Annotated in this window: 36 protein-coding genes (1 of these 36 only partly in view); 18 read left to right on the top strand and 18 right to left on the bottom strand. The window is 35.4% G+C overall.

The window, feature by feature from the left end; genetic code table 11:
* Positions 1 to 252 precede the first annotated feature (252 nt).
* On the top strand, positions 253 to 1,503 hold the full coding sequence (locus AWV75_RS05020) for a site-specific integrase (RefSeq protein ID WP_060873339.1): 1,251 nt from the start codon (positions 253 to 255) through the stop codon (positions 1,501 to 1,503).
* A 48-nt stretch (positions 1,504 to 1,551) separates the two neighbouring features.
* Here AWV75_RS05020 and AWV75_RS05015 read toward each other — a convergent pair whose 3' ends face one another.
* The 5 genes from AWV75_RS05015 to AWV75_RS04995 all read right to left on the bottom strand — a co-directional run bounded on the left by AWV75_RS05015 (position 1,552) and on the right by AWV75_RS04995 (position 21,903).
* Positions 1,552 to 2,388 (bottom strand): hypothetical protein, encoded by an 837-nt coding sequence (locus AWV75_RS05015; RefSeq protein ID WP_060873338.1) that lies wholly within the window; start codon positions 2,386 to 2,388, stop codon positions 1,552 to 1,554.
* A 1,551-nt stretch (positions 2,389 to 3,939) separates the two neighbouring features.
* Positions 3,940 to 4,497: a hypothetical protein gene (locus tag AWV75_RS05010; protein WP_156424171.1), complete on the bottom strand. Its 558-nt coding sequence runs from the start codon at positions 4,495 to 4,497 to the stop codon at positions 3,940 to 3,942.
* Positions 4,469 to 15,217 carry a SpvB/TcaC N-terminal domain-containing protein gene (locus AWV75_RS05005; protein ID WP_197429551.1) on the bottom strand — a complete coding sequence of 3,583 codons (10,749 nt, stop codon included), beginning with the start codon at positions 15,215 to 15,217 and terminating at the stop codon, positions 4,469 to 4,471. The genes AWV75_RS05010 and AWV75_RS05005 overlap by 29 nt, the downstream gene beginning before the upstream one ends.
* Before the next feature lie 40 nt (positions 15,218 to 15,257).
* Complete coding sequence (locus tag AWV75_RS05000) at positions 15,258 to 17,102, bottom strand: T9SS type A sorting domain-containing protein (protein WP_060873335.1); 1,845 nt, start codon at positions 17,100 to 17,102, stop codon at positions 15,258 to 15,260.
* Positions 17,103 to 17,490: 388 nt separating this feature from the next.
* Positions 17,491 to 21,903: a translocation/assembly module TamB domain-containing protein gene (locus tag AWV75_RS04995; RefSeq protein WP_231738011.1), complete on the bottom strand. Its 4,413-nt coding sequence runs from the start codon at positions 21,901 to 21,903 to the stop codon at positions 17,491 to 17,493.
* Positions 21,904 to 22,113: 210 nt separating this feature from the next.
* Here AWV75_RS04995 and tsaD point away from each other — a divergent pair, with 210 nt between their 5' ends.
* Genes tsaD through AWV75_RS04975 form a run of 4 tightly spaced genes read left to right on the top strand, consistent with a single transcriptional unit; the run spans position 22,114 to position 26,134 of the window.
* On the top strand, positions 22,114 to 23,136 hold the full coding sequence (gene tsaD, locus AWV75_RS04990; RefSeq protein ID WP_060873333.1) for a tRNA (adenosine(37)-N6)-threonylcarbamoyltransferase complex transferase subunit TsaD: 1,023 nt from the start codon (positions 22,114 to 22,116) through the stop codon (positions 23,134 to 23,136).
* Positions 23,137 to 23,147: 11 nt separating this feature from the next.
* On the top strand, positions 23,148 to 23,855 hold the full coding sequence (locus AWV75_RS04985) for a 16S rRNA (uracil(1498)-N(3))-methyltransferase (protein WP_060873332.1): 708 nt from the start codon (positions 23,148 to 23,150) through the stop codon (positions 23,853 to 23,855).
* An 8-nt stretch (positions 23,856 to 23,863) separates the two neighbouring features.
* The gene (locus tag AWV75_RS04980; RefSeq protein ID WP_060873331.1) at positions 23,864 to 24,955 is read left to right on the top strand and encodes an AI-2E family transporter; all 1,092 of its coding nucleotides are present in this window, start codon (positions 23,864 to 23,866) and stop codon (positions 24,953 to 24,955) included.
* Entirely contained in the window at positions 24,956 to 26,134 is a 1,179-nt protein-coding gene (locus AWV75_RS04975; RefSeq protein WP_060873330.1) for a class I SAM-dependent methyltransferase, read from the top strand.
* An 11-nt stretch (positions 26,135 to 26,145) separates the two neighbouring features.
* On the opposite strand, the gene AWV75_RS04970 is transcribed toward AWV75_RS04975, so the two are convergent.
* On the bottom strand, positions 26,146 to 26,706 hold the full coding sequence (locus AWV75_RS04970) for a hypothetical protein (protein ID WP_060873329.1): 561 nt from the start codon (positions 26,704 to 26,706) through the stop codon (positions 26,146 to 26,148).
* A gap of 488 nt (positions 26,707 to 27,194) precedes the next feature.
* On the opposite strand from AWV75_RS04970, the gene AWV75_RS04965 reads away from it, so the two are divergent.
* Complete coding sequence (locus tag AWV75_RS04965; RefSeq protein WP_060873328.1) at positions 27,195 to 27,782, top strand: thioredoxin family protein; 588 nt, start codon at positions 27,195 to 27,197, stop codon at positions 27,780 to 27,782.
* A 352-nt stretch (positions 27,783 to 28,134) separates the two neighbouring features.
* Positions 28,135 to 28,371, top strand: coding sequence for a Sec-independent protein translocase subunit TatA/TatB (locus AWV75_RS04960; protein WP_060873327.1), 237 nt, complete (start codon positions 28,135 to 28,137; stop codon positions 28,369 to 28,371).
* A 55-nt stretch (positions 28,372 to 28,426) separates the two neighbouring features.
* Here the strand turns inward: AWV75_RS04960 and AWV75_RS04955 are convergent, their stop codons facing one another.
* Positions 28,427 to 28,807 carry a hypothetical protein gene (locus AWV75_RS04955; RefSeq protein ID WP_060873326.1) on the bottom strand — a complete coding sequence of 127 codons (381 nt, stop codon included), beginning with the start codon at positions 28,805 to 28,807 and terminating at the stop codon, positions 28,427 to 28,429.
* A 178-nt stretch (positions 28,808 to 28,985) separates the two neighbouring features.
* On the opposite strand from AWV75_RS04955, the gene AWV75_RS04950 reads away from it, so the two are divergent.
* Positions 28,986 to 30,389, top strand: a complete 1,404-nt coding sequence (locus tag AWV75_RS04950; protein WP_231738009.1) for an aminotransferase-like domain-containing protein — start codon at positions 28,986 to 28,988, stop codon at positions 30,387 to 30,389.
* Positions 30,390 to 30,473: 84 nt separating this feature from the next.
* Positions 30,474 to 30,983: a GNAT family N-acetyltransferase gene (locus AWV75_RS04945; protein WP_060873324.1), complete on the top strand. Its 510-nt coding sequence runs from the start codon at positions 30,474 to 30,476 to the stop codon at positions 30,981 to 30,983.
* An 82-nt stretch (positions 30,984 to 31,065) separates the two neighbouring features.
* Here AWV75_RS04945 and AWV75_RS04940 read toward each other — a convergent pair whose 3' ends face one another.
* Both AWV75_RS04940 and AWV75_RS04935 read right to left on the bottom strand, forming a co-directional pair.
* The gene (locus tag AWV75_RS04940; protein ID WP_060873323.1) at positions 31,066 to 32,058 is read right to left on the bottom strand and encodes an aldo/keto reductase; all 993 of its coding nucleotides are present in this window, start codon (positions 32,056 to 32,058) and stop codon (positions 31,066 to 31,068) included.
* 205 nt (positions 32,059 to 32,263) lie between these two features.
* Positions 32,264 to 32,815: a DNA-3-methyladenine glycosylase I gene (locus tag AWV75_RS04935; protein ID WP_060873322.1), complete on the bottom strand. Its 552-nt coding sequence runs from the start codon at positions 32,813 to 32,815 to the stop codon at positions 32,264 to 32,266.
* Between the two features lie 326 nt (positions 32,816 to 33,141).
* Between AWV75_RS04935 and AWV75_RS04930 the strand changes: the two genes are divergently transcribed.
* From AWV75_RS04930 to AWV75_RS04920, 3 genes are all read left to right on the top strand, one after another.
* Positions 33,142 to 34,701: an NAD(P)/FAD-dependent oxidoreductase gene (locus AWV75_RS04930; RefSeq protein ID WP_060873321.1), complete on the top strand. Its 1,560-nt coding sequence runs from the start codon at positions 33,142 to 33,144 to the stop codon at positions 34,699 to 34,701.
* 404 nt (positions 34,702 to 35,105) lie between these two features.
* Complete coding sequence (locus AWV75_RS04925) at positions 35,106 to 36,653, top strand: hypothetical protein (protein ID WP_060873320.1); 1,548 nt, start codon at positions 35,106 to 35,108, stop codon at positions 36,651 to 36,653.
* Between the two features lie 139 nt (positions 36,654 to 36,792).
* Positions 36,793 to 37,881: an NAD(P)H-dependent flavin oxidoreductase gene (locus AWV75_RS04920; RefSeq protein WP_369038032.1), complete on the top strand. Its 1,089-nt coding sequence runs from the start codon at positions 36,793 to 36,795 to the stop codon at positions 37,879 to 37,881.
* Positions 37,882 to 37,940: 59 nt separating this feature from the next.
* Here AWV75_RS04920 and msrB read toward each other — a convergent pair whose 3' ends face one another.
* Positions 37,941 to 39,032: a peptide-methionine (R)-S-oxide reductase MsrB gene (gene msrB, locus AWV75_RS04915; protein WP_060873319.1), complete on the bottom strand. Its 1,092-nt coding sequence runs from the start codon at positions 39,030 to 39,032 to the stop codon at positions 37,941 to 37,943.
* Between the two features lie 18 nt (positions 39,033 to 39,050).
* Complete coding sequence (locus tag AWV75_RS04910) at positions 39,051 to 39,950, bottom strand: LysR family transcriptional regulator (RefSeq protein WP_060873489.1); 900 nt, start codon at positions 39,948 to 39,950, stop codon at positions 39,051 to 39,053.
* A gap of 134 nt (positions 39,951 to 40,084) precedes the next feature.
* On the opposite strand from AWV75_RS04910, the gene AWV75_RS04905 reads away from it, so the two are divergent.
* Both AWV75_RS04905 and AWV75_RS04900 read left to right on the top strand, forming a co-directional pair.
* Positions 40,085 to 40,570, top strand: a complete 486-nt coding sequence (locus AWV75_RS04905; protein WP_060873318.1) for a PaaI family thioesterase — start codon at positions 40,085 to 40,087, stop codon at positions 40,568 to 40,570.
* Between the two features lie 77 nt (positions 40,571 to 40,647).
* Positions 40,648 to 41,283, top strand: a complete 636-nt coding sequence (locus AWV75_RS04900) for a LysE family translocator (protein WP_060873317.1) — start codon at positions 40,648 to 40,650, stop codon at positions 41,281 to 41,283.
* Between the two features lie 71 nt (positions 41,284 to 41,354).
* Here the strand turns inward: AWV75_RS04900 and AWV75_RS04895 are convergent, their stop codons facing one another.
* From AWV75_RS04895 to AWV75_RS04865, 7 genes are all read right to left on the bottom strand, one after another.
* Complete coding sequence (locus AWV75_RS04895; RefSeq protein WP_060873316.1) at positions 41,355 to 41,747, bottom strand: RidA family protein; 393 nt, start codon at positions 41,745 to 41,747, stop codon at positions 41,355 to 41,357.
* Between the two features lie 80 nt (positions 41,748 to 41,827).
* Positions 41,828 to 42,634 (bottom strand): AraC family transcriptional regulator, encoded by an 807-nt coding sequence (locus AWV75_RS04890; RefSeq protein ID WP_060873315.1) that lies wholly within the window; start codon positions 42,632 to 42,634, stop codon positions 41,828 to 41,830.
* 98 nt (positions 42,635 to 42,732) lie between these two features.
* Positions 42,733 to 43,968 (bottom strand): MFS transporter, encoded by a 1,236-nt coding sequence (locus AWV75_RS04885; protein WP_060873314.1) that lies wholly within the window; start codon positions 43,966 to 43,968, stop codon positions 42,733 to 42,735.
* A gap of 198 nt (positions 43,969 to 44,166) precedes the next feature.
* Complete coding sequence (locus AWV75_RS04880) at positions 44,167 to 44,838, bottom strand: ArsR/SmtB family transcription factor (RefSeq protein ID WP_060873313.1); 672 nt, start codon at positions 44,836 to 44,838, stop codon at positions 44,167 to 44,169.
* A 212-nt stretch (positions 44,839 to 45,050) separates the two neighbouring features.
* Positions 45,051 to 47,519, bottom strand: coding sequence for a phosphocholine-specific phospholipase C (locus AWV75_RS04875; RefSeq protein WP_060873312.1), 2,469 nt, complete (start codon positions 47,517 to 47,519; stop codon positions 45,051 to 45,053).
* A 6-nt stretch (positions 47,520 to 47,525) separates the two neighbouring features.
* On the bottom strand, positions 47,526 to 48,998 hold the full coding sequence (locus AWV75_RS04870; RefSeq protein WP_060873311.1) for a SusD/RagB family nutrient-binding outer membrane lipoprotein: 1,473 nt from the start codon (positions 48,996 to 48,998) through the stop codon (positions 47,526 to 47,528).
* Positions 48,999 to 49,009: 11 nt separating this feature from the next.
* A complete protein-coding gene (locus tag AWV75_RS04865; RefSeq protein WP_060873310.1) occupies positions 49,010 to 52,177 on the bottom strand; it encodes a SusC/RagA family TonB-linked outer membrane protein in 3,168 nt (1,055 codons plus the stop codon).
* A gap of 335 nt (positions 52,178 to 52,512) precedes the next feature.
* Between AWV75_RS04865 and AWV75_RS04860 the strand changes: the two genes are divergently transcribed.
* The 4 genes from AWV75_RS04860 to AWV75_RS04845 all read left to right on the top strand — a co-directional run.
* Complete coding sequence (locus tag AWV75_RS04860; protein WP_060873309.1) at positions 52,513 to 52,860, top strand: CidA/LrgA family protein; 348 nt, start codon at positions 52,513 to 52,515, stop codon at positions 52,858 to 52,860.
* Positions 52,857 to 53,558: an LrgB family protein gene (locus AWV75_RS04855; RefSeq protein ID WP_060873308.1), complete on the top strand. Its 702-nt coding sequence runs from the start codon at positions 52,857 to 52,859 to the stop codon at positions 53,556 to 53,558. Before AWV75_RS04860 ends, AWV75_RS04855 begins: the two co-directional genes overlap by 4 nt.
* A gap of 208 nt (positions 53,559 to 53,766) precedes the next feature.
* The gene (locus AWV75_RS04850; RefSeq protein WP_060873307.1) at positions 53,767 to 56,046 is read left to right on the top strand and encodes an FUSC family protein; all 2,280 of its coding nucleotides are present in this window, start codon (positions 53,767 to 53,769) and stop codon (positions 56,044 to 56,046) included.
* Positions 56,047 to 56,263: 217 nt separating this feature from the next.
* On the top strand, positions 56,264 to 57,671 hold the 5' portion of the coding sequence (locus AWV75_RS04845) for an AMP-dependent synthetase/ligase (RefSeq protein WP_060873306.1). 368 nt of this gene lie beyond the right edge of the window; the window shows 1,408 of its 1,776 coding nt (coding positions 1-1,408); its start codon is at positions 56,264 to 56,266; its stop codon lies off the right edge, out of view.

Below are 57,671 nucleotides of genomic sequence, written 5' to 3'. Positions count from 1 at the left end.
ATGTGCGTCTGTATATGCGCTAACTTTTTGGTGTTTTGCTGTTTATTCAACAACTGCTTCACTTCGTTTTTTGTTTTTTATGTTAAGCTAATCACAAAGTAAATATCGCAATTCTCTTTGGTTTTTCATCTTCCAACTGCTATTTTTTAGTCTTTGCTTATTACCTTTTTTAACTGCGTTTGTTTATGCGCTGATTGCTGTTGTCTCTTTGGGGTGTTTAGTCGTAAGGTTAACTAATAAAAATGTATAACTATGGCTACACTAAAGCTTATTCTTTCTAAATCACAACAACAGCGCAAAGTTGGCAGTAATCAATCGATGATTATGCTTCGCTATACTCACAATAAACAAAGTGTTTTGTTCTCTACTTTTAAAAATATTGATATGCATTATTGGGATACAACTAAACAATGCGCTAAAAAGTCATATGATACTGCCACTACGCTTAATTCGTATTTGCGCCTTTTTAAACAAAAAGTAGAAGACATCGTCAATCAACTACTAAGCGATAATCAATCGCCTATGCCTTTCATTGTTAAACAAAAGTACAATCAACTCAAACTACAAAATGGAAGTCAATCCAATGCGCTTTCTTTTTTTGACTACGCCAAACAATTTATAGCGCAAAGTAAACTACACAAATCTAATGCTACAGTTAAAACCTATGTAACGGTAATCCATAAGCTTCTACAGTATCAAAGCTATGCGAAAGTATCTTTGTGTTGGCATTCGTTCGATATGGCGTTCTACTACGATTTTCTTCACTTTTATACCCATATCCAATCACTGCATACTAATGGTTTTGGTAGGGCTATTAAAATTATCAAAATCATTCTCAACAATGCTTTGGAGCACAATATCCACAACTGTACTGCTTATAAAAGCAAAAAGTTTAAGGTATTAAAGGAAGAAGTCAACAACATTTATTTAAGTGAAGACGAACTACAGCAAATGATACAATTGGATTTATCCGATAATACTACAATGCAATTAGTTCGCGATTGTTTTATTATCGCATGCTATACAGGTTTGCGCTTTAGCGATATTGCAAAAGTCAAAAGGGAAAACATTAGCGATAACACCCTTACTATTAAAACGCAAAAAACACTACAATGGGTTAATATTCCTCTACTGCCTATTGTTTTGCAAATCCTCAATCGCTATCAGTCTACGCCTAATGGTTTTCCTACGGTTTGTTGTAGTCTAACGATGAATAAATACCTTAAAATAATTGGGCAATTGGCTAACTTAAACGACAATGTTATCCTTATTCGCTCTAAGGGTAAGCAAAGAGTCGAACAATGTTTACCTAAATATCAATTGATCTCTACTCACACAGCACGTCGCTCTTTTGCTACTAATCTGTTTAAAAAAGGCGTCCCTTCACGCGTTATTATGTCGATAACAGGACATCAAACCGAACAGTCGTTCAATAGTTACATCAAAATTAATGGCAATGAAAACGCTCAACTGTTGTTGTCCTATCTCAATAAACTAAAATAAGGGTAGTGTTTGCTACCCTTATCTTTTTTGCTTATTTGGTCTATGATGTTATTTACTTTTGTTGTTTTGCTTATTCTGCTTTGCTATTATTTTAGCTCTGCGCTGTTCCAACTCCATTGTTTCTCTTTGCTCTATTAATCGCACTTCCATTGGGGAGAGTACTTTGTCCTTTATAATCTGCTTTTGTTTTAGTCTATCAACTTCTCTTTGTATTTGCTGTGGTGTTGGTAGTAAATTCCCACGTTTATTAAGCTTTTTTTCTGCTTTAATTCTAAGTTGGACTTCTGCATACGACGTTATTCCCTTATACTGCTTATTTACTTCATCATACGTTTGCTCTACAAATGTCTGTGTTATAATTGGCGGTAAGTCGTCAATCTGTTTTTGTATTGGTGTTAAGTCGTCTATCGTTTTTTGTAGTAGTGGTAATTCTTCTTCTATGATATTATCACTGTCTCTTTCAAAGCGTTTCGTTCTTATTGTTCTCTGACTTCCATTATGACTCCTATTGTAGTAGTAGGAATCCAAAAATCCTTCTTCATTCAATATGGTTGTCCAATTACTTATACTACTTTCACAACTGCCTAATCGCTTTGAAGCGTATTCACGCATTGATTGATAACCGTCCTTTGTTTCCCTAAAAGTATTAAACTCTCCCCAAAGTAGCTTTGCTCCTCCTACTAAGTCACTGTTGTATATTTCAAAAGGCAGTAGTATTGCTCTGCGATCTCTTTCTGCTTTGGTGGGTTTACTTTGTTGCTCTTCTTCTAATTGTGTTAATTTCTCTTCTACTATAGTCAACTGTCCTTTTTTAAGTCGAACTAAATACCCTAACTCACACATTTTCTTTCTGCTATTTTGAACGGTGTTCTCTTTTATATTCAAAATAGCTCCAATCTCTTTATTAGTTAAATGCGTAATTTGCCCTTTTTAACTATAGCTATAATGCAGTCCATAAATCAGTTTATTGTTAAAATTCAACTCCTTAGTACTAATTATTAATATAGCCGATGGAATCTTTATATTAGTTTGTCTATTTATTTTTATCTCCATTTTTTAGTCTACTTTTCGCAGTTGTCTACTATTAGTTTTACAAATCTACAAAAAAGAAAAACATGTTTTATGCATTTGCAAAACACAATTCTTATACTCACAAAACATGTTTTATGCACTCATATATAATAAACAATTTAATAAAAGCAATTAAGTAAAAAAAAGATAATAATTGGTTTTGGTTTATCACTTTTTAAAAAAAAGTAATCAAAAAGCTACATTGAGACTTCACTGCGTTGCGTCTCTGTTTCATTTTCGCAAATAATAGGCTACAATAGAAGATAGCTTCTCTTTTGTAGTAAATAGCAATTGATTTGCTTTTATAATGTAGCCATCATTTAAAATCATTGTGTATTGCTTTTTTAAAGCGATTCTACCTCCTTTGTAATAAAAATCAATACTATATGCATTGCAGTGTTTTTTAATTGTTGTAGTAAAGGTAAAAACAATGGTATTTCTTCTTTGTCCTTTTAATAAGTCGACGACTTTCTTCTTTTGTACTCCAATAAAGTAAATGCAGTATCATTCTTTGCTTCAACCATTGGTTTTAAGGCAGTAAATACTTCGTACAATCGATTTTTATTGTTTTAACGATCCAATTGTTATGGAGTCAAAATAAATACATACAATCTTTTGATTTTCATTTGACTGTTTTTATTCTTTCAATGGTAGTCTTTAGTTCAAAGCAAAAAAGTAGTCTTTGTAAAAACACTATGTATTTATCCTCAATGTCGTAGCCTTCGACTCACTGCGTTCCTCTTTACTACTCCACCGACGATAAACTACTTTTTAAAAACATACGCTACAACTGTTTAATTTTATTGCAATTGATTACTTACTACAAAGTCCTTTTAAAACCAATTGTACACCTTTAGATTGCATTGTACGTTGGAATTCATCTCCTTTATAGCACTAAAAAAGCATTTCCCCTTTTGTCATACTGAACATAGTGAAGTAACTGACTAAAACCCAACTACTCTTTTTACTACACCACTGTTGCTTTTTTGTAGTCTTCGGCTGTACTTTACCTTTTGAAACACTTTACCCTACGTCGTTTAAAATGTCGATATTTTTTTGTGTAATGATAGGGTGGTGTTTCTTTTATAGTGTAGGATTGACTATTCTGACAAATTCCACCCATTTATCTCACTTATTTTATATTTTTTTTGGTGTTCGATGAATCTTCACTACGTTTCGATTTCTCTTCTCCCATCTCCAATACCAACGGTGGTAGGGTGTTTTATTTGGTTTACGGTGGACTTACTGTGTACAGTTTTAATTCTCTTTGTATCGAATAATCTTCCGTAAACCGTTAACTAAAAAACCCCAACGATCCGTTTTGGAAGGTTGGGGATGTATCTTTATTTGTTTTCAAAATATAATTTACTCCGTAATAAAAGGGGTGCTATAATAGTTTTTTTGAACTAATTTAAGTCTATTCTCAAAAATAACAAATTCAAATCCAAAGTATTCTTTATTATCAATAATTACAATTCCCTCCTCATCTTTGCTTTTATTGAGAATTTGTTGCATAGACATAAAATGATCTATATCTATTTTTCTTTTAGATGATTTAAAAAACAATTTATCATCTCCCCAATAAAAAATAGCAATATCATTATAAATTAAATAAGCAGTATAATTGTTTGGAATAGAAGTTAAAAAGTGTTTTTTTTTTAACATTGGTACTATTCGTACAGAAATACTATCATTTTTTCTTATAGCACTCACAATAAACAACTTATCCTCTTTACTTTTCCATCTTTGAGCATCTATATCTTCAAGTACAAAATCAAATGATTTTATCAAATAATCGTTTTTTAATTCATAAGCTTTTAACTCTTCTTTAGATACAATATTATTAAATTTACAACTACTTAAAGTAAAAAATAATAACACACAAAGACAGTATCTACTCTTTAACTGCACTATTTTCATCATATTTTATATAACTATTTTTAACTGTATTAAATACTCTAAAATTTATTTTTCTTGCTTTATCCCCATACCCTTTGTAGTCTTTATCACCTATTTTAAAACCATTAATCAAATTTTTCATACTCTTATAATCTCCCATAGGCTCACTATATGGATTTGGTTTACTATATGAATTATCAATAGTTCCATTATAACCATAACCACTCGGTGTTTCTGCTCCTATATAATGAATTGGATGCGAATGATTTATATCAGTTACATTTTCACCTTTATTAAGAAGACTGTAGGCAAATCCTGAACCATTAACACTAAAACTATCATGATCTGTTAAAACATAGGATGACTGATCTGTTTTAACTTGTCCCCACTCTACTTCTGAATTTTTTGCAAAGAACTCAAAAATCTCATTAGATTTTGAACCATCTGAAACCTTCAAAACTGATGAATCGCCATACTTTTTCATATCATCAATTTGTCCATTATATTCTAAATCTACAAATCCACCTTGGCTATTAAAAACTCTATCAGGTGTATTTGTATCTTTCACTTTAGTAAATGTTCCATCGTCATTAATTTTATAATCATGGTCCAACATTCCTGTAGGGTCAATTCTATTAATTGGATTATTACTAACATAATGGTAAGGCATCTTATTGGGTTGAGACTCCGCCAACGGGTCCACACTTAAAAATATACTCATCGTCGGATCGTAATAACGCGCACCATAGTAATAGTAACCCGTTTGTGGATCCAATTCTTTACCATTGAATTTATACACATTGTCATAATTACTATTGTTGTGTTCTACCATCAGTTCACCAAACGGTAGGTAACCATAATAATGTGTAGGTATTCCATTGATGTCTGTAAGGTAAGAAGAACTGCCTAAATGGTCGCTATGGTACCACCATATTTTTCCTTGACGATAAGGTCGTTCTGGAATAACAGGTAATTCTGGAACTACAGGATCAACTTCTGTAACTTCACCTGGTGTTGGTATTTCTGGTAGAACTACAGGTGGGTTCGGTTTTTTAGGCGGAACTTTCATGTATTTCAATAACTCACAATAATCAATTTCTGTAGAATCAACAGGAAACTTGATAATATACCAAATACAATCATATTCTGGCTCTCTATAAACTGATGTATCTCCACCTGAATATATGATTTCTAATTCTTCCGAATATAAAAGTAAACAGTTTTCATAAGCGGATAAAAATTCTTTATAACAATTTTCAACCACCTCAATATCAAAACAATCACTATTTTTCTCCATATACGCTACGGCTTCACACATGTCCATCCCGCTTTTCTTAACATAAGCAAGTAATTTTTCTAAACAATCGAAGCGTTTGTGTTCCTCTAAAAATGAAATCCAGCTGTTATACTCATCTAAACACTTCTCATCTAAACATCCTTCTTTATACAGTATGTCTATAATTTGACAAGAAGTATATCCTTTTCCATCTTGATTTTTGATGATTGCTAAACATTTTTCATTCTTTTCTTTATAAAATCCCTCTATAATAGATTCTAACTCCTTATCACAGTTTTCAATACATCCCGCGAATTCCATCTTCTCAACAATTACACATGGATCTGGCTCACCATGAAGTAATTCATTAAATCGTCTTGCACACTCTGAACTACCATCTTGTTCATACATCTGTTTGAGATAGTATAAAGTTTCCTCACAATTACTTGCTCTATTAGTAGGAGTAAAGAATTGAGGTTCATCGTAATTCGAATCCGCAAATAACCCTCTTAAACCGCTTTCAAACTGAGTACGATACGTACTATTTCCAGAACCAAAAGAAATACCTGCTCCAATTGAACTGGCAATTTTCTCGGTACCAGAATAGTAATGTTTGGTATAATTACCCGATTTCTCTACCGTAATATACTGATTCGGGTACAAAATATAATTATCTACTACAGACAACCTTGAATTAAATAAACCATTTATGGCAAAACTTTGACTTTGTCCTAAACTCTTGACAACTCGATTTCCTGTGTAATCATAGTTGTAATAAGAGACTTGATTCCCAACTACAACGGCTTGTAATTGATCTTTGGCATCCCAATATAAACTTCTATCATCAACAGTGCGATTAGAAGCTCTTTCTACTTTAGTCGTTTTTGAAATATTTCCATTGGCGTCATATTTTAAATGTTGCAAATAACTCAATCCCTGTTGTCCTACTCCATTGTAAGTAATAGACGCTACTTGGTGCTTACTTGCATCATATTTATAATCTGCCGTGTATTGATTTTCTGTATTTTCAGATACGCTTGTATAAATATTAAATACATTGTGATTCTGATATTTAGAAGAAATACCATGCGTTTTATTATACTTCATTCCTAAACTAGAGCTATGCTTCTCTCGTTTACCTTCCCATTTCGTAGCCGCCGCTTGTAAACGATTAAATCCATCATAACTATAATTCTGTTCTGACAAACCTCCTATATCCAAAGTAGCATGTAATGAACTTGCATTTTTAATTGAAGTAACATTACTATTGTGATCATAGGTCATCAATAGATTCATAAACAATTCATTGGTCGGACGACGTAAAGTTAATCCTCTCAAACGATTCTGATGACTGTAGAAATATTCTGTTTCTACATCATTTCCATATTTTATTTTCTTGCGATTGCCATAATGATCGTATGTAATAGATTTTACATAATCAAAATTAGTATTGTTAACGATGCGTTTTAGCATTCCTCCTTGATCATAATGATAGATGACCTTTTCGGCATCAGGATATGTAATACTTCCTATTCTTCCCCAAAAATCATAAACAAATGACACTTCTGAGGAATAAGAATATCCATCTGGTGTTTGCACCGTTCTTTTCTGTTTACTAATATCTCCATAATAACTGTAAGTAAAGTGATCCTGAATCACATTATCCTTTACCTCTGTTAGTAAATCGTTATTATAGGAATAATCAACCGTATTATTCGGATATTTTTCTTTAACTAATTGTTCTTTAACATAACTATACGCTATCGTTTCACTAGCTTGTCTTAAATTATTTGTTTCTAATGTAAGTACCTGTCCAATATCATCATAGGTATATTTTACTTGTCCTTTATCTACTTGATTTTTTTCCTTCAACTGTCCTATTGTATTATAAATATAGGAAGTTAATTTTCCTTCTGCATCCGTAACATTTACTACATCTCCTAATGCATTGTAATTAAAAATCGTACATAGGGTTTGGTTATCACCGATTTGTTGTACAGCGGTTTTTCTACCTTTTGCATCAAAGTAAGAAATTGATTTATTGCCCTCAGGTAAGGTTACTTCTTTTTTAAATCGCTTTACTCCTGAACAATCTTGTCCAAAACCATAAGTATACTTAGTAAGAGCATTAATTCCATTTACGAACTCAGAAATAGGTCGATCAACATTATCATACATCATCTCCATCGAATTATCTGCATCCATAATTGGAGTAGAGAAACGTGTCAATCCACTAACCAGACTTTGTGAGCAATTAACTTCTTCGGATGGCAGGGATGTTTTTATACTTCTACCAAACTCATCATATAGCGTTGCCCCACTTACTGCAAGACGATACCCAGTAGTAACACCTGGACAGCTTTCATCTTTATCTAGCTGCTGCTTGACCTGAATAACTCGTCCTAGACCGTCCGTAAATAAACTAGACTGATAATATACATCCGAATAACTTGAACTTTGAGCATCTACCATTACCGCGGATTTTTCTGTCAGCACGTATGGATACAAATTTTGTTGTGGGTTATACTGAAGGTTGTATATATTTTGCAAAAGATACTTCGCATTAATCTGATTTGCTGAAATCAAATTCATTCGACCAAAAGAATCATAGCTATAACTAACCGCCTCTAATCCATTAACTTTCACATAGGATAATACATCCCATCCATACACGTATGCTAACAAAGCACCACCACCACGATTATTTAGTATTTTATTAGGATACAAATTAAATATAGTTTCATAACTAATAGTTTCCTCATACTGTGTTCCATTAATTACAGGATGTTTCTTTTGCGTAAGATTACCAAAACCATCATAACTAAATTGATATTTAACCGATTGAGTAGGACTTAAAAACTTTTTAAATCCGATCATATTTCCTTTCGCATCAATTTCGCTTTCTACTTTTCTATTTTGCCCTTGGAAAATTACTTCGTGGGTTTTAGGAATAGCAACTAAATGGTTTGCTGTATTGTAATGATAGGTCATATTTACCGTAATTAAATCCGCTGCATTTAAGGTATGACTATCCCCTACATCTCTATACTTTAAAACATTACCATAGCGATCATAACGATCAAAATACACACGAGTTTGATATTCTTGTCCTGTAGTTTCGGTTTCATTAAATTCGTATTTCGAAGTTATTACACTGCTTAATAAAGGTAGATACCTTTCTTTTTCACTAAAGCTAATTTGACTTGAGCCAATGGTGTAATCTGATTGGTTATTTGCACTTACTCTATAAAACTGATAGGCATTTTGCACTTTAGAATAAATACGACCATGTTTGTCATACATCGTTTGTTTTTCTAATAAGCCTTTTTTAAAGTAATATTGACGTACCATTGGATTTAATCCAGGTCCATACGCTTCTGATTCAGTTACTCCATTAACTAAATACTCATCTTTTACACTGCGGAATACTTCTCCAGCTCGATCTAATTCGTTGGTAACAATTTCTCCAAATCCCAAGAATTTTCGTTCTCTACGATCTTTAAATCCTTTGTAATAGCTATAACTACGACGCATCGTATTTTCTCCATCGCCAGCATATCCATCGTAAATAGAGGCTTTAGTCATCACCCATTTGGTAAAAGGCATCGCATAATTTAACCCTATTTTTTTAGATTCTTTTGGATTCTTATTACTATAATCAATCTCAATCACCCCACCTAAAGGTCGTTTTATCGTTTTTAATAAGTTAGTTTTTCCAATTCTCGAATAAGCGACCTGAAGATCTCCTTCTGAATCAGAAACCAAAATATCGGGGTAACCGTCCCCATCAAAATCCATAATTTGAACCGTTTCTTTACTTAACGATTTTCCAATATCGCCTCCTAAAGAAAAACAAACTTTAGGTCCTGTAAAAACTAAAGGAACCAAGAAGTAAATACAATAGGTAACATTTGCATTTATACCTCCTGAAATATTTTGATTTTCTTTACTTGAAGATACAGGCAGATAAATTGCTTGACTAGAAAATCCTGTTCCAGTATTGAGATAAACGGTATTTTTTCCTACAATCTTATCAGGTAAACCATCGCCATTGATGTCTAATAAAGAAATTACATCTTCTGAGATATTCTTTGAAATAGAGAAGCCACCGGCAATAGATCCATTAAATAAATTAACACCTCCACCACCTGAATAGGTTTTTGTTTCTGATACTTTTACGTCTGCAATACCCCATGAATTATCTGCTCTAAATTCACTTCCGTAATTTAAAGCTACTCTTCCTCCTTTTTCAAGGTAATCTGGTAGACCATCTCCGTTTAAATCCACTAAATCACTAGACACAAAATCGTCGGTAGTAAAATAAGAACTATTGATTCCTAAACCTGCGGCAGAACCACTACTCTTCACTGCAGTAGTTGGGCTAACGGTTTTTCCTTTTACGGATTGAATGAAACCAAGTAATGTACCACTAGCAATTGAAACACCTCCACCGGTTCCTTTTGCATCAAAATTCTGTAATACTTTTTTGTCTATTATACGCTGTGTTAATCCTCCTTTTTCGTTGGTTAACTGAATGCGATCACCTAAGATATCCGGATATCCATCTCCATTGATATCTCTAAAATCATTTATTGCTTTTCCTGTAACTTTATTTTCACTGTATGAAACTACAATTGCCCCAGCAGTAAAACCTTTCGATACACTAGTCATGTATTTTATCACCCCTTTAGCAGAGTGACTAGATTCAGATCCTTCACCTAAACCATCTACCCCACGATCTCTTGAATGTCTATCATCATCGTCATTATCATGCTCTTCTTCATCTTCAAGTCGCTCTAAATAGGGACTACTCAATAAAGATGTAATGAACATTCTACTATTTAACTGCCATTTTTCTAACTCTTTATTTGGGTATAATACATAGAGTCTTGGTGGTGTTTCTGGGGTAGGCGTACCATTGCGATTTCGCTTCTCTTCCACACACGCCATGTATTCTTCATACGTTTCTTTTTCTTCACATTCACGGAATTCAGATTCACTTAAATCCGATGAATCTTGATTTACACCTTGCTGAACTCCTTCATTACTAATCACTTTCTGATTAATCGGCTCTGTTCTATTGTTTACCTCTTGCTTACTTTTATAACCAAAGAATCCCCAATTTTGATACATTGGACCAAATTGATTATTTCCAAGTTTAGCAAAAACATTCGCAGGAACGGGATTTGTCGTTACTGTTGGTGCACCAGATCCTCCTAGAACGGTAGTTACTTTTAAAACCGCTTGATTGACATTTCCTACCAGTTTTTCTGCCACCAAAGGATTTTCACTATGCCATTCAAAATACACCTTGTTAGCCAATGAATTAGATGTAGAAGACAATTCAAACGTAGTCTCTGTACTAGTTCCTCCTACTACATCATAATTTCCTGTATTGTTATTAAATTTCGAGAAGTTCTTTAACGCTCCTCCATCATATTTAAAACGATATTTGACATATTGACTGCTAGTTGACGATTCTTTAAAAACCTCGCCTTTCCCATTTTTCGCAGTGAAATACACATAGCCTTGTGCACAATCTCCATTACATCCAGATACAGAAATACTATGTGATATTTTGAAAGTCGATGGTCCACTTAACGTCAAAGCTAAGTTTTGTTTTCTATATTCTTTATTATATATCGTTATTTCTGGAGTCAATACTTTATTTAAATATCCCTCTGAATCTGTTATTCTTGGATTCCAAAGTGAACTAATTTTCTGCCAATTCACATTGGAAGTAGACTGAATTTCTGCTTTAATATATTGAAAACTATTCTCATCACCACTTATAATATTTGAAACTGTAAAGGGATAGTTCAACGCAGGGATTGTATTTAATTCACTTAACTTAATTCGCTGTTTGTATACATCTACCAAAGCTCCAGCATGGATAGGCAAATATAAATTAGTTGAAGCTGTATTGGTTGTATTTAATTTAAATCGCTTAATTACTAATAGAACCTCATCGGATAGCAGAGGAGCATTGGCTACATTCACTCTATTATCTAGTACAAAGGCATCTGCTTGTATACTATATGTACCATTTTCTTTAATTTCGATAGGTGTAAAACCACTAATAACATACCCTTGTGAAAAAGGATTATCATAGGGTTTAAACCCATTACTATCAACGTAACTGGCATCAGCAGCCGTGGTATAGGTCACTTTAGGATCCCACTCAACAGCTATATTTGCTCCACTAGAACCCGAAATTACACGAAAGAAAATACGGTCTCCTTTTTGAACAGCAATAGCATTTACTGTAGTAGCCGTATTCGTTCTAGGCACAGACACAATATTTTTTAAAAAACTTGTATCTGAAGTTTGAGTTGCCTTTCCTTTCTCAATACTGTAATAAGCCGTTGAGCCTGTTGATATGATAGTACCTGTAATATTCACTGTTCCATTAAACGGTGCTTCCCACATTTTTACAATATCCGCAGTTGGAATTTTAGGACTTGGCAACTGAGGAGGAGGAGAAACTGAAATTGCTCCACTTGTAAAAATTGGATTAGAAGATCGTGAACTGTTTTTGTGAAAAAAAGGAATTCGATCTCTATTACTTAAACTATTAAAATACACATCTCCATTATCTACGATATCTACAAGCCCATCGTTATTCACATCCTCTAAATAAGTTGGAATTTTAGTTTCACTCCAGCTTTTGGTTCCTGAAGCATGTGCAATTAAATTGACTTCTAGTCCAGCACCTAATGTCTTTGTTTTTGATTTACTAAAATTTGACCTTCCTAAAATAGGACTTTTAAGACCACTAAAATGTCCTCCTAAATTTTTTCTATAGTATAAAAAATCTCCCGATTTAAATACTTTATCAGGTAAACCATCTCCATCAATATCCATTAAAGCAATGATAGATTCTGATTTAGAAGAACTACTAAAACCAGTAACCCCCAATGTTCCTGCCCTAGAAATAAACAAAAGCGTAGTAGGTTTAAAAATCGAAGCAAAACCGCCATAGATTCCAGCATTGATTCCTTTATACTCTCCTTTTCCTCCTCCAATAGCAGAAGCAGAAACCTTCAATTTATTAAATACACCTGAAAAATCAGTATATGATTGCACCCTTGCTCTTGGAGCAAATATTCCTCCACTCGCAATTTCATTATGATATTCAAATTCATGCGTATGGAAGGTTATATTATTATACATTTGGGTTACTTTATTTAATAAAGTTTTCCCAAAAGCACCCTTTTTATATCCTAATACATACTTTCGAATTTGGGTTTCATTTCCACTTTGTACCTTATTTATAACAATCTCTGACAGCAAGTCATCCTCTACTTCTTTCACTCCTCTTCGCACAGAAAACGTTTTATCTTCACGTGCTGAGCCTGCTACTGAGTTAGTTCGATTAAAAACAACTTTATACCCATTATTTGCTGAATTATTGGCATGCTTCGTGTACAAAATCGTTTTTAAATACACTTGTTTTCCGCCAGCTAAGCTTCCTGCTGAAAAATTCTTTAATTCGTATTCGTATTCTACATAGTTTCCATTTAAATCCTCCATTTTATTCAACATCCACTTGGCAATATTTCCTTGTGTACCTGAACCTGTTGTTAATCGAGCTTGGGCAACACTACCGTAATAGTATTTAACACCTGCTTTGGTTGTAACAACCCATGAATAAGTAGAAGGAGATGAACCCAATCGTTCAATTTTGCTAAAACTTCCCTCAATACGAGGAGCAAAAGTAGCATTAGCGACTCTTCCAATTCTATTATCTAAATTTGGAGCATATTCCACCCCATTATTTAGTAAAACGATATCTTCTCCTCCCATACTATAGAGCTCCGATTCCTGTGAAGGATCATAAATTGCCGCTCCCCAAGTGGTATTCACTTCAATGGAAGGAACATTTAGGTCCCAACCTAATCCAACCCAACCACTACTACTTGAACCACTGGAATAACTCAAAGACAAATTCGGTTGCATTCCCTTTCTTCCTGCAGGTATTTCTATAGGATAACTCACATTTGCATCTCCAGTATTGCTCACTTCAGGCATTTCAACAAAGTTGATTTTATCTGTAGGCTTAGCCGCTGGCAAATTCCTTGCTCCTGTAGGAGTAAATCCTGAATAATCTGGACTCTCTGGCATTTGAATAACCCCTGCGATATAATCTGTAAAATGGTCCGTAAATCCACTAACTTTATTTTGTTCCGCTATCACTTGATCTTTGGAAATGGCTACCCATTTCTTACTAGACTCATCAAAATAAAAAATATGAATATCTTCGTGTTTAGTCTCATTAGGCACTAAATTTTCATCAAATTCAATAGAGATTAGCCCTTCTTTTTCAAAAGTAGATCCATCGGGTAAAAAGCGATAACCTTGTTGATCTTTAGTAATATTAACAATACCTGCTCCTTGTGGGGCAAGATCGATTTTTCTCAATTTCTCCACTTGAATTTCAGTAATAGCACTTCCTATTGCTTCTTCTGGAAACTGAATCGCCGCTCCTGAAACTTCAATGTGATTTTCTTGATGATGTATAATTGGAAATCGTTCACTCTTATTAGGCAAAGTAACCTCATGCTGTACCTGACTAAGCAGAGTTGTCTTTTTCAACCAAGGAGTAAGATCGATTTGTTGCAAACCAGTCTCAGCATCTTGATAAACCAAATAAGACATTTCTTTTGGGTTAAAATCTAAAATGGTTTCAAATTCTTTTTTGCCATCTAAGGGAATAGCATTCATTTTATAACGCAAAGTGGCTGGTTGATTAGATGCCACAAAACCTCTTAGGTACAAACCTCCTTCTGTTGTTTGCTGGACATCTGTCAAGACTAAAGTCTCCAGTTTGCTGTTCCCCTCTTCTTGTAGTATTTTTACTTGACTTACAAAGGTCTCAACTCCGCTACTATTGTTGACATTAAAGAATATTCGATTATTTCCCTTTTTCAGTAAAATGGGATTTATACGCTCTTTTATTACCTCTTCCTCTTGGGAATAGCGAACCAAGTTATTTCCTAAAGCTGGATTTCCATTAATACTTCTCGCTAAAGAGGATAAACTGTTTACTCCTTTTACCACATACTCTAAGTAATAGGATTTACGAAAATCTATTGGTTCCTGAATCAAAATATCAAAAAAGTTATCCAAAGGATCATCACTTTCTCCATATTGACTTCCAATAATACCATATTCTAAATCTGCCTCATAAATTTGAGCAAAAACAGAAGTTTCTTCTTCATTTGCTAGACTAGTTTGCTCTGTATTCGAAACAGTATAAACAGGAGATTCCTCCTCTTGTTTTATACTCTCTTCTAAAAAGGGTTCCAAATAATCCTCCTCTGATTCAATAGCATCTAGCTCCCCGAAAAAAGAAGCGGATTGCGCTATTTTAAAATCGATCAAAGCAAGTGTTCCTGCATATGTTTGTATAGGATAAACTACTGTTGAATAGAAAAAAGACAGCAATAGTATTCTAAACAATGCCATATTGTATATATTAAATTTTCTCTTAGTTGTCATGTTACTTTTACTTTACCATTAAACGATAAAACTGTTTTTGCTCGCCTGTTTTTACAACAATCATATACATTCCTGTCGTTGCTATGGCATGTTTATACAAAATTTGAGGAGTATTTCGATACATTTTATAATCGAGTAACTGTCCTTTATTGGTATACACTAAAACTTCCGCATCTTGGATTTTATCTAAAGGAATATAGACCACAAATTCTTCTAATTTTTCAACTGGATTAGGATAAAGACCTATTTGGTGTGTTATCTTTTCATCTGCCGCTTTCAATACGTTAAAGCTTGAACAATAAGTGTTCTCTTGATCCTTAACTTCTAAGGTGTAATTTCCAGTTTCTTTTAAAGTAAGCGTTTGTTGGGATGTGATTAACTGATGTTGTGCATCATACCAACGATAGGTTAATGTTTTTTTCGATAAATTATCCAAATCAGGGCTAATCGTCAACGTTCCCTCTTTGGATAAAAGATAAGTAGACGCTAAGGTCACTGGGGAAATAAAAGCATCAAAAGTCTCTAATTCTTTTCCTTTTTTATTTCCTGCTGCATCTTCTAAGAACAAACTTACTTTTCCTACCCAATCTTTTGGCAAAGTAAATTGAGCAGTAGTTGAAGAAGATGTAAGTGTTTTGATTCCGCCTTCCAAATCTACTTTTAAAGTAAAAGGCAATTTGCCGTAAAGCAAATTAACTGTAAACAGAACTTCATCACAGTTAATTTGATAAGTAAAGTCAAAATCGACCTTCTGCTTTCTAATAATAGACAAATATTTTTGAGCTGTAGTTAAAGGAATACTAGCATGTAGAAGCGAATCATTTTTCACTTCTAGGGGAACTAAAGTCGCCAAAGCGTTGTTCTCCTTCGCTGACAGGCTAGCGTAGTAGTCATAAGACACCTCAGTTTTGTTTTTTGGGTTTCCTTCTATCTCTTTTCGCTGAAAAAATAAATGCAAGTCAGTATTCACCTTATGGTTGACTATTTTCCATTTTCGCTGCAGTTGTTCTTGTCCATTCTTTTTTTCAAAGGTCAAGTTCCCCTTGTTATCTCCTAGTAAAACATAGCTATTATTCTCTATTTCTTTGGCTGTATGTTCACTCGCATAAGCTTGTAAAGTTTCACTAAAACCAATTGTCAATAGATTATCTAAATAGGCTTTGGATTGATATTGTTTTAAAGCAAATTGATCGGCTCTTCCCAAACCAATAATACGTGCATTATAAGCGCTATTTTCTTTTGCATTCCAAACCACTTGACCATAAAAATCAACATAATCAAAAGATTCTGGTAGAGGAATACTGTACTTGATTGCTAAATAACTGTGTACTTTTGCATAATCTAAGGCTGACAATACTGAAGGAAAGAATACTACTTCATATAGTTCAATCGATGGTTGATGAAAAAGAAATAAAAGATTGGCATGAGTCTTTGATCCTACTTTTAACGGTACAAAACTACCAAAATGATTAACCATCGTCCCATTAAAACGATGATTAGCCTGAATAAAGAATTTTTTATCTCCAGAAAAAAATGACGAAGTAGCCTTGTAAATTCTACCATTAAAATGCATTTCTATAAAAGGAAGTTCTCGTTTAACTACAGCGACGCTATCGGTTATATTCTTTTCTTTATAGACATAAAATAAAGTATAGTTCTTGCTCAAAACATTGTGATAAACTCTAGAGGTTCTATCTTTATCAAAGTTCAGCGTTGGGTTAAAATTCATTGTTGCTTTACTTTTAGCCTCTTGTAAACTAGGTCGTATAAATAGACCCGACAACTCCGTTTCCTGAGCAATAGCTAAATAATTTAAACAAACAACAAACAAAATTAGTAAGGTTTTTTTCATATTGTTATGTTAATCATAAATACATCGGCAAATGTAGTTTTATTATTAACATTTTTTTATACAAAAATTAACCAAAAACAAACAATTACACAAACAACAACATATTTAACAAAAAAACAAACACACAAAACAAAATACCAGTTAAAAATATTTTCTTCACTAAATAATTAACTTAAAAACAAGAATAAAAACAAAATTAAAAAATCGACATACTGTAACCTTTTGTAATAGAAATTTCCCTCTCAGTTCCCTGTATTTTATATAAAAAAAACCACTAAATAAAACTTAGTGGTTTCGTATTATTTGCTTGTCAAATTTCTTCCTGAAAAGTCGAACACTGTCTTGAAAGGAATAAACAGTTAACTCCTTCGCATTTCTATTGGCTTTATTACTGCCCCGAAGGCGTATTTCCGCTTTTGCGTCTTGTTTCATAAAAGCGAATAAACTCTTGACTGTAATCGGAATCTGGCAGGTCTTCGGCTCTATTGTTAGAAGATTCTTTTTCTTCTTTTTTCTTCTTCTTTTTCTCAGACTGATTTAAGAACTTTGCGATTAACTCTTTTAACGTATCAAAATCCACCTCATACGATAATCCAACCCCTTGTGTATACCCGATTCCTTCTCCAATATAATTGATGTCATTCTCTCGGTTAAAGAAGCGCGCATTTAGTGTACCCTCTTCATTGATACGCAACAACACTTCAACATCACCTACAATAACAGATTGCTCTACTCCACCTACAGGCACTCCTAATTTTCCATTTACAGAGATGCGATCATTCACTTTCGTGGTAAAAGTTACCCCTAATCGCCCTTCAGTTTGCGTATACGGATTTCGCTCTCCTTGCGCATAGTTCAATCCTACCTTAAACTTATCATCTACATCCGAGAACAAGTCGTCAAAAATACTACTTGCTCGTTCAAATAAACTTCCCGCTAAAGCAGATGAAGAGTTATCAGAAGAGAAGAAAGATCCTGTTGCTAATAGGGCCATAGCTTGTCTTTCACGTGTATCGCGATCACTCAATTTATAGTCTAATTCCGATTTTACAACCGAACTCACTGTTGGAAAGTTAATATCAAAATCTACTTCTGGATTACTTAAGCTTCCATTCAATACGATAGCCACATCCGTAGGTACTTTTCTATTGATAATCGAATTATCAATAATTACACTTGGATTAGCTTCCGTATGGTAAATGGCTTGAAGATCTAAAATCGCATTCATTGGGTTACCATCCCAGCGAATCGTTCCATATTTCTTCACGACAAATTTCTTGTCAATCAATCCACCATATTTAAAATTATATTCCCCTTCATACGCCTGGAAATCCCCCCACATATTGAACTTACCAAGTGTATTGATTTCCATGGTAATAAATCCAGCTCCTTTTCCACGCATGGCATGTCCAGACTCTCGATCGAGAATAATTTCAATTTCTGCATCTGGGGTTACATAAAACTCAAAATCCAATTCAATTCCACTGTTGCGGTATTTATAGGGATCATAATCATTTCCTGTTAAACGCAATTTCTTTTCTTGAGGAGACAAGAAATGGATAAAGTTATTTTCGCCCGTACTTTGTGCCTCCTTCAACGGAATCTTAATTGATGTTCCTTTATTCGAAGTCGCATTAATATTAATGCTCAACATTTCAATAGGCCCTACAATGTCCGCTTTTCCATTAATATAAGCAGTTCCATAGTACAAACTTCCTTCTGCATATTGGGTATCTAAAGCCAATAAATTCGTAGAAGAAAGCGATAGATTCATCACCCAATCCTTGAACATCTTATGGGATACATTTCCATCGACCAATCCCCTTGTCTTGTATTTGGTATCTGTTAAACCTGCCTTGCGGAGGATAAATTGTTTTGTCGTAATATCCAATGGGGTTTCTTGATCAAACGCGTAACTCACCCCTGTAAATTTCGATTTGAATTTGGTGTCATTCAAGTACAAACGTCCATTTACATCTGGATTTTTCGCTGTTCCCAAGAAGGAGATCTTACCAAAAGCAGTTCCCGTCATATCACTAGCCACACTACTTAAAAATGGTGCAATCGTACTCAATGGGAAATCCGTTAACCCAGACTCTAAATTGAAATGGGTTTGTTTATTGATCACATCGACGTCTCCATTCAAATAAAACCGCTCCTTTTCCTCATCATCCATTAAACTAGAATGAACGGTAAACTTCTCTAATCTCTTATCTCCATCCACTTTGAAGAACATATCTCCCAAGTATATTTTATTAATCAGCAATGAATCAATGACAATATTCGCCTGGGGATGATACACATCCTTCATTTGAGAGAAATTCACATCTCCATCAATTTTACCACCAAACGACAGATTTTCAATATCAGGGGTAATCTTATTCAAATCTACATTTCCGAAAGACAAATTCAATTTTTTGTACGTTGAATCTCGCATTACTCCGCTTAAATTCACCATTTGCTTGTTGTGTGAAATAGCAAGAGAATCAATGGTAAAGTCCATCAATTTTTTATTGAACACCAACTTATTGGCTTTGTCGTTATTCTCGTTGATGCTCCATTGGAAATCCTTGAAGAACACGTCTGACTTCTTGAATCCCACTACAGAGAGTTTCTCCTCGTTAATGGTGTGATACAAGTTCAACTCGTATTTATCTTTTAGATTTTTACCTCCTTTGAATTCTGAACGCACAAATAACGTATCATTATGCGTTAAATTCAGTAAGTTAAAATCAGAAATATCGTAGAAATTAGTATGTACACTATCAATGGAAACATATGTATTATAAATGGGGTTGGAATTATTGACATTCAATAAGATATTGAAAAATTCCACACCACTCACGGCAATACTTGGTGAATCAAAATTTAGCTTGAATAAATTCTCATCACTGTCAATTTCTCCATCCACGTGCGTGCGCTCATTTAAGGTTAATTGAGGCAAGAAAACTTCAATCAAACGATTGTGTACGGTAATATCAAAATCAACGTATTGTCCTTTTTTTGTTTTATACGGAGAGTAATTGGTATACAAACTACCCAATGCATTCGTAAACAACATCTTAGACTCTCCAAATAAGAATTTTCCTTTGATGTATCCTTGGATTGCTTCTTTGGAATTTAACTTCAACAAACGCTCCCCACCTTCCGTAAAACTAGATTCAATAGAAAATTCTTCAAAAACATAATGATCTTTACTATTGTCATAAATTGCATTATTTACTTTAAAGACACCTTCTAAATCCTCAATATTATTCCCTTTGGCTTTAAATTCAAAATCACCTGTAAACTTAGATAACGTATCGTTGACGAAACCTAAAGCATATAAATCCGCATAATCAATCTGCGCAACAAAATCGTAATTCTTCTCTTTGGTACTTAAATCAATCGTTCCGTTAAAATCAAGTTTTACATTTGGATCTGCACTGTGTAATAATCCACGATAGTATGGCATTTTCATTAAACCATCCACTGCCAATTGGGTGTATTTATACTTACCAAAAACAAAAGAGAATACATCCCCTTTTACAGAAGTATTCAGCGACTTTTGATTAAACCCATGTCCATCTACATATAAATCAAAAGACGTTAATCCAAATTGTTCATTGTGGATAAAATGCCCTAAATCAAAGTGATCCAATTTAATATTTCCTTTGTATGTAGCGTGATCCGGATCATTCAATTGTTGAATGGCAATTTTGGCATTCCCTTTTCCGATAGAGGTTACTAATTCAATATCGGTATCTAAGGTTCTCTTCGTTAATTCAATACCTCCTACGATATTGACTAATCCCAAGCCATCCAGTTCCTCAGGCAAAGATTTGCCTAATAAATCTGGCATTAAGGCAACTAAATTATAGCGTGTGGTTTGCAAACGCGATAAATCGGCACGCATCCAAAAGGGTTTATGATCATCAAATACATTGCGGAAGGCAAATTTTCCAATAATCTGTGAATTGTTTTCATCCACCAAATTAGCTCCTTCTAAGACAAAATCATTCATCACCCCCTTCATGTATCCTTTGAAGAATACTTCTTTATTGGAAGCAAACTCATGGGCGAATACATTGATATCTGAAGAATTTAATTTGGCCTTTTTAATCTCAAAATCCCACTTCACCTTATCGACAAAATACTTCATATCGCCAGGTTCAAACGTCAATTTCAAGTTTCCTTCAATATCCGATTGATCCGTGACTAATTTCATATCTTTTAGTCCAATACTTGTTTTGGTATGGGAAAAATCTGCGGTTAAGTTTTGTATGTTCATTCCCCAATGATCGAGGAAGCTTACGTTTTTCACAGTTCCATATATTTCAGGTCCTTTGATTAAAAAGTTATCCACTTGACCTTGCAGCTTTCTGAAATCAACCGCCACTTTTACTTTCGTATTGTCGTCTGAAATAATTAACTGTGAATTTTTAATAAATATGCGAGAAGCTTTCAATCGGAACTTCCCTTCCCCGGGTTGTCCATCATCAAAAACAGCAATAAGTTCATCTAAATTCGTTAGCTCTGCTCCTTCATACTTGTGAATATTCATGTACAAGCCATTGATTCGGGTTGTTCCCAAATACACCTTTCCTTGTTGCAAAGCATTTAGGTCAGCCAAACGCGTTTGAAGATGATCAATTCCGATTAATATATTTTCGTGGTTGTCTCTTGCTTCCACCCCCTTAAGGTGAATCACTCCAAAAACATCAATAGATAAACGGTCAATGTAAAAATCCGTACCGAATTTTTCATTCACTTTTTCCGTTACATAGCGTGCTAAATAGCTTTGCACAATTGGCAACATCATGGATCCCACTGCTAAAATCAGCAAGCAGAACAGAGCCAAAAGCAGGCGAAAAACTATTTTTTTAAATTTTTTGATAACTATTAATGTTTTAAATTTGCCCCTAAAATCTCCTTTTTTTAAATACCTACGTACAATCAACAAATTTAATTAATTTTTAGGAGTGATTGACTAAAAAAAGAAGATATAAATTAGCATTAAATTAAATTATACATGTCCACAAAACCCACCTATATATTAGCGATTGAAAGTTCTTGTGATGATACGGCTGCTGCAGTTTTAGCTGATAACAAAGTATTGTCTAACGTAGTGGCTCGTCAAGAGATACACGAAGAATACGGTGGTGTTGTTCCAGAATTAGCTTCAAGAGCACACCAACAAAACATCGTACCGGTTGTTGATATCGCCTTAAAGAAAGCGGGAATTACGAAAGAAGAATTACAGGGAATTGCCTTTACACAAGGTCCTGGATTAATGGGTTCGCTTTTAGTTGGCGGATCATTTGCTAAATCGTTGGCTTTGGCTTTGGATATTCCCTTGATTGCAGTGAATCACATGCATGCCCATATTCTTTGTCATTTTATAGAAGAAAGTGGATATGATCAACCTACGTTCCCTTTTCTAGCTTTGACAATTTCAGGTGGACATACTCAAATTGTACAAGTGAATAGTTTCTTTGATTTAAAAGTATTGGGAGAAACGACAGATGATGCGGTGGGTGAAGCCTTTGACAAATCAGCTAAAATTCTAGGTTTTCCTTATCCTGGTGGGCCTTTGATTGACAAATATGCCAAAGAAGGTAACCCTAAAGCGTATTCTTTTACCAAACCAAAAGTGGAGGGATTAAACTTTAGTTTTAGTGGTTTAAAAACACAGTTCTTGTATTTTATTCAGAAACAAGTAGCTGAAAACCCCAATTTTATAGAAGAAAACAAAGCTGATATTTGTGCTTCGATTCAACACACAATTATCAAAATTTTGATGGATAAACTCAAGTTAGCAGTTGAACTAACGGGCATTACGCAAATTGCTATTGGCGGTGGTGTCTCAGCTAATTCAGGTATACGTGCAACCTTACAAGAAGCGGAAAAAAAATACAAGTGGAAAACGTATATTCCCAAATTTGAATATACAACGGACAATGCAGCGATGATTGGTATTGTAGGATACTATCGTTATAGAGAATCTCTCTTTGCAGATTCTTCTGTTGTATCCAAAGCTAGAATTGAATTTTAAGGTTTTACATTATGCAGTTATTTTACGCTCCCTCTATTGATAAAGAACAGTCGACTTTTACTTTTGACAAAGATGAAAGCAAACACATTATACGCGTTTTACGCAAAAAAGAAGGGGATATTCTCTTCGTGACCAATGGTCGTGGAACGCTATTTGAAACTAGAATTTCATTGGCCTCCGATCGCAGTTGTCTCACTGATATTGTTGGCTATACCGATAAAGAACAGACGCCTTTTCGCTTGCATTTGGCTGTTGCACCTACTAAAATGAACGAGCGTTATGAGTGGTTTCTTGAAAAAGCAACTGAAATTGGTATTCACGAAATTACCCCTATTATTTGTGATCATTCGGAACGAAAAGTAGTCAAAACAGAGCGATTTGAAAAAATTATTCAATCGGCTATGAAGCAATCCCTTCAACTGTATGCGCCTCAATTAAACGAACCGATTACCTTAAAAGAATTTTTAAAACAAAACCATCAGGGCGCTTTATATATTGCACATTGTGAAGATGACCAAACAAAGCAACTCCTAAAAAACAGCATTCAACCTCAAGAAAATTATCTCTTATTGGTTGGACCTGAAGGAGATTTTTCTCCTGTTGAAATTAAAATAGCTTTAGAAAAAGGTTTTAAACCTGTATCTTTAGGACATACAAGATTGAGAACAGAAACAGCTGCTCTTGTTGCTTGTCATAGTTTTGTCTTTGCTAACGAATAAATCATTGCATGTTAAAATCCAAAGAAATTTCCCAAGGGATTATTCGCGCAGTTCTTATTTTAAGTGGAATTGCGTTAAGCGTGGGATTGTTGTACCAAATTCGCACCTTGTTCATTTATATCGCCTTAGCTTTTGTCTTAGCCTTAATAGGCAAGCCTTTAGTTGATTTTCTCTACAAAAAATGTAAGCTAAAAAAAATGTTTGCCATCAGTATCACGATGGGCTTCTTTATAGCCGTTTTTATTGGGTTTTCTTTTATGTTTGTACCTTTATTTACCACACAAGCACAAAATTTATCGGTATTAAATACGGCGCATTTACAAGAGGATTTTAATGGGTTAATTCAAAAAATAGACATTTATCTCGATGCCAAAGGAATCAGTTTAGACAAAATTGTAGAAGAATCTCACTTAAAATCGCAGTTCAATCTCGATTTTGTACCTAATTTACTCAATACCCTCATCAGCATGTTGAGCGATATTGGTATTGGTTTATTCTCTGTTCTTTTTATTGCTTTTTTCTTCCTAAAAGATCAAGTCGTTTTAGAATATCAGTTTAAAAAATTATTTTCTAAAAAACACGAAAACAAGGTTTTAAACTCCATCAACAAGATTAACAACTTACTTTCACGTTATTTCCTAGGGCTTTGTGTACAGATGTTTGTCATCTATCTTCTCTGCCTTACGGTCCTGTTAATTTTTGGCGTAAAAGGGGCGGCTACCATTGCTTTTTTATGTGCCATCCTCAATATTATTCCTTATATCGGACCTCTAATTGGAAATATTTTAGCTGTTGTATTTACCATGTTAACCTACATAGGCGATGATTTTATTGCAGTTACCTTACCGAAAGCGCTATCTGTAATGATTGGATTTTTAATCGTTCAATTGATTGACAATGTGGTGAATCAGCCCTTGATTTTCTCCAATAGTGTGAAATCACATCCGCTGGAAATTTTTGTTGTCATCTTAGCTAGTGGTATGTTTAGTGGAATTTTTGGTATGATTGCTGCTGTTCCTTTGTACACTTGCTTAAAAGTGATTGGTAAAGAATTTTTTCCAAATGTTCGATTTATTCAAGTACTCACCAAAAAATTATAAGTGGATATTCATCTTATCGTTCAACCCGAAGTTCAAGCCTATCTTAAAGAGCACAGTCAAGCTACTTTAACGGATTTGGCATTCAAAAAAAGTCCATTTCCAGCTATTCCCATGTCTGATTTATTAACGCAGATTGAGAGTAAACAAAAGTCTAAAAACAAGTTGTCTAAGTGGTATTCCACCGATTGCATTGTCTTTCCACCCAAATTATCCATTGAGCAAACGTCTTCAGAAGAATGTGCTGCCTATAAAGCTTCTTTGGTGGAAGGCAATACGCTAATTGATTTAACAGGTGGATTTGGCATTGATTGTTACTATTTTGCTCAACGCATCAAACAAGTCACCCATTGTGAAATACAACCTGAATTAAGTGCTGTTGTTCAACATAACTATCAGCAACTTCAACAGACCAATATCACTTGCATAGCAGGAGATAGTTTGGACTATCTAGCCAAAAGTGATCGACAATTTGACTATATTTATTTGGATCCAGCACGAAGAAATCAAAATAAAGAGAAAGTATTTTTCCTCAGTGATTGTACACCTAATATTGTTGAACAGCTGGATTTACTTTTCCAACATACAGCAACGGTTTTAGTAAAAACTTCACCTTTATTAGATATTCAAGCGGGACTTTCTGAATTGAAACATGTCAAAGCCATTCACATTGTTGCCTTGCACAATGAGGTAAAAGAATTGTTGTGGATTATTGAAAAAAAATATGTAGGGAGCATCGTTTTAACAGCAGTAAATCTAACTAAAAAGGAGCCTCAAATCACCATTTTAGATTTATCAGATGATGCTGTAGCTACTTATTCGGAACCACAAACTTATTTGTATGAACCCAATAGTGCTTTACTAAAAACAGGAAAATTCAATGCAATTAGCGCTTATTTTAACGTTGCTAAATTACACCAGCACAGCCAGCTGTATACAAGTGAAACACTTGTAGACTTCTCAGGCAGACGCTTTAAAATAAAGCAACATTTGCCTTATAATAAAGCTACAGCCAAAGAATATTTACAACAACAAAAAGCGAATGTTACAGTGCGTAATTTCCCTATTAAAGTGGATGAATTACGCAAAAAATGGAAAATTAAAGAGGGAGGAGATACTTATATTTTCTTTACCACAACCCTATCCAATCAAAAGGTATTTTTAATTTGTGAGCCTGTCTGAAAATCAGGGGGCTAGCTAACGTTGTGAATCCAGCACAATTGAGAAATACTACTCCACGTTACCTCAACAGTTGTATTGGAATCAACAGCTAATCCTGCCTGATTTGCCACTAACAAATAGCGTTGATTTTGATATACAACTTCAACTAAAGCGCGTTGTTGCGCATCATTTCGCACTAATTTACCAGCATGGTCAGTTGCCACTACTCGACCTACTGCTTTTAATTTACCTTTTTGTACGCGCTTGCGATCAAAACGAGGATATAGTAAATGAAAGGCCCAGACAATAGGAATCAAACTCAGCACCATATTCAAAAAGAAATAAGCCACTTGACGCTTGGTCCAATCGAAATTTTCAAAATTCCAAACAATAGCGGCAACCAGTGTCAATGCAACTAATAATCCTGCAAAAGACAGTGTATCTGTAATACAGTGTCCTTTAGGACGTGGAAAAGCCTTAGGGGTTTGCAGGGCCTCAATTCCCGGTCTTCTTTTTCCTAAGGACCTAACCGTAGTATGTTTCATCGTTCCTTGTAATCCTAGCTCAATCGAGTGTCTATAAGGCTGTTTCATGTTCTACTTTTTTGTAATTAAAACAATAAGATTGTAAAAAAAAGTTACAACGACAATGCAGGTTGGACCATAAATAGTAACAAATTGGGATCAATAAATAGATAAACTTTAGGTTGAGAAAATAAGAACACGTGGTTGTTAGGGTTTCTCAAAAATCGCTCAAGGTAGCATTGGTCCTTTTTTGCTATTGTATGTTGTAACCTTTCTTTTTTGTTTTACTTCCTTTTTTCTTTTTCACAGTTCGAAAGTACAACCAAAAAAACATATAAAACACAACGAATCAATTCCTTAACCATTTCATAATTCTACACAATATGACTAAACATTTGCTTTACATTACTGAAATATTGCCTTTTCATGAAGGGTATTTTTCTTTTAATCCTTTCCTATTCCTCTACCTACGTGCTTGTTAAATAACCGTTTACAACAGCTGTTGTTTGATTATAATTTCATTACTTTGTATCACAAAAAGCAAATATACATTCAACATGAAAAGAAAAACTCTCCTTGGTTTAGTTCTACTTTCAACTGTATCTTTTATAAGTTGCAAGCAAGAGAAAACAGCGGATCCTGTTGTCGCTCCATCGACTAAACAAACAGCTACACCACAACCACAAACCGTGGTCGATACAGTAGCCTTGAAAAAACAGATTGAGCAGGAGAAAGAAACATTGAGCAAACCGTATAATGAAGAAGAAGACGCACAAGCAAAATTAAATGAACTAGTTGCTCAGGCGAAAAAAGAAGGGAAATACGTTTTTGTACAAGCAGGTGGAAACTGGTGTATTTGGTGTTTGCGCTTCAATGACTTTGTGCAAAAAACACCGGAGTTGAAGCAAATTGTAGATCAAAATTTTGTTTATTATCACTTGAATTATTCTCAAAAGAACAAAAATAAAGCCGTTTTCAATGCCTACGCGCCGAATGCACGTGGTATTGGTTATCCTTTCTTTTTTGTCTTAGATGGAAATGGAAAAGTAACCAATATTATTTCTTCTGGTGAATTGGAAGAAGGAAAAGGATACAGTCTTGAAAAAGTGAAACAAATGTTTATCGATCAAGCACCAAAAAAATAAGTACAAAGCTGACTGAATAGTCAGCTTTTTTTATTGTTCTAGCTTCCCAATACTTCTCTTAATTAGACTGCTTTCCTCAGGATTAATCCCTCCTCGGTTCTACTTGAGTTCAAAATAGCAAATTTCACATTATTTTCATATTGTTATGAATTTAAACAGAACAGCCTCAACACCTAAGCATTTTGATTCAAAACTACTTTATTCCTGACGCATAATTCTTTATTTTTTAAACTATTCATAATGCAATAGCAAAATAATTCCTTTAATCGGATAATAAAGTTATGTTAAATCATATTATTACAATTTTACCCTTATTTACTTTTGTTTTCCTCAACCACTAATATATTCAACCATGTTGATGACTACATTACCCTTAGGAGGAGTAGCTCCGTCTGAACTTATAGTTGTTGTTGCAATAGCCTTATTATTATTCGGTGGTAAAAAAATACCAGAATTAATGAAGGGACTTGGGACAGGAATTAGGGAGTTTAAGGCAGCTACAAGAGAAACAAATGCGAATACCGCAGCTCCTAAACAGAACACTACAGATTCAGTTACTGAAGCGACAAGCGAAGTAATTGAAAAGTAAACAAGAGGGTACCTTCAAGGTTGCCCTCTTTTTGTTTCTAGGTTATTGATCCGCTTTACACCACAGCACCTAAATTATAACTAGCCTCTCCTTCCACTAGATAAGTCAACTCTTCACAGCGAATGATTTTACCTTCGTGAAAAACAAACTCCGCCATGACTTTATAGGTATGTGCCGATTGGTCCTTCAAAATTACCTCTACCTTGTGTTTGGTAAATACACAATCTTTTCCTACTCCTGTTTGCAAAATTTCGAGGCGAATAGTCTCAACCACTTCTTTTAATTTCTTGATATGTTGTTTAAACCCTTCAAAATCCAACACCGTATTATTCACAACTTGTACATACTGTGGTGAAAAGTAAGTAGTAATGAATTGTTCATCATATACTTTACTTTCAATAATTTCATGTAACATCTCTCGTACTAATTTTTTCATTGTTATGTGATTTAATTATGAAAGAGCAAAAGTCTATATTTAGGTAAGGGAATACGATAACAATTGTTATCAAATCCCGTGTGGATGTATACTAAAGTTCACTGAACCTATTTCAACTGTACTGATTATATCATCCAAAAACTTATATTTGTTCTATACAGCACCTAAATAAATCACCGTGAAAACATACAAATACGAGATATTTACGACCAAAATAGAACGCGCTATTCGACAAGGGCATTTACAAGCGGGTGATGCCTTACCTTCTGTCCGAGAAACAAAAGCAAAGTATCAACTCAGCACAAGTTCAGTTCAAAGCGGCTATGATTACCTTGTATTTAAAGGATTAGTAACAAGTATTCCTCGTTCGGGTTATGTCGTTGCCGCTCATATCAAAACGACTACAGGGACTAAGCTTGATTTGCCAACGATACCCAAAGATGCGGTATTTATCAGTAAAAATGCTTTGACTACCCAACGATTAGTTCATACAGAACGTCCTTCTTTTCACATTGCTGCACCAGCATCAACCTTTATTCCACAACAACTTATTTTAAAAACCATGCAGACCGTTATTCGCGAAAAAGGCGTTTCATTGCTGCAATATTACCCCAATACAGGCTCTGAAGAGCTACAAGCCCTGCTAATCAAACGAGCAGCGCTCCATGGTGCTACTTTGCAAAAGGAAGAATTACTTGTTACAGATGGCGCACTACAAGCTTTGTATATTGCTTTGGCTGCTACGACCACTCCTCATGATATTGTAGCTGTAGAAAGTCCTTGTGTATTTTCAGTGCTAGAAGTGTTATCAAACTTGCGTTTACGCGCATTAGAAATTCCCGTAAGACCTGTCCATGGTTTTGATATTGCTTATTTAAAAAAAATGTGCCAACAACACGCTATTAAAGCGGTTATTCTTACACCTAATTTCCACAATCCAACGAGCATTCTCCTAAGTGATGAACAAAAAGAAGAGCTCTACCTACTTGGCGTACAACATCAGATTCCCATCATTGAAAATGATGTGTATGGGGATTTACACTTTCAGGGTGAAAGACCGATAAACATCAAGAATTTCGATAAAAAAGGAATTGTTATGACGTATTCCTCCTATTCAAAAACCATTGCACCAGGTTTACGCTTAGGATGGTTGGCTGCTGGACAATACACTGCACAAGCTGAGCGCCTTAAATTCTCCTTAGGAAGATCTGTTTCCCCTATCAATCAGGAAATCATTATTCAACTGCTAAAACTGCCAAGCTATGACAAACACTTGCGTATTTTTCGTCAGCAATTGGAACGTCAAGCCATGCAATTCCTCCGCACCTTCAATGCCTATTTTCCATCTGATTTTACCCAACAAGCACCACAGGGAGGTTACAGTATTTGGGGACAGTTACCCAATCAGGTTGACACGAAAACGTTTTACGAAACTTGTCAAGCAATGGGCATCGGCTTTACCCCTGGAGAAACCTTTTCTTTTACGGATGTATACAAACGTCACTTTCGAGCGATTTTTGCCCAACGACTCACAACTACAGATTTATCCCTGATTAAACAATTAGGTGAGGAATTGAAATAACCAATGTACTGATAGTTTTTACTGATACTGTATCGAAAAATATCAGCACTGTTCCTTTATCTTTGTGTATAAAGACAAATGAACATGAGTATTATATCTAAATTTACTATAGCCACAGAAGAAGGACTGGCTGTTCTTTTTCAATTAAGAGAAGCGCAAATCAGAAATCTATATACCTCTACTACTGAGGCTGCTTCTTTGAATCAATATATCACTCAACAACTTGACCAAAAAGAAACAATACTTGAACTAAATGATTTAAGTACACAGATGTTGACCGTATATGACAATGAAATTCCTGCTGGTTATGTCATGATTAAGCAGGTCGATCAACCTACAGTTTTAGCAGATAAAAAAGTAATTAATTTAGCTTCTTTTTACATAGACCCGAATCATAACCAAGAAGACGTAAGGGCTTCGTTATGGAATAAAACGTTATCGCTCACGCGTCAATATGATGCGATCTGGTTGGAAGTTTTACAACATGATCCTTTACTTCCATATTTTAAGGAATGGGGATTTGAAATTAGTGAAGAAAGGGTGATGCAACCTTTTGAACAACTTTCTTATCTTTTGATTCGTTGGAAAGAATAAATTCTATCCATACAATTCGCTATTTGTTCAAATAGAATGGAAAAAGGGTGGTTCAAAAGACCACCCTTTATGTTATATCAAATTAATTTCGTTCCATTTTTGCTAAAGCGCGATGAATAAAATCAAGCTCATCCGCATTTAATGCAATTGTAATTGCTTGTGCATTTGCTACGGATTGCTTAGCATTTCGCGCACCCGCTAATGTCACTGTAATAGCAGGTTGCAAAGTGGTCCAACGCAAGACAAGTTGAGCCAACGTAGCGCGCTTCTCTTCTGCTAGAGGTCGAATCTCTTCTAAGAAATTCTCTACTTTAGGCAAATCGAATTGAGAAAAATAACTCGAACGATGGTCGCCTTCCATAAAAGCGTTGGTTTTAAAATATTTCCCTGTTAATAATCCTCTTTCCATTGGACTATAAGCAATGATACTCAAATCATTAGCCAAAGCATAAGGGACTAATTCTTGTTCTATTCCTCTATTGAGCATACTATAGGGTACTTGATTACTAACAATCCCAAGTGTATTTCTTGCTTCTTTCACTTGCTCTAAGTTGTAATTACTTACTCCCGCCGCGCGAATTTTCCCTTGTTGAATCAATAAGTCCATAGCTTCCATCGTTTCTGCAATAGGCGTAGTCGAATCAGGCCAATGCAATTGCAACAAATCAATATAATCTGTACCTAAACGCTTCAAGCTATCTTCTACTTCTTTTATAACACTAGCTTTACTTGCATACTTGTAAATAGCGATGTCTTTGCCTTGGTTATCTTGGCTATTCATAACAAAAGTACCTTGAGGCTGATCTAAGTCCCAACGCATACCAAACTTCGTCAATAGCTGTACTTTATCGCGTGCCAATCCTTTTATGGCCTCTCCTACAATCTCTTCACTCACCCCTTGCCCATAGATAGGCGCGGTATCAATGGTGGTTACTCCTTCTTGATGGGCTGCTTGGATCGCCTCAACCGCTTCTTTGCGGTCTGTACTACCCCACATCCATCCCCCTGCTGCCCATGCACCAAAGGTAATAGCAGAAACTTCTATAGTAGAAGTACCTAGTTTTCTAAATTCCATCTGTTTTTGTATTGGTTTACTTAAAATATTAAACCTTAAAATCTATACAGCTTGTATCAAGAATTGCTGTTTTCTCATTTTAAGGGCAAGCTTAAAGATAATAAAAAAAGCCCTGCAATACAAAAACAGCTACTAAAAAGGAAAAAATTAACATCAAAAAACACACTTATTCCATTGAATTACAACTAGATAATAACAAAGAAACTTATTTCTCTATAGACCACAAAGGCTGATGTGCCAATACCTTAGCATAGATAGGACAAGTTTCAGTATGTGCTCCTTTTAAGTAGCCAATACTCATCAAAAATTCATTGACAATTTCTCCTCCTGTAAAGCGAAACTGTTTTTTAAATAACTTCACCCACTCTTCTTTTGTTTTGGGATGATGGTGGGTTAGCCATTGTTCAAATGAACCAAACTCTTGTTGAAGCTGTATGATGACCTTTGCATTTTCTATAGCCGCATTAATTTTGAGTCGATTTCGAATAATTCCAGCATCTTGCATCAAACGCGCTCGGTCTTCCTCTGTATAAGCCGCTACGGCTTGAATATCAAAATTGCTATAAGCAGCCCTAAATGCTTCTTCTTTTTTAAGGATCGTTTCCCAGCTCAATCCGGCTTGGTTAATTTCCATCAACAATCGACCAAATAGTTCATTATCATCATGAATAGGAAAACCATAATGATTGTCATGATAGTTTTTATGGAGTATTTGTCGGTCCCCAGTCAATAATTCAACGTGATCACAATAAGACATACGTTCTCTTTTTAAAATTCTACTTTCTAGTACTCAATACTACTTTGTTACCAACAAAAATAAAACTTCCAACTGACAACAGCTTGTCAAGTAGAATTAAATATTTTTTATCCTGTAGCATTACAACTAGATACAACAGGCTCTATGACAGAAAAATGATTGTTTTCAATAATACAATTACATAGTAAAAACAAAGTATTTGGGAAAAACTCGAAAAACAACTACAAAAAAACGGTATATTAAGTGAAACGAATAGTAATTTTAAAAATTATTTTCTATTTTTTTAGTGTATTTTTGCGCTTTAATTTCTATTGCTTTATAAAAAAATGCCACAAGAATTACTGCTCCAAGTGCTTCCTGAAGTTGCGGCTTCTGCGGATTTATTAACGTCTCATGTTGCGCAACACATTCAAAGTTCAGTATCTGACATTCAACACATTACCATTCTAAAAAGATCAATTGATGCTAGACAACGCATTGTCAAAATCAATTTGAAAGTACTGGTGTTTTTTGCAGGGGAAGAAGTTGTGCATCGACACATTGATTTTCCTGCCTATAAAAATGTAAAAGATGCCAAACGCGTTATAGTCGTTGGTGCGGGACCTGCAGGTTACTTTGCTGCATTGCAACTCATTGAATTGGGTGTAAAACCCATTGTTATTGAAAGAGGAAAAGATGTTCGTGGCCGTCGAAGAGACTTAAAAGCCATCAACATTGAACATATTGTAAATCCTGATTCGAACTATTGTTTCGGAGAAGGTGGTGCGGGGACCTATTCTGATGGTAAATTATATACGCGTTCAAAAAAACGCGGAGACATCAACCGCATTTTAGAATTACTAGTTGCTTTTGGTGCTTCACAAGATATTCTAATAGAAGCTCATCCCCATATTGGAACAAATAAATTACCCAAAATCATGCAAGATATGCGCCACAAGATTGAAGAATTTGGTGGTGAAGTACTCTTTGAAAAACGCGTAACTGATTTTGTCTTAGATGGCAATGAAATGCGAGGAGTAGTACTTGAAAATGGGGATATAATTGAAGCCAATAAGGTTATTTTAGCCACAGGGCACTCTGCTCGTGACATTTATGAATTACTGGATCGCAAAAATATAGTCATCGAAGCGAAGCCTTTTGCTTTGGGTGTTCGCGCAGAACATCCTCAATCGCTTATTGATCAAATTCAATACTCTTGCGACTATAGAGGCGAATTTCTTCCACCCGCTCCTTACTCAATTGTAAAGCAGGTTAATGGACGTGGAATGTATTCCTTCTGCATGTGCCCAGGAGGTGTAATAGCTCCTTGTGCTACCGCTCCTGGTGAAGTAGTAACCAATGGGTGGTCACCTTCTAAACGCGATCAAGCAACAGCCAATTCAGGTATCGTTGTAGAATTGCGACTAGAAGATTTCAAACCTTTTGAAAAATTTGGTGCATTAGCAGGAATGGAATTCCAAAAATCCATTGAACAACAAGCCTTTAGATTGGCTGGAGAAACACAACGTGTTCCCGCTCAACGCATGGTAGATTTTGCACAAAAGAAGGTATCAACCGCTATTCCAAAAACTTCTTATCTTCCTGGAACAACAGCGGTTGAACTAGGGGAAGTATTTCCTAATTTCTTAACGGATATTATGCGAGAAGGATTTCAAGAATTCGGAAAATCCATGAAAGGTTATTTTACAAATGAAGCTATTCTACATGCACCTGAAAGTAGAACCTCATCACCTGTTCGCATTCCTCGTGACGATCAATCACTAGAACATCCACAAATTAAAGGTTTATATCCTTGTGGAGAAGGAGCTGGTTATGCGGGTGGTATTATTTCCGCTGCTATTGATGGAGAAAAATGCGCAATCCACTGTGTAGAAAGTATGCAATAAACCTTATTTGAATCGATAAATCAAGTCCAACTGCTTTTGTAGTTGGACTTTTTTATTACAATTTGTCCATACAACTTTAGGACAATCCTCTTTCCTCTAAAGAATTCACAAATCAATTTAAAATAATCCTATTAAAATTTTAATAATAAAATATTTAATCAACTTATTTAACCATTTATAACATTTAATTTATTCACATCTTGCGAAATCATTTTATTTCGTTATGTTAATTTATTTAGATATTAATCTTTTATTGGAAATAAAATCTAAATTGCAACCAATAGAATTTTATAGATATTAAATATAAACACCCAAAAAAAACAAAAAACAAACTATAAAATTCCTCCAACAAACAAAAATAACACGTGTACTTGTACACATTTTGACACTAATTCAATTTAATTATGAAAAGACTATCGTATGTAATAAGCTTTGTTTTGCTTAGTAGTTTAGCAATTACTTCATGTAGTAGTGATGACCACAACTACTTAATCCCTGTAGACCCTAAAAATCCGATTACCATTGATCAATCTACAGGTACGTATTTAGGAAAAGTAGAAGATAAAGGAAATTTCGCTATTGTTCTTAAAACCAATAAAGGGGAGTTTAACTTAACATTCATCTCTGATGTAGTAAAAGATGAGAACTTATTAGAAGCGGCTATAAAATCAGAAACGTATATTGTTACTGATACCGGACATTTATACACCCTTTCCACAAAAAGTACAGTAAAAAATGGTGACGCAGTAGCTGCCATCACACAAGGAGAGCTAGCTGTAGTAAGTGCTAATGGTTCACATACTTTTAAGGGAACTTTACAAGATGAACAAGGAGTAAAATATGACATCAATTATACACAAACCATTGATATTGAACCAATTTATGATGTAACCTATGAAGTTCAAAACGGTTGGTATTGGGGAGATAATGTATTTGACCACCCCAATGTAGCGGAGTATATGACCTACTTCACTCAAGGAGATGTAAATGAATACGATGAATTAAAAGAAGATGGAACTGGATATCACATTTCACTGTCTTTCTTTGATCAGATGGCACCCAAAGCATGGGAAGCGCAAGTTCCAAATAAAACATTCAAAGCCTCTACTGAATATGAGGTAGGCGCATTTAGAGTTGGCTCAAAAGAAGCAATTGAAAGCGGTGATATTGATTATTCCTTTGCTTCATTCCAACACAATGACAAAGCAGCTGGAATCAAAGATGAATTGTACATTTTAGATGGTGTAATCAAAGTAATGGACAACGAAAAAGGACAAGAAATTCGCTTTAATATTTTATTAGAAGATGGTACAAGACACTTAGGTAAATACATCGGAAAAGTAAAACAAGGCGATGAGTATACGATTTCAACGTTAAGAGCAGATAAAACAGTAAGCAAACTAACACAAGGTTTTTTAGAGTATAAAGGCAAGTCACCAATCACAGGGAAAGATAATAACCGTTGGGACATTTATTTATATTCCGAAACTTTAACTCCTATCCGTGGAGCGTACTTCGAAGTTAATGGTATTGGAGAATGGATGCGTGTTAGACTTTTTACAGACATTAATACGACAACTGATATTCCTGTTGGAGAATATCCAATCGGAGAGGAAAATGCTGGAAATGCAGGTTTAGGTGGAGGTTCTGAAGTAGGATTAGACTGGGGGACTTGGTTCTTTGAGCAAGCTATTAACAAAGACGGGGACTTAGCAACGACAAACTACGCTCCTACACGTACAGGAACGGTAAAAATTGAGAAAACAGGAGATCAATATACAATCACCGTTAACGCAATCGACGACAGAGAAAACAAGATTACTGCTTCTTATACTGGAGCCTTAGAATTCGTAAACAACGCTAATAGAGCTGCCGCTAAACAAACAAAAATGGCTAAAAAATCATACAACAAAGGAAAAAAATTCGACGCTGCTAAAAACAGTAGAAAATAGTTTTCTTCTCTTATACAATCAAAGCCCAATTGCCTGCAATTGGGCTTTTTTTATTTTTACACTGTTTTAAAATACTGCTATTTATCATCTTTTCCTTTTATTTTAACTCGTACTTTTGAGTATTAACCCCAAAAAACGAATGAAGATGCCTACGAATACTTTTAGTTGGAAAAACAACATTACCACACTTCTACGCATACAATACCCTATTATTCAAGCTCCTATGTTTGGCGTCGCTACTCCTCAAATGGTAGCTGCAGCTGGAGAAATTGGTGTTTTAGGTACACTGCCTTTGGGCGACTTACCTGCAGCAAAATGCAGAGAGTTAATTCGGGAGACAAAGCAGTTAACTTCTCATCCTTTCGCCGTTAATGTGTTTTTAAATTCTTTACCCGAACGCACTGCGGAATTAAAAAACCAATATACCCGTACAAAAGCGTATTTAGAAGATTTTGCCAAGCAAGCGAATTTAGAAGTCCAATTAGCAGACTATGAACAAGTGATTTATACGGATTACCGCGACCAAGTAGATGTAATTATTGCTGAAGGTTGTCAAATCGTCAGTTTTACTTTTGGGGTCTTTGATGAAGCAACGATTGCGAAGCTCCAACAACATGGGATTATCCTTATTGGTACAGCTACTTCTGTAGCGGAAGCACAACTATTAGAACAAAAAGGCATCGATATCATTTGCGTACAAGGTATTGAAGCAGGTGGACATCAAGGCACTTTTCTACGTGAAACCCTACCTGAAATTGGAGGATTATCTTTATTGGCTAAAGTATATGAAACCGTTAAAACGCCACTCATTTATGCAGGTGGATTATATAATGCGTCTACTCTTTTAGCAGTTAAAACACTAGGTGCACAAGGGTTTGCTCTTGGTAGCTTATTGATGGGATCGGAAGAAAGCAATTTAGCGGAATTTGAAAAAGAAGCTTTACGACAAGCTACTGAAGATCAATTGGTTCTAACCAAGAGTTTTTCGGGTCGTTATGCTAGAGGATTGCGCAATACGTTTACGCAAAAACTAGATTATTCCGACTATATTCTCCCTTATCCGTTCCAAAATAAATTAACGGTAGGTTTTCGAATCGCGGCTAAAAAGAAAGAAGATCCTCAATTTTTAAGTTTGTGGACCGGACAATCCCGTGGGCCTTATCCAAGTGCATCAATCAAAGTAATTCTTACTCAGTTAATTCAAGACGTAGAAGCACATCAACAATAAAATACGAGATTTATTTTATTTTCTATTTTTCAAAAAGAGGGGCGAAATTACTTTCGCCCTTATTTTTTCTTTTGAAGTAAAGAGAGATAAGCTCCATACCCTGCTGCTTGCATCTCTTCTTTTGGAACAAAGCGCAAAGAAGCTCCATTGATACAATAACGCAATCCACCAGTCTCAGTAGGACCATCGTTAAAAACATGCCCTAAGTGAGCATCACCTGTAGCACTTCTTACTTCTACTCGATCCATACCATGTGATTTATCTACTTTTTCTTCTATTAATCGCGTATTAATTGGCTTGGAGAAACTAGGCCATCCACAACCTGCATCATATTTATCTGTTGAAATAAACAACGGTTCACCTGTTGTAATATCTACATAAATTCCTTCGCGAAACTCCTTCCAAAGCTCATTGCTATACGCTCGCTCTGTACCGTTATTTTGTGTTACTTCGTATTGAGTTGGAGTTAATTTTTCCTTTAATACTTCCTTTTCTTGACGTTGATACGTTTGCTCTTTTTTAGGATTAGCCTTTCTCGCTATTTCAAACAAATCTGCACCAATATGACAATACCCTCCTGGATTTTTATCCAAGTATTTTTGATGATAAGTTTCCGCATCATAGAAGTTGCGCAATGGTTCTACCTCAACTACTATTTTTTTGGTGTACTGTTTCGCTAATTCGCTGATTTTTTGAGTAATAAGAAACTCATCTGATGGATCTGCATAGTAAATCCCAGAGCGGTATTGTGTTCCCACATCATTGGCTTGTCGATTTAAAGTAGTAGGATCAATTGTTTGCAGAAATAAATCAAGTAATAACTCAAAATCAACTATTTGAGGATCATACGTCACTTTTACTGTTTCCGCAAAACCAGTCGTTCCTGTAGTAACCTCCTTATAGGTTGGATTTTTTGTTTTTCCATTGGCATAACCTACTTCTGTTTTAGTCACCCCTCTTACTTGTTGAAAGAAGTGCTCGGTTCCCCAAAAACACCCTCCAGCAAAATAAATTACTTTGGTATTTTTATCTTTTCTTGTTTCCATTTCTTCCTCTGTTTTAGCTGTGTATTTACTTTGATGAAATACTGTACTACTAGCTAGTACAAGTCCACTTACGATAAGTAGAACGATAAAAAATATTTTTTTCATTTGTTCCTTTTCTAATTGTTATACTGTTTCATCTTCTTCCATCTGCTCTTGTAAAATAGTTAAAAATAACTGCATGGCAGGACTAATCCACTTTTGGTGATGATAAGCCGCAATCATCGTAATTGTTGGCAAAAAACCCTGCACGGGAATTTCGATAATCTTCCCTCCTTTCAATTCTTCCTCTACCACAAAATGAGGTAAATAAGAAATACCTATCTGACTCATAATGCTTCGTTTTGTTGCTTCAATACTCCAAAGTTCAATATGTTGTTTAACCGCTATACTTCTCTTTTTTAATTCTTCTTTGAAAGCTTTTTGATACACTCCATTACTATCACTATTAATCAACGCGCAACCTTTCTCTTGATTCCATTGACTGAAATCCATTTCTTTTTTGGGAAACTGAGGGGAAGCCATCAATCCTACTTTAAAGTCCTTAATAGGAACCGTTTTTATTTGTGGTCCATAACCATCTACCTGGTAATGAATCCCTAAATCAATTTCATTTTTAATAATATCTCTTTGTATTTCATAACAATTTTTGACTTTTAATTTTAAAAGTACATTGGGTGCTTTCTCAATGAATTTCTTTAATGCAGGTTGTAAAATATAGGTTACTAAACTATCCGAAACTGATATCGTTAAACTACCTTCTATTTTTGTACAATCTGTATTAAGCAATTTTATTTGTTGAACCTCTTCCTCAATACGCTTAATATGTGGAATCATTTTTAAAGCCTGTTCAGTAGGATGCATCCTTCTTCCTATTTTTTCAAACAACGGAAAATTAAGCTCATTTTCAAGTTGTTGCATTTGATAACTAATAGCCGATAGGGAGTAATTCAATTCTTTTGCTGCTTCTTGGAAACTTTCTTTTTCAACAATTGTCTTAAAACTTTTTAATTGATGTACATCCATACTTCTAAAATATTGAAGTAAAGCTACCAAAAATTTCAATTGTTTGAAAGTATTTATCTTCCTAAATTTGGTGAAAAATAAAGCTTTTTCTGTTAAAAGAAATCGAATAAATTCACATACAAAAACAAACAATTATGACAAAAAATACACGTACCTATACTTGGGAAAAAACTACGACCCTTTTAGAAGAAGCAAAAAAACAAAGTGGTTATGATCTTTTAGTAGGTGTTCTCAATGGTACATTACCACAAGCACCTGCACTCGAGACCATTCACAGTACGTTGATTGCGGTAGAAAAAGGACAAGCTGTTTTTGAATTAAAAGCAAGCGCATTTTTATATAATCTTATCGGTACTGTTCACGGTGGTATTATCAGTACAGTATTAGATACGGCTATTGGATGTTCACTACTCACTACTTTAGCAGCAGGTGAAAGCTTTACTTCTTTAGATTTAAAAGTGAATTTTCTAAAAAAAATCACCATCGACAGCCCATTATTACAAACTGAAACAACTATTATTCACCAAGGTAGAACAACAGCCTATTTGGAATCTAAACTCGTTGATGCAACAGGTGCGATTTATGCACATGCAGTATCTACTTGCCTTATTTTTAGATAGTAAATTTCTTTTCTCAAAAAATACTAGCTCAACCGATTTGTTTTTTCTTTCTATCACCTCCTTTTAAAACTACGTCTATGATTCCATTTCAAGCCTTGTTGCTATTTGCTTTAGCCGCTTTAATTTTAGCTATCACTCCAGGACCTAATATGGTTTACCTAATTTCAAGAACTTTATCACAAGGCCAAAAGGCTGGGCTGATTTCTTTGTTGGGTGTGATTATTGGTTTTTTATTTCACATTGTGTTAGTCTCTTTTGGATTAACAGCTGTTTTATTTACTATTCCTTATGCTTATACGGTATTAAAATGGACAGGAGCTCTATATTTGGTATACCTTGCTTTTCAAGCATTAAAACCCAATGGAAAAAACATCTTTGCAGTAGAGCAAACCCTAAAAGTGGATGCTCCTAGTAAACTGTTTTCAATTGGTTTTTTAACCAATGTACTCAATCCCAAGGTTGCTGTTTTTTACTTATCACTCTTTCCTCAGTTTATTAAACCGGCCTATGGCTCTATCTTTTTTCAAAGTTTAACCTTGGGAACCACTCAATTAGTTATTAGCTTTTTAACTAATCTTCTGATTATTCTATTCGCCGCTAAACTCGCTTCTTTTTTTCAAAAACAACCCTTTTGGCTCAAAATACAAAAGTGGTTTATGGGAAGTATTTTACTTTTTTTAGCCGTAAAAATGGCCTTATCTAAAGCAAAATAACAGATAAACATCCTTTCTATACTAATAAAAAGGATGTTATTCTAAAACACTTTAATTCAATCTATTATACCTTATTTCGCAGCCCATATTTCAATTTCAATCGCAATTTCTGGCAATCCTAAAGCGGAAATATACGCAATAGTCATGGAAGGATAATGTTCACCAAAAACACTTTGCCATACGCAATCAAAATAATCCCAATCTATTTCTTTAGTAGACCAAATGTTCACTTTAATTACGTGATCCGCAGTTAAGGCTTGACTCGTTAACAAGGCTTGAATATTGTCAAAAGTCAATTTTACTTGTTCATTAAAATTAGGGGGAATCACTCCTTCATCATTAATTCCTATTTGACCTGAAAAGGTAAATAAACTAGCTCCCTTAGGAATTACAGTGACATGTGCATATTTTCCAACGGGATGAGGTACTGTTGGAGGGTTCATTCTAACGATTCTGTTTTGCATTTTTTCTCTTTTTAAAATTACACTGCAAAACTAAAGGATACGAAATTCCTAGAATTGGATAAAACCGACACCTTTAAAACTTACTCTTTTTCTCCTTTTTTCCACTCGGGAAAATTAGGTAGTTTTTCGTCTGAATGCTTCAAAAACTGTATTGGATTATTCCCTGTAAAGGTTTTAAACTCTCGAATAAAGTGAGATTGATCATAATAACCTTGATCATAAGCCAGCGTCGTTAGGGTATCAAACCCTTTTGTTTTCAGCAATTCTAAACTCGTCTGAAAACGCATAATTCGCGAGAAAATTTTAGGTGAGATCCCTGCGTGCTGTTTCATGAGCCGTTCCAAAGTACGCTCTGACATTTTCAATTCTTCTTGAATATCTACTAATGATTTACCGCGTTGTAATAAATTCGAGGCAAATTTAGCCTTTTGATTTTCATAACGGACAAGCTGAATTTGTTGAAGAACAAAATCAGAAAGCACGGTAATTTTATCTTCTATCGTTGAAGCCTCTTGCAATTGATCCAATAAAGGGGTAGTCATTAAATCAGCTAATGCAAGAGTTTGGTTGGTTACCTCAGAGGCATCTAGCTTAAATATACTTTTTAAAGCAGTAGGTTCAAGATACGCGCCAATAATTCGAAAAGCGCCATCAATTAATTGATTGGTATACGTGGTAAAAGCACCATAAATATACAATTGAGGGGTATATTGTTCGTGTTCATCTCGAAATAGATTAGGTGTATCTTGGTAAATCAAAGCAGGAATCCCATCAGGCACTATTTTAAATTGTTTGCTCCCTATTTGTTCTTCTCCACTCTCCAATACCCAAAAGTAACGGATATACCCTTGTAAAGCTGGAATCGGAAGAATTTCTTGATAACGCATGGAATTGAGATTTACACAATCAAAGATACCACTTTTACCTAGTAGATCTCAAGGATGTTTTTTGAGTCTTTGTTTCAATCTATAGTATGCCATGTACCTCAACGGGTTTCCTTCATTCGTATCCACACCACAATACCCGATACAAACGTCAAAGACCCCGCAATATGAACGGCCCACATCAATCCGAAATAATTTCCTACAATACCAGCCATCAAAGCCCCTATGGCATAACCCATATCTCGCCAAAAGCGATAAACTCCTAAAGAAGAAGCTCTCCAATTAGGGTGTGCAACATCACTAACTGCAGCGAGTAATGCAGGATATACCATAGCTGTACCGATTCCCAAAAGAATTGATCCGATTAAACCCGCTGTCAAGGGATTGAAAACAGCACTTCCAATCACTAGATGTCCCAATACCTGAATAAACATTCCCCAAACAATTAAGGGTTTTCTCCCCCATTTATCCGCTAAAGGTCCTGTTATAATCTGCCCCACTCCCCAAACGATTGGATACACCGCTTTAATCCACCCTACTCCTTCCAAACCAACACCCATAGAAATAAATAGCAAAGGAAATACCCCCCAAGACATCCCATCATTTAAATTATTGATTAACCCAGCCTGAGAAATAGAAAATAAGTTTTTGTTTTTACATGTAGTTTCTTTAAACACCCACCACAAATTGGGTTTAGTGCTTTCTTTCTTCGTTGTTTGATCCTGTTGTTTTGCTTCCAATTGCGCAAATTGACGGGTATCTCTCACAACAAAAATAGAAAGTAATAAGCCAATAAGAGTATAAGCAATTCCTAGGTAAAAAGGCGCTGGACGCAAACCATAACGAGCAGCAATAATTCCAGTGACTAAAGCTGTTAGTCCAACAGCACCATAACCCGCTGCTTCATTTAACCCCATCGCTAAGCCTCGACTCTTGCTCCCCACTAAATCTATCTTCATATTTACCGTCATGGACCAAGCTAATCCCTGGCTAATTCCCAGCAATATATTAGCAAATAAAACCCAATCCCATGAAGGCCCATAAGCAAGTAAAAAAGGAACAGGTACTCCAATAAGCCAACCTAAAATCAATACTTTCTTACGCGTATACTGATCCGCCAACACCCCAGAGATTAAGTTCGTGAACGCTTTGACTACGCCAAAAGCCATAATAAAAGAAAAGACAACAACGTCTGATTGAATGTGAAACTCCTCTGTTCCGACTAAAGGAACAACCGTGCGTTCTAATCCTACCATTCCACCAACCATCATGTTGACCATCACAAGAAGGGTAAACTGTTTCCAATTTTCTTTTAAACCAAGTTGCATTGCCTTCATCTGTTCTTTTTCCTTGTTTTATGTTTCCTAGAGCTAATAAAAGACAAAGATAGTTTTTTTTACCACCTATTCAATAGATTTATTGAATAGATTTATAAAGTAGATTTCCTTTACTAATCACATCAAAATGAATCATTACATCCCTAACAAAAAAAGCGCAGGGACGAATCCTTGCGCTTTTTAGCTATTTTATTTAATCTATGCTTCCTTTTTATTTGTAGGTAGACCTTTTAAAGCCCATTCGGGGTACCCTTCCTCCAATCGGCAGGCTTTAAAGCCTTTTTCCATCAAAAAAGCGACAGCTTGATCGGCATAAACGCAAAAAGGACCGCGACAATACGCTACAATCGTTTTTCTTTTTTCGAGGGTTTTTACTGCTTCTTCTAATTGCTGTAAAGGCATCGATAGCGCTTGGTGGATATGCCCCCGATTGTATTCTTCTTCTGGGCGAACATCCAACAATAGAATCTCTTCCTCTTGAAGTAAGGTTGTTAAAGTATCCGCATCTATTGCTTGTAAATTTTCATTTTGTCCTTGGCGAAAATCAGCAATCACTTTTTCTACTTCTGCATTGAAATGAATACCCAATTCGCGCAAGGCAATCCACGTTTTATATACTCCATTACTCCTCAGAGAATAGTATACAAAATTTCCTTGTTTGTTAATTTGAACGAGTTGAGCTTTTTTAAGATTCTGCAAGTGTTGAGATGTATTCGCAATGGATTGATTGGTGTATTTAGCAATCAGTTCCACTGAAAAAGGCCCCTGTGCTAAAAGATCAATAATCTCCAATCGCACGGGGTTCGCCATTGCTTTAGCTACTTTCGCTAACTCTGTATATACGGTGTCTTTAAATACTCTCTTATCCACAATCTATTGGTTTTTACACACTCATCACTTGACGAATACACAAAGATACGATATTTATGATTGGGACTTTGTGAGGCTCGTGCTTCGTGAAGTCGTAAGATTTATCAATTAAAGAAGGAACTCTGTTTTTGTGAGGTTTGCTCTCCACCTAACCCCCTCATCACCTAACCTCCTCATCACCTAACCCTCTTAATTCCTAACCCTTATAACAACTAACTCCACTTGGAAAAACTCGCCATATAAGGATCCGTAATACTACTTGCCCCATTTTCGATATGACCGGCATATTGATAAACAAAACTAGCATAATCTACCATCGTGATCACCACATCGTACCAACCTTTGTATTGGGTATACTCTAACTTTAATGTATGTTCTGCTTTAGGCTGTATTGTTATCTTTTGATTTTCTTTGCTATACACAACATCTTGCACATAGAAAGAAAGCGTTTCACTTGATTGATTCTTTATGATAACTGTTGCTGTTTGATCAGACTGTACTTTAAAATCAATCACTACATTAGGATCGTCTATTCTTCCTTTAAAATTTCTATAAAAGCCATTGAAACTGTGTACACTAAAGTTATAGCGTCCTTGCTCTAAATCTTGGCTTCCCCACTGATATACCAAAGGTTCCTTTTCATCTACACTGAAACTCCAATTACGGCCTGTTTCTCCTTTATACTTCTGATGAGCATATACCTGAATAGGAGCCAAATAGGCTTTATTCTTGAGTTGATTGGTATGAATATCCAGCTGCATCTGTACTCCTTTCTTATCAACTACTGCATTAGCATTGATTGTATAAGGCAATCCACAAGCTTTTTTTACTCCACTTTCTTGTTTCGGAAAATGTTTGAAATCATTCCATGCTTGATGCTGTTGCAACTCCTGCCAAGTATAAGCATGAAATCCTTGTGGTAGGTTTTTATCGCGAGCATTCAGAATACGCGCTACATATTTGTTTCGGTCAACAAAATCTAAATCCAATCTTTTCAAATCATTCGCTGGTTGAAAAATGGATGTCATATTACTACATGTTCCTCTTCTCCACGCTGAGATATTCTCTTCTACAACTTTCTTTCCTGTTTTTTTCTCGATGAAATATTCTAAAAATTGTAAGGTTGACGTTAAATCGCATACTTCTGAATTAACCCAGCCTCCTCTGGTCCAAGGGGAAGCAACGACCATGGGTACGCGATACCCTAAACCAATAGGACTCGCCAAACTGCTTTTACTATCCCTTGCTCGATCTTGTGCTAGCGTTACCCATTCATCTTGTGTATCTAATTTTCCAGATACCTTTCCTTGCTTTTCATCCGTACTCAATGGAGGAACAAACGGTGCGACATGATCAAAATACCCATCATTTTCATCGTACGTTAAAATAAAGATCGTTTTTTTCCACACCTTCGGGTTTTTCGTTAAAATATCTAATACTTCCGATACATACCAAGCCCCAAACCAAGGAGCACCAGGATGGTCTGAAAAGTTACAAGGAGCAACTAACCAGCTCACCATAGGCAATTGATCTTCCGCAACATCTTTTCTAAATTGATATAAGATATCTCCTTTAGGAACCGCTACCTTTTTGGTTTCTCCATTCTCTTGGTATTCAATTTCTTCTAATTGATGATAATCCGGATCAGCAATATTAGTGGTAAATGCTTTTTTGTGAATCTGTTGTTCAAAATCAGATAATTGCGCAAAAGCTGCTTCCCCATGTTCTGCTAGGTATTTTTCTAAGTTTAGACGTTCTACTTCTGCTTTTTTCTTAGCTTCCCCTGTTAGCGTTCCATCCTCTATCTGTTGTACTAAACGTTTTAATTCTAAGGTTTGGAATTGAATATGCGCCTTGTGAAAACGAACATTATACTGCTTGTAAAACTCTAAGTTATTATCGGTGAAATTGGCCAACCACGATTCTTCCATATCAGTAAACCCTAGAGGTAAACTCAATTCGTTTTGGTACACCTTCCAAGAGATATTATTTTCTTCTAATCGCTCAGGATAGGTTTTCCAACTCACATCTTTGTAATTGATTTGTCCGTTGTTTACGTGAGCAACTGAATTGGGATCACGCGGATTTTCGCGAATTGCTCCTGCCCAAAAATAGGATCGATTGGCACTTGTTCCAGTTAAAGAAGAACAAAAATGCTGATCACAAACTGTAAAAGCATCTGCAAAAGCATAGTAAAACGGAATATCTTCTCGCGTAAAATATCCCATAGTTAAAGGCATATGTGCGTATTCCTTATTTCCTGGTTTTTTCGCAATCAGCCATTGATCCATTTTACCCTCATTTCTTGCTTCCACCATATCTTTCCAGCTATGAGGTAAGCTTCCCATCCAAGTGATTTTTGTATTTTCAATATCCAATCGAAAAGGACCATATATCGTTTTATTTTCGTCTGTTTGAAACCAAACAGGCAATTGATTGGGTTGTCGAATTACGCGAGGATCATTAAATCCACGAACACCGCTCAGCGTTCCATAACAATGATCAAAAGAGCGATTTTCTTGCATCAAGAACACCACGTGCTCCGCATCAAGAAAAGTCGTTCCTGGGTCTGCTTCAATACTCAATGCACGTTGAATTGACGAAGGCATTGCATTGAGAACCGTCATCCCTCCCATAAAAAGGGATGACGTTTTAATAAAATCTCTTCTAGTTGTACTCATGCTTTCTTATTTTAACCACCAACTGATTCCTCTAATGTTATCTGAACCGCTAAACTGACGATCTAATGCTTCTTGCAAATGTTCTTGATTGCGGTTGTATTCTGAGCTTGGGTATTGCCATCTCGTTGGAGCAGTAACGCCTTGTTGTAATTTTAAAGCTGGGAATCCTGTACGCAAATAATCAAAATAAATACTCATACCCGCTTGATGAAACATAATCAAATACTTTTGCGTCAAGATTTGCTTCAATTGGGTCTGTAAATCTCCACCTTGATAACTTACCTTAGGCTGTTGTACATATTCCTCGTATTTTTCCGCTGCAAAATAATGTCCTAAACCTTTAGCATATTGAGCATAATACTCAAAATTCCCTTTGATTCCCTTCAAGTAAAAATCTGCCGCATTGCCTGCAATCCACCCTCTAGCTGATGCCTCTGCTAAAATAAACTGCAATTCAGCATAGCTCAAAATTACATTCGTTTCATTGGTTGGATCCTGATAATATCTACTCTTTACTTTAGAGATATTTTTACTTTGCACTAATTTTTCATTTTCAGCATAAGGTACAGTAGGATCTCCCCCATTATATCCATCGAAATTATTTTCAGCCAATCCTTGTTCCAAAGCTGAAGCTGTACGTTGAGCAAATGCAAATAATCTCGGATCTTTTAATTCTTTCAACAAATCAATAAAAGTACTCGACATATACATACTTGATCCATACGAACTAGAATTGAATTGAGGGTAACGGCTTCCTGCTTGATCAAAGAACGCAAGCTGTCCATTATCTGCATTATCCACCATCAAGATTCCCTTTTGATAGATTTCATTAAAGCGTTGAACCACGTCAATCCCTCCTACTTTTTGCTTTTTAGACAAGGTTAACAATACTTTCAATTTATATGATTCAATCAATTTTTCCCAACGATTTAAATTGCCATTGTAAATAATATCACCTTGAATCGAACCTTCTTTTTTCAATGTTTTTGACGCTTGCTCTAGTTCCTCTAAGATTCCTACAAATACAGCTTCTTGCGTGTCATATTTCGGAAATTGAATGGTTCCTTCTCCTTGTAAAGCTTCCGAAAAAGGAATATCTCCAAATGCCATGGTCAATTCATAAAAGAAATAAGCTTTTAAAAAATGACCTATTGCCAAGTATTCTGTCTTTCCAGTGCGTGTAGCCTCATCCATCATTTTTTGGGTTTGCATCAAATCTTTATAACGATCAAATCCCTTACTTCCCCATTTCAAATACTGATACGTGCTTTCTCCATCTGTTTGTATAATCATACGAGAAGCATACTCTTTATCTATATTTTGTAAGGAAAAAGCAGTCTTTTCAACTTTTGTTAGTAACAAATAAGGATCTGCCTCCTTGATTTTGTTTGGATCTTCATTCAATTGATCTAAATCATGACATCCCACTACGGTTAATGCCAAAGTAATTGCGTATAGTGTTTTTAAGTATTTTTTCATGATTATCAGTATTAGAATTTTACATTTAATCCCAGTCCAATCCAACGAGTTGAAGGATCTTGGATATCGTTCTTATTTGCTGTATCATAATCGGGATCAGAGTACAGTCCTTTTGATTTTTTCCACATCAATAAGTTATATCCTGTTAGAGAAGCAGATAATTGAGTGATTTTCTTTGATTTTATCATAGGCGTAAAATCGTAGGATAAACTCAAGGTTCTCAATTTGAAATACGTTCGATCAAATACGTTTGCAAATAATTTACTTTCTTTTTCTGTTACTCTAGCGCGGTAAGGATAGTTTTGCGCCCAACTTTGCCAATTTACAGCTCCTGTATGTTCTTTAAAAACACGCGTATCCGAAATCACATTTCCCTGCACATCAGTTACTAATTCTCCAGAAACTAGGTTCACACCACTTGGTACAAATACGGGGTTTCCTGTTGAATACTCTTCATCTCTGTAGCGAACAGATTCAGGATGCTTTCCTCCCCACCACATTTTTTCCACTACTTCAGAGCGCATTACACCGCCCCAAATACCATCAATTCCAATATTCAACCCCCAATTTTTATATTTGAAGCTGTTGTTCCATCCTAATGTCCATTTCGGGTCTTTATGCCCTAAATACGCCGCTTGTTTATTGGCTGTTGGCATTCCTGTTTTTTCGTCTAAGATTACTTTTCCATCTGGTGATTTCATCCAATCCACACCATAATACGAATCCACACGGTCATTCAAACGCAAGTCGCCAAATCGCTCTGCATCTTCGTGAATTTTTGTCAAGCGTCTCGTTCTTGCACTCCAGTTGATGGCTGAGTTCCACTGAAAATTATCATTTTTTACTACAGTACCTGTTAAAGAGATTTCCCATCCATTTGTTGTATATTCATTTCCATTCACCTTCATGTTATTGAAACCAGAAGCCTCTGAAACAGGATAATCAATAATAAAGTTCGAATCTAGCACGCGATAATACGTGACATCTACATTTAAGCGCTTCTTGTAAAAAGCACTTGATAAACCGACCTCATACGTTTTTGATTTCTCAGGAAGTAAATAAGGATTCAAAACGGCATTGGGATATTCTACCATTTGATTTCCATTGAAAGACGGATTCACAGGAGAATAGGTAGATTGCAATTGATAAGGATTTAAATCACTCGAGACATTGGCCCAAGACGTATATAATTTTAAATAATCAATTTGTTCAGGCATCTCTACTAAATTTGAGACAACCACACTCAAGGAAGCTGAAGGATAAAAGTAGGAACGCTGACTTTTCGCCAAAGCGGAAGACCAGTCATTACGCCCAGCAAAACTCAAGAAAAATGCGTTGTATAAATCAAATTCTATGGTTCCATACACACTGTTTACTGCTTTTTTCTCCAAGTAATTCGTTGCAGTAACAGGCCCTTTTGAATTTCCTAAATTGTGTACGCCAGGTACGGTTAATCCATCTGCTGCAACAAGTGAATTCGTTAAACGATAGTAACGAGAAGCAGCTCCTGCATTAATATTAATACCAAAATTATCTGTAATGCTCTTGCTGTACATCGCTAAGAAATCATAATCAATATCCAAGCGATCATTTTGCTCTAAACTATATCCACCTTCTCTTGATGTACTGTAGTTAAAATATGATTTCGGACTCTGCAATTCTGTGTTATTATTCGTCGAAATCATTGAAGCTCTTCCTTGTAACACTAAATCCTCCGTTGCTTGATAACTCAAGCTTAATTGTGCATTTGTAACATCTTTATTCCAAATGCGTTTAAAATATTCCGATCCAAACCAAGGATTGTTGTACCATGCATAGTTGTAACTTGCTTGTTTATACCCTTCCATTCCAGGAGTCCATAAATTATTTTTCAAATCACGTCCATTCACATCATCTCCCATCCAAATTAAGATTGTATACATATGTCCACTTGGATTATACTCATAATTTGGCACATTTGGCGCATGTACTCTACTATAAGAAAGCTTAGAATCTAACGTCAATTTATCTGTAAGATAGGTGGTTGATTTGAAGTTTAAGCTTCCTCTATACATACTTGTATTGGGTACTCGGTCTTTGTTATAAGAGAAATCCCCTCCTAAGCGATAGGATCCTTTTGCTGATTTATTGGAAACTGCAAAATTTGTACGGGAGATGATTCCCGTTTCCATAAAATCTTTCAAGTTATCGTGATACTCCCAAGCGATAGGCACCCTTTCGTAACGCGATTTATCATCGTACTGTGTTCCTTCCACGTTTCCGTACCAAGGAATTACACTTCCTGTTTGTTTATCTCGGATTGGGCTATTCCATTGTGCAATATTCACCCCTGGTTCAAATTTAGGTCCCCAAATCATATCCCCATCACTAATTCCTCCATCTTTTCCATCCCAAAATTCATACTTTCCATTTGATCCACTTCCATATTCATTTTGCGTTTTTGGAAACAACGTATACCCTGCACTAATCATTGTATTTTGAGATACCTCAACCGTTATTCCCTCCGTTTTAGCATTTTTAGTTGTAATCATAATGGCTCCATTACGACCTAATGAACCATAAAGTACAGAAGCACTTGTTCCTTTCAAGACGTTAATATTGGCAATATCTTCTGGCGACACATCATAAAAATCAGTAGTTACTGGAATTCCATCAATCACAATCAGTGGATCTTTCCCTCTTAAAGAAAATTTAGGCGCTTGCAACATCCCTGGAGGATTGGATACCTGAAGCCCTGCTACTTGACCACTCAGCAAGCTCCCCATATTCGGTGTAGCTACTTCTTGTACTTTTTTAACGTCTATATTTTGTGTTGCATATCCAATTTTCTTCTCTGCTTTTGAAATCCCCAAAGCCGTGATGACTACTTCATCTAAAGACGCTTGCTCAGGTGTTAATACAAAAGTAAAATTGGTTGTTTTTTGTACTGCTTTTTCACTGTTTTTGTACCCTATAAAAGAAACTACAATAAAATCTTTATCTTCTACTTCTAACGTGAATTTTCCGTTTAAATCTGTTGTTGTCCCCGCTGTTGTTCCTTTAATTACAACAGAGGCACCAGGTAACTCTAATCCCGTTTCATCTTGTACCACCCCTGTAATGTTTCGCTTTTGTTGCGCATAGGTCAGGCTGACACATAGTAGAAATACGGTATTCCAAAATAGTAATTGCTGTCTCATGATTCTTTTAATTAAGTTGAGACAAATATTGTTTTTTCATCGCGCTATCGTATTACGCAAAAAACAAGAATCCCGCGTTTTACTTTAACTAATTATTAAGAATTTCCTATTCATGAAACAATAAGATAACAAAGGATAATCAGGCATTATCGCTCAATCTCTTACAGCTATCGCTTGGAATTTGCAAAGAAAAATTTCCTTTTTATCCGATCAAAAGAAGTCATTCCTCTTAATTTTATTCCTAAAAATTAACGCTATTCAGTTTAAAATTCTAGTTGATTTTCATGGATGCTCCCAAACGCTTTTAGTAATTTTGTCTAAAATTTACATCCAAAATGAACGTAGTCAAACAAGTCGCAGTCATTTTTGGCTGCCTTGCCTTTGGTGAATTAATCATTTACCTCACAGACATCAAGCTTCCTTCTAGTATTATTGGTCTCCTTACTTTGTGGATCTTATTGCAAACAAAAGTGGTACAAGTACACGCCATTCAAGACATTTCTGGGTTTCTCATGCGCAATATGGGGATCTTCTTTGTTCCGCCTTGTGTAGCCATGCTCAATTATTTTGACTTACTACAAGCCTCTTTTATCCCCCTTGTAGTGGCAACTTTACTCAGTACAATTCTCGTTGTTTTTATCACGGGATTAACCCACCAACTTTTGCGAAAACTAAAAAAATGAGCTTCTTATCCAACCCAACATTTTTACTCTTTTTAGTTGTAGCCTTTTATGCAGTAGGTCTTACACTAACAGAGAAATACAAATGGATTATTTTTAATCCTATTATTCTATCCACAGCCATTCTCATTGCGTATTTGGTTATGCTGGAAATTCCCTATGAAAAATTTAGTCAAGCTGGACAATACATTGACTTTTTCCTTAAGCCATCTATTGTAGCTTTGGCCATTCCTTTATATCTACAATGGCCTGTAATTAAAAAACAGCTTTTTCCAATCGTGATCAGTCAATTTGCTGGTTGCGTAACAGGAGTTGTTTCTGTTGTACTTTTAGCGCATTGGACCGGTGCAGAACGCCAAATTATTTATTCACTCGTTCCTAAATCTGTCAGTACGCCAATTGCACTTGAAATTTCCAAAACCGTGCATGGCATTCCCTCCATCACAGCAGCAGCTGTTATGATTGCAGGAATATTTGGTAGTATGGTTGGTTTTCAAGTTCTTCGCCTCACCCGCATCAACAATCCCATGTCTCAAGGTATTGCCTTAGGAACTTCTTCACACGCCATGGGAACGATGAAAGCGATGGAAATCAGTAACAAATACGGTGCTTTTGCCAGTGTAGGAATGATCTTCAACGGTATCTTAACTGCTATTTTAGCCCCTATCATTTTATCACTTTTACTTCCTTTACTCCACTGAGTTGCTTTAGTTTTAAATTATTATTAAATTCAAAGCAGGAAATCTAATACAATCAAGCATTTTGAGTAACTTTATAGAAAATAATGCTACTTTAAAAAAAATAATACGCGAAATTAACTTGTACCACACTATTTCATAGATAGTCTACCGTACAAAACAAAAAATTGCAGATAAAAAAAAGAAAAACTAAATCTAAGCCACTGAAAATATGCTTCAAAAAGCAAGAAAATACACTGACAATACCCATTTAGCAGATTCATTAAAAATCACCATTTCGGGCGTAATTCCCTTCTTATTTTTTATGCCAAGTCAACAATTTGATTGGGCATTTGCTATGGCGGTTGGTGCTTTACTAACGGCTCCAGTCGACATTCCCAGTAACCTCAAGGATAAAATTAACGGTATCTTAGTAGGGGCATTACTCGTTCCCTTCGTTACCTTGCTCTTATCCTTAACCCAAGGACATTGGTACTTTTATCCTGTTTTCATCTTTATTATTTTTAGTTTAGGGATGATTTCAGTCTACGGACATCGAGCCAACCTACTTTCCTTCAGCGGGTTATTAGCTGCTAGTTTAGGATTGGCACACAGTTATGTCGGTAAAGATTTGTGGATTCATGCCTTACTCCTACTTTTAGGAGGTTTACTCTATTTGGTTGTGTCCCTTGCTTTCTATTTCATAAGACCTCGTCGTTATGGAGTTTTGCAAACCTCAGAGTGTATGGACTTAACTGCAGAATACCTGAAGTACCGTGCACAGTTATGGACTCCAGGCGTAAATGCAGATAAAATTGTTGAAGAACAACTCAACATCCAAATAAAGTTGAATGAAGTACATGAAAACCTTCGTGAATTTTTAGTACTCAACAAAGCCAATACAGGAAACTCCTCCAATAACAGACGTTTACTCGTAGCTTTCTCCACCCTAGTTGAAATATTGGAAATTGCCGTTTCTACTTCGTTCGACCATAAAGAACTACATCAACTCTTGGATAAGGATGATCCAACAATTATTCGCGATTATCAAGCGTTAGCAGAAGATTTTGCTGCTGCTATTAAGGATATCGGAGATTCGTTAAATATGGGGTTGAATTACAAGCCTAAATACGATTTTGATCGCAAATTAGTGGCTTTACAAGACAAGCTTACGGCCTTTATTGCGGATAGTAAATCTCCAAATAAAGTAGAAGCAGTGCTCTCTTTTTCAAATGTATTGCACTATGCGCAAAATCAGATTGATAAAATTCACATCTTAGAACGCATCTTAACTGAAAAGACATTTAGTGATAATGTAGAAGATCGCTTTAAGGAGTTAGAGAAATTCTTAACTCCCGTGCATTATCGTTGGGAGACCCTCGTTGTGAACCTCAACTTTACCTCTACGATTTTTAGACATGCTACGCGTTTAACCTTGACCATTTTAATCGGATTGATTATCAGTAATATCTTCAATCTGCTTAATGGCTATTGGATTTTACTAACCATCGTCGTGATTATGCGCCCAGGCTATGGATTGACAAAGACGCGTTCTTTTGAGCGTGTAATTGGTACCATATTAGGAGGATTGATTGCTTTTGGTTTGTTGTTTATTCTTCAGGATAACCACACGCTTATTGCTTATTTAACCATCTTAACGATGATCTTAGGGTATTGGTTTTCTCATACAGATTACAAAGTTGGGGTTACATTTATCACCATGTATGTCGTATTGATCTATGCTATCCTTACGCCTAATTTCATGGACTTGTTGATTTATCGCGTTATTGATACCTTGATTGGTGCTCTATTAGCTTTAGGAGCCAATTATTTACTATGGCCTTCTTGGGAGTTTCTTAATGTCAATGTACACTTGTCAAAATCCATTCAGGCCAATCAACAATATGTAAAGGAAATCAAAGAAATTTACAACCAAAAGAGCGAGCCTACCTTGTCGTATAAATTAGCGCGTAAATATGCCTTTATTGAAGTGGGGAACTTAATGGCTTCTTTTCAGCGTATGATTCAAGAACCAAAATCTAAACAGCGTTTGCGTTCTGAAATTTATGAATTAGCCGTATTGAATCACACCTTCTTATCGACAGCAGCATCGATTGGCGTGTATGTACAATCTCGTCATACCACCAAGGCTTCTGAATCATTCAATTTGGTGATGGATTACATAGACAAAAACTTACAGTTGACCAGTAATTTACTCAACAATACCCCTACAGAAGAGGATTTAATCACAGCAGAAGACCAAGAAAGCTACCGCGTGAGTATGAGTTATTTACAAAACGTTAGAGAATACGAGTTGAAAAAATCTTACACAGACGATACGCAAATTAAAAACTTGATGGAAGAATCGGCCATGGTAATTCAACAGTTGACCTGGTTGGCACATTTATCCGAAAAAATATTAAAGATAAGTAAGGTAATTCGAGATAAACGAGAAGAAATGCAACAGAAAAAGCTCGTTTTAAATCCAACAATACTATTTAAAAAAGGATAAGTTTACTTTTTTATTAGTTCAGTAAAAAGAGGTGTTTTTTGTCTTTTAAATTATTTTTAAATGCAAAAAACACCTCTTTTTATTGTGAATATTCAACATAAATCATCCATCCATTAGCAGATATACTTCTATTTTTTTAAAAATCAACAACTTTGATCTACTTTGTATCAAATTCCCTTTTTTTTTCGTATTTTGCAATAACTAATTAATTACGACGATGATGAATCCAACTAGACTTTTTGATATACCTTATTTCCAACATGAACATTTTCCTTTGGAAGATGCGCTGGTAACCAAAGTTAATGGTGTTTGGGAAAAGACGTCATCCGCCAATTACCTTCAAAAGGCCAACGCTTTATCGAGAGCACTTTTGAGATTAGGTGTTCAACCCAATGATAAAATCGCAGTTATCTCTAGTAACAACCAAACCAAATGGAATCTATTGGATATTGGTATTCTACAGATTGGCGCTCAAAATATTCCCATTTACCCAACGATTGCTCCAGAAGATTATCACTTCATTTTAAGTCATTCTGAAGCAACCTATTGTGTAGTATCGGATCAAGAAATCTACGATAAATTAATGTCTGTTATTGATCAATTACCTTTGATCAAAGCAGTATATTCTTTTGATTCTATTGCTGGATGTAAAAATCTCAATGAATTATTTGAATTAGGAGCAGATGAATCCAATCAAGAACAAGTAGAACAACGCAAGGCAGCAGTAACTCCTGATGATTTAGCTACCTTAATCTATACTTCTGGAACCACAGGAAGACCCAAAGGGGTGATGCTTTCACACAATAATATTCTTTCCAATGTACTGGGTAGTAGTGAACGTGTGCCTTTTACCAGAGAACAGCATTTCAAAGCATTGAGCTTCTTACCTTTATGTCACGTTTTTGAGCGTATGTTAATCTATTTATATCAATATAGTGGCGTAAGGATTTACTATGCAGAATCCATTGATAAAATGGGGGAAAATATGAAAGAGGTGAAACCGAATGTAATGACAGTTGTACCGCGTCTTTTAGAGAAAGTATACGACAAGATTTTTGCAACAGGTTCTGCTTTAACAGGCCTAAAAAAGAGCATTTTCTTTTGGGCTTTAGAACTTGGATTCAAATACCAACCCTATAACCGAGGATTCTTTTACAATTTACAATTGGGTATCGCCCGTAAATTAGTGTTCAAGAAATGGCAAGAAGCCTTGGGCGGAGAGATGAAAATCATCGTTTCGGGAAGTGCTGCTTTACAACCTCGTTTATCACGTGTATTTAATGCTGCAGGAATTCCTGTAATGGAAGGATATGGATTAACAGAAACCTCTCCTGTAATTGCAGTAAATGATGAGCGAAACAAATCCATGAAGATTGGAACTGTTGGAAAACCGCTAAGCAATGTAGTCGTTAAAATTGCCGAAGATGGTGAAATTCTATGTAAAGGACCTAATGTCATGTTAGGGTACTACAAAGATGAAGAACGCACCAAAGAAGAATTGAAAGATGGCTATTTCCATACTGGTGATATTGGAACCATTGATGAAGAAGGTTTCTTGAAGATTACTGATCGCAAAAAAGAAATGTTCAAAACCTCTGGAGGAAAGTATGTAGCACCTCAAATCA

Source organism: Myroides odoratus, from assembly GCF_001549985.1.
In the GTDB taxonomy this organism is placed as follows: Bacteria; Bacteroidota; Bacteroidia; order Flavobacteriales; family Flavobacteriaceae; genus Flavobacterium; species Flavobacterium odoratum_A.
This window is presented reverse-complemented; position numbering and strand designations above follow the sequence as displayed.

Coding starts and splice junctions, on each gene's coding strand:
- AWV75_RS05005 (WP_197429551.1), bottom strand. CDS start 15,217: ATGGCATTGTTTAGAATACTATTGCTGTCTTTTTTCTATTCAACAGTA.
- AWV75_RS04865 (WP_060873310.1), bottom strand. CDS start 52,177: ATGAGACAGCAATTACTATTTTGGAATACCGTATTTCTACTATGTGTC.
- AWV75_RS04900 (WP_060873317.1), top strand. CDS start 40,648: ATGATTCCATTTCAAGCCTTGTTGCTATTTGCTTTAGCCGCTTTAATT.
- AWV75_RS04875 (WP_060873312.1), bottom strand. CDS start 47,519: ATGAGTACAACTAGAAGAGATTTTATTAAAACGTCATCCCTTTTTATG.
- AWV75_RS04945 (WP_060873324.1), top strand. CDS start 30,474: ATGAGTATTATATCTAAATTTACTATAGCCACAGAAGAAGGACTGGCT.
- AWV75_RS05020 (WP_060873339.1), top strand. CDS start 253: ATGGCTACACTAAAGCTTATTCTTTCTAAATCACAACAACAGCGCAAA.
- AWV75_RS04940 (WP_060873323.1), bottom strand. CDS start 32,058: ATGGAATTTAGAAAACTAGGTACTTCTACTATAGAAGTTTCTGCTATT.
- AWV75_RS04955 (WP_060873326.1), bottom strand. CDS start 28,807: ATGAAAAAATTAGTACGAGAGATGTTACATGAAATTATTGAAAGTAAA.
- msrB (WP_060873319.1), bottom strand. CDS start 39,032: ATGAAAAAAATATTTTTTATCGTTCTACTTATCGTAAGTGGACTTGTA.
- AWV75_RS05010 (WP_156424171.1), bottom strand. CDS start 4,497: ATGATGAAAATAGTGCAGTTAAAGAGTAGATACTGTCTTTGTGTGTTA.
- tsaD (WP_060873333.1), top strand. CDS start 22,114: ATGTCCACAAAACCCACCTATATATTAGCGATTGAAAGTTCTTGTGAT.
- AWV75_RS04925 (WP_060873320.1), top strand. CDS start 35,106: ATGAAAAGACTATCGTATGTAATAAGCTTTGTTTTGCTTAGTAGTTTA.
- AWV75_RS04870 (WP_060873311.1), bottom strand. CDS start 48,998: ATGAAAAAATACTTAAAAACACTATACGCAATTACTTTGGCATTAACC.
- AWV75_RS04935 (WP_060873322.1), bottom strand. CDS start 32,815: ATGTCTTATTGTGATCACGTTGAATTATTGACTGGGGACCGACAAATA.
- AWV75_RS04910 (WP_060873489.1), bottom strand. CDS start 39,950: ATGGATGTACATCAATTAAAAAGTTTTAAGACAATTGTTGAAAAAGAA.
- AWV75_RS04855 (WP_060873308.1), top strand. CDS start 52,857: ATGAGCTTCTTATCCAACCCAACATTTTTACTCTTTTTAGTTGTAGCC.
- AWV75_RS04890 (WP_060873315.1), bottom strand. CDS start 42,634: ATGCGTTATCAAGAAATTCTTCCGATTCCAGCTTTACAAGGGTATATC.
- AWV75_RS04905 (WP_060873318.1), top strand. CDS start 40,085: ATGACAAAAAATACACGTACCTATACTTGGGAAAAAACTACGACCCTT.
- AWV75_RS04980 (WP_060873331.1), top strand. CDS start 23,864: ATGTTAAAATCCAAAGAAATTTCCCAAGGGATTATTCGCGCAGTTCTT.
- AWV75_RS04930 (WP_060873321.1), top strand. CDS start 33,142: ATGCCACAAGAATTACTGCTCCAAGTGCTTCCTGAAGTTGCGGCTTCT.
- AWV75_RS04965 (WP_060873328.1), top strand. CDS start 27,195: ATGAAAAGAAAAACTCTCCTTGGTTTAGTTCTACTTTCAACTGTATCT.
- AWV75_RS04885 (WP_060873314.1), bottom strand. CDS start 43,968: ATGAAGGCAATGCAACTTGGTTTAAAAGAAAATTGGAAACAGTTTACC.
- AWV75_RS04895 (WP_060873316.1), bottom strand. CDS start 41,747: ATGCAAAACAGAATCGTTAGAATGAACCCTCCAACAGTACCTCATCCC.
- AWV75_RS05000 (WP_060873335.1), bottom strand. CDS start 17,102: ATGAAAAAAACCTTACTAATTTTGTTTGTTGTTTGTTTAAATTATTTA.
- AWV75_RS04860 (WP_060873309.1), top strand. CDS start 52,513: ATGAACGTAGTCAAACAAGTCGCAGTCATTTTTGGCTGCCTTGCCTTT.
- AWV75_RS04985 (WP_060873332.1), top strand. CDS start 23,148: ATGCAGTTATTTTACGCTCCCTCTATTGATAAAGAACAGTCGACTTTT.
- AWV75_RS04960 (WP_060873327.1), top strand. CDS start 28,135: ATGTTGATGACTACATTACCCTTAGGAGGAGTAGCTCCGTCTGAACTT.
- AWV75_RS04970 (WP_060873329.1), bottom strand. CDS start 26,706: ATGAAACAGCCTTATAGACACTCGATTGAGCTAGGATTACAAGGAACG.
- AWV75_RS04850 (WP_060873307.1), top strand. CDS start 53,767: ATGCTTCAAAAAGCAAGAAAATACACTGACAATACCCATTTAGCAGAT.
- AWV75_RS04920 (WP_369038032.1), top strand. CDS start 36,793: ATGAAGATGCCTACGAATACTTTTAGTTGGAAAAACAACATTACCACA.
- AWV75_RS04995 (WP_231738011.1), bottom strand. CDS start 21,903: ATGATGTTGCCAATTGTGCAAAGCTATTTAGCACGCTATGTAACGGAA.